We start from the raw sequence: 47,236 nt of genomic DNA, 5'->3' as shown, positions 1-47,236 counted from the left end.
CAAGCGCGACGCTTCATCTCCTGCGGCCCGGGCATCCGCCGGGGCGACGAATTGACCTGAAAGGGCATATAACCATGCGCGTTTATTATGACTCCGATGCCGATATCGGCCTGATCAAGGGCAAGAAGGTCGCGATCGTCGGCTATGGCAGCCAGGGCCATGCGCACGCCCAGAACCTGCGGGATTCAGGCGTGGCCGAAGTTGCCATCGGTCTGCGTCCGGGCTCGGCCAGCGCCGCCAAGGCTGAAGGCGCCGGCTTCAAGGTCATGCCCGTCGCCGAAGCATCGGCCTGGGCCGACATCATCATGATCCTCGCGCCGGACGAACATCAGGCCGGGATCTGGGAAAAGGATATCAAGGACAATATCCGGGACGGCGCGGCGATTGCCTTTGCCCATGGTCTTAATATCCATTTCGGGTTGATCGAGCCGCCGGCGGGGATCGACGTTTTCATGATCGCGCCGAAGGGTCCTGGCCACACCGTGCGCGGCGAATATGTTAAGGGGGGCGGTGTGCCCTGCCTGATCGCGATCCATCAGGATGCCAGCGGCAATGCGCACGATGTTGCTCTGTCCTACGCATCGGCGGTCGGCGGCGGCCGCTCGGGCGTGATCGAGACGACCTTCAAGGAAGAATGCGAGACCGATCTGTTCGGCGAGCAGGCCGTGCTGTGCGGCGGTTTGACCCATCTGATCATGGCGGGTTTCGAGACGTTGGTCGAAGCCGGTTATGCGCCGGAAATGGCCTATTTCGAATGTCTTCACGAGGTGAAGCTGATCGTCGACCTGATGTATGAAGGCGGCATCGCCAACATGCGCTACTCGATCAGCAACACCGCCGAATATGGCGATTACCATACCGGCCCGCGCATCATCACCGATGAAACCAAGGCAGAAATGAAGCGCGTCCTTGCCGACATTCAGGGAGGTCGCTTCGTCCAGCGCTTCATGACGGACAACCGCATGGGCAATCCGGAGATGAAGGCGAGCCGGAAATTGCAGGCCGAACACGGCATCGAAAAGGTCGGCGCGGAGCTGCGTGCGATGATGCCCTGGATCGGCAAGAACAAGCTGGTCGATAAAGAACGTAACTGATCATCCGACGGCTTGACTTGCACGCGTTGCGCGACGACTGATAGCGCTAACAAGCTGCGCATCAGCGTGGCGTCAACGCGTGCAGGAGAGTGCGGGATGAAGGCTTTCGCGCCGGCAACGATGCTGGCGGACGATTGGCGCGAGGGCCTGTTCGCGGGCCGTGTCGAAACCTCCGAAGGGCCCACGCCCGTGCTCGTCCACGGCGGCGTGCTGCATGACATGAGTCGGGTCGCGCCGACCATGTCGCAGCTGATCTCCGATCGCGCGTTTGATGCATCTGCCGGAACGCCGCTTGGCGATCTCGATCGTCTGACCCTGTCGGCCGATGGTGACCTTCGCTTGCTCAGCCCGGTCGATCTCCAGTGCGTCAAGGCGGCTGGTGTGACCTTCGCGGTGTCGGCGGTCGAGCGCGTGATCGAAGAGCGTGCGCGTGGCGACGCCGGCAAGGCGGCCGAGGTTCGCGCAATGCTCGAAAGCCGCATCGGTGGCGGCATCCGTGGGTTGAAGCCCGGCTCCCCCGAAGCGATGACGCTGAAGCAGGCGCTGATCGACGAGGGCATGTGGTCGCAGTACCTAGAGGTCGCGATCGGCCCGGATGCGGAGATCTTCACCAAATCGCCGGTGCTCTCGACCGTTGGCTGGGGCGCCGACATCGGCGTGCGTTCGGATTCGTCCTGGAACAATCCCGAGCCCGAAATCGCCATCCTCGCCGACAGCCACGGCGAGCCGGTTGGCGCGAGCCTCGGCAATGACGTCAATCTGCGCGATTTCGAAGGTCGTTCGGCGCTGCTGCTCGGCAAGGCCAAAGACAATAATGCATCCTGTTCGCTCGGGCCGTTCGTGCGCCTGTTCGATCAAAGCTTCACCATGGACGATGTCCGCACGGCCGAGGTCGATCTGCTGATCGAGGGGGAGGACGGCTATGTGCTCAAGGGCCATAGCTCGATGGGCGAGATCAGCCGCGATCCGGTCGATCTGGTCACCCAGGCGATGAGCGAGCATCATTATCCCGATGGCTATATCCTGTTCCTCGGCACCTTGTTCGCGCCGACGCAGGATCGCGACGATCCGGGCCGGGGCTTCACGCACAAGGTGGGCGACGTCGTCTCCATCTCGACCCCGAAGCTGGGCCGTCTCGTCAACCGGGTGGTCTATTCTAAGAATGCGCCGCCATGGACGCTTGGCATCGCCGGGCTGATGCAGAATCTGGTGTCGCGCGGGCTGCTCGGCGCGCGCTAACAAGGCAGGGGAACCATGAAGCTCACCCATTTCATCGGCGGCCAGCAGGTCGAAGCCGACACGCCGTTCAACAGCATCAACCCGTCCAATACCGATGAGGTGGTCGCCTCATATCCCGCCGGCGGCAAGGCCGAGGTGGACGCCGCCGTCGCGGCCGCCCGCGCGGCCTTCCCAGCCTGGTCGATGGGCTCGCCCGAACTGCGCTCCGATCTGCTCGACCGGGTTGGCAGCACGATCATGGCGCGTGCGGCCGAACTCGGCGAACTGCTCTCGCGAGAGGAAGGCAAGACGCGGCCGGAGGGCATGGGCGAAGTGATGCGCGCCGCGCGCATCTTCAAATATTTCGCAGGCGAAGCGCTCCGTCGTCATGGCCAGACACTCGAATCCACCCGGCCCGGCCTCGATGTCGAGGTATGGCGTGAGGCGGTGGGCGTCTATGGCCTGATCACGCCGTGGAACTTCCCGATCGCCATTCCGGCCTGGAAGGCGGCGCCCGCGCTCGCGTTCGGCAATACCGTGGTGTTGAAGCCCGCCAATCCCACGCCCGCCATCGCCCATGCGCTGGCCTCGATCATTCATGAGGTCGCCGCGTCGCTCAATGCGCCGGCCGGCATTTTCAACATGATCCTCGGCCAGGGCGGCGTCGGGTCTGCGCTCGTCGATCATCCGGACGTCAATGGCATCTCCTTCACCGGCAGCCAGGGTGTCGGCGCCAAGGTCGGCATTGCCGCGGTCACGCGCCAGGCGCGGGTCCAGCTCGAGATGGGCGGCAAGAACCCGCTGGTCGTGCTCGACGACGCCGATCTGGAGCGAGCGGTCGCGATCGCGCTCGATGGCGGTTTCTTCCAGACCGGCCAGCGCTGCACCGCCTCCTCCAAGGTGATCGTGCAGGATGGCATCCACGACCGCTTCGTCGACGCGCTGGCGGCGCGCGCGAAGGCGCTCAAGGTCGGCCCTGCGCTCGATCCCTCGACCCAGGTGGGCCCAGCATCCTCGGACACGCAGTTCGAGCAGAATCTTCGCTACGTCGATATCGCCACCAGTGAGGGCGGTCGCCTCGTTACCGGCGGGGACAAGCTCAGCCTCGACACCCCCGGCTATTTCATGGCGCCGACCCTGATCGCCGATACCAATCCGGATATGCGGATCAATAATGAGGAAGTGTTCGGCCCGGTCGTCTCGACGGTCCGCGCCAAGACCTATGAGGACGCGCTGGAGCTGGCCAATCGCGGCAACTTCGGACTGTCGGCAGGCATCGTCACGACCAGCCAGAAGCATGCGCGCCACTTCAAGAAGAACGTGCGGGCCGGCATGGTGATGATCAACCAGCCGACCGCCGGCGTCGACTATCACGTGCCGTTCGGCGGCACGCGTGGCTCCAGCTATGGCGCGCGCGAACAGGGTTTTGCAGCAGTGGAATATTATACGCAGATGAAAACCGTCTATGTCGGCGATTGAGGGGGAAGCCCAGCGGGCGGTCTATCCTAGCCTCAAGGATAAGCGCGTTCTCGTTACCGGGGGCGGCAGCGGCATCGGAGAAGGCGTGGTCGAGGCGTTTGTGCGCCAGGGCGCGCAGGTCGCCTTTGTCGATATCGCCGATGAAGCGTCGCGCGCTCTGGTCGATCGGCTGAGCTATGCGCCGCACAAGCCGATCTACCGCCTGTGCGACCTGACCGATATCGAGGGCTTCAAGCGCACCCTGGCCGAGATCGAAGCGGCGCTGGGCGGCATCGATATCCTGATCAACAATGCCGCCAACGACGATCGCCATAGCGTCGAAGAGGTTACGCCGGCGTATTGGGACGATCGGATGGCGGTGAACCTGCGCCACCTGTTCTTCGCCGCCCAGGCGGTGGTGCCGGCGATGCAGCGTGCGGGCGGCGGCGTGATCCTGAATTTCGGTTCGATCAGCTGGCATCTCGGTATGGCCGATCTGGTCCTGTACCAGACCGCCAAGGCCGCGATCGAAGGCATGACGCGGGCATTGGCCCGCGATCTGGGCCGCCTCGGCATCCGCGTGAACACGATCGTGCCGGGCAACGTCCAGACGCCGCGCCAGATGAAATGGTATACGCCGGAAGGCGAGGCGGAGATCGTCAGCGCGCAATGTATCGACGGCCGCATCCAGCCTGCCGATGTTGCCGCGATGGTGCTGTTTCTCGCGTCGGACGATGCGCGCATGTGCACCGGTCATGATTATTTCGTCGATGCGGGATGGCGATAAATGGATGAGGCGCGCAGCGTTCTGTCGGTTCAGGCGACCCTGGGCGAGGGGCCGGTCTGGGTAGAGCGCGAACAGGCGCTCTGGTTCGTCGATATCAAGAACCACAAGGTCCATCGCTTCGATCCCGCGAGCGGCGATCACCGAGCCTACGATGCGCCGGGGCAGGTCGGCTGGGTCCTGCCGGCGGACGACGGCGCGTTTCTGGCCGGATTGCAGCAGGGCGTCGCCCGCTTCGATCCCGCGACCGGCGTCTTCGACGTGATCGCCACGCCCGAGGCCGCCCTTCCCACCAACCGCCTCAACGATGCGGCGGTAGACGGGCGGGGACGCGTCTGGTTCGGGTCGATGGACGACGGAGAGGGCGCCGCGACCGGTCGCCTCTATCGCTTCGATCGCGGCACGGTCGTCGATAGCGGCCTCGCGCCCGTTTCGATCACCAACGGTCCGGCCATCAGCCCGGACGGCCGCACCCTCTACCATACCGACACGCTCGGGCGGATCATCCATCGCGTGCCGATCAACGACGATGGCAGCCTCGGTACGCCGTCGCAGTTTGCAGTCATCGACGAAGCGGACGGCTGGCCCGACGGCGCGGTGTGCGATGCGGAGGGCTTTGTCTGGACCGGATTGTGGGGCGGCTGGCGCGCGCGCCGTTATGCGCCTGACGGGACGATTGCCGCCGAAGTGCGCTTGCCCGCCGCCAATGTCACCAAGATTGCCTTCGGTGGAGCAGATTTGCGCACCGCATACGCCACCACCGCGCGAAAAGGTCTCGACGCGGACGCTCTGGCCAGCCAACCTTTGGCGGGGAACGTGTTCGCCTTCGAAACGGACACGCCGGGACTGGCCGGGAACCTGGTCAAGCTGCGCTGACCGGCAGACGGTACAAAGGATAAGGAGAAAGCGGGAGATGCAGAGCGGGAAGGGGCAGGCCAATATGGCCTATATCGGCGCGATCGTCGCGGTTGCGACGATTGGCGGCCTCCTATTCGGATATGATAGCGGCGCCGTGAACGGCACCCAGAACGGCCTCAAGTCGGCCTTTGGCCTGAGCGAGGCTGGCCTGGGTTTCACGGTCGGCTCGCTGCTGATCGGCTGCTTCATCGGCGCCTTCTTCGCCGGTGCGCTTGCCGAGAAGATGGGCCGGCGCAATGTGATGCGTCTCGCCTCCTTGCTCTTCCTGATCGGCGCGCTCGTCCAGGGCTTCGCGCACAATCAGGAGATTTTCGTCATTTCCCGCCTGATGGGCGGTATCGCCGTCGGCGCGGCGAGCGTGCTCTCGCCGGCCTATATTTCGGAAGTCGCGCCGGCGCATATCCGCGGCAGGATGACGACGATCCAGCAGATCATGATCATCGCCGGCCTGACGGCGGCGGCGATCGTGAACTATTTCTTCCAGCAGGCCGCCGGCAACGATTCGACCAATGAACTCGCCTTCGGGCTGGCCGCATGGCGCTGGATGTTCCTCGCCCAGGCACTGCCGGCAGCGGTATTCCTGATCGCGCTCTTCTTCGTTCCGGAAAGCCCGCGTTTCCTGGTCGCGCGGGGCCGCAACGCGGAAGCCTCGGTCGTGCTGTCCAAGCTCTTCGGCGAGACCGAAGGGCGCGACAAGCTGGCGGAAATCCAGGGCAGCTTCTCGGCCGATCACCGCCCCCGTCTGTCGGACGTGCTCGCCAAGGGCACGGTGCTCCGCCCGATCGTGTGGGCCGGCCTGATCATCGCCGTGTTCCAGCAGCTCGTCGGCATCAACGTCATCTTCTATTATGGCGCTACGCTGTGGCAGGCCGCCGGCTTCTCGGAATCGCAGGCGCTGCTGACCAACATCATCAACAACTCGATCTCGATCGCGGCCTGCTTCGTCACCGTGCTCTATGTCGACAGGATCGGCCGCAAGCCGCTGCTGCTGATCGGCTCGGCCGGCATGGCGATCACCCTGTTCATCATGGTCTATGCCTTCTCGACCGGCACCATGACGGGCACGACGCTGAACCTGCCCGGCCATATGGGCATGGTCGCCGTGAGCGCCGCGCTCGCTTATTCGGCCTTGTTCAACATCAGCTGGGGCCCGGTCATGTGGGTCATGCTGGGGGAGATGTTCCCGAACCAGCTGCGCGGCTCGGCACTCGCCGTCTGCGGCTTCGCCCAGTGGTTCGCAAACTACCTGATCGCGCAGAGCTTCCCCGTCATGCTGGGCAGCATCGGCCTTGCCGCCAGCTACAGCTTCTACGGCACCTGTGCGGTGATCAGCTTCTTCCTGGTCCAGAAGTTCATTCACGAAACCAAGGGCAAGGAACTGGAGGCGATGGAGGGCTGAGCCCCTCCGTCACTTATCGGCCCAAAAAAGAAGCCCGCCGTTCTCCGGAACGGCGGGCTTTTCGTGGCCGAGCAACCTACGAAATGGGCGTGCCGAATGCGTTTCAGCATCCGGCGGGCAGGCGCGAACGGTCCGTCGCTCTCCGGCCGTCATTGCTTCGCTTCGCTCCTCGCAATGACCGAGGAGGCGCTAAACGAAGCTCAGTGGTTATGCCGCGGCGTCTTCGCTGCCACGCCGCGATACTTCACCGCGAATTCCAGCACCGCGCCCTCGTGCATCTGCCCGGTCTTCTCGCGGTACAACTCTTCCCACGGCGTATTGCTGGGCGGGATCGGCGGGGCGGGCTCCGTCTTGCGACGAGCAATCTCCGCTTCGTCGACCAGCGCGTTGCAACTGCCCGTGTTGAGATCGATCCGGATCATGTCGCCGGTCCGCAGCCACGACAGGCCACCGCCTGCCGCGCTCTCGGGCGAGGCGTTGAGGATCGACGGACTGTCCGACGTACCGGATTGGCGCCCGTCGCCCAGCGTCGGCAGCCACATCACACCGCGCTGGATCAGCGCGTCCGACGGCTGCATGTTGACGACCTCGGCCGAACCCGGCCAGCCGATCGGGCCGGCGCCGCGCATCACCAGGATGCAATTCTCGTCGATGTTCAGCGACGGGTCGTTGATGCGGTGGTGGTAATCGTCCGCCCCATCGAACACGATCGCGCGCGCCTCGAACGCGCCCTCCGATCCGGGCGTGCTCAAATAGCGCCGGCGGAATTCTTCGGAGATCACGCTCGTCTTCATGATCGCATGATCGAACAGATTGCCCGACAGGACGAGGAAGCCGGCCTGCTCCTTCAGCGGCGCCGCGAACGGCTTGATGACCTCGCGGTCGGGGCTCTCGCGCCCGGCGATATTGTCCGCCAGCGACCGGCCCGTCACCGTGGCGCAGCCGCCGTGCAGCTTGCCTGCCTCGAGCAGCTCCCACAGCAACGCCGGTACGCCGCCCGCGCGATGGAACCGTTCGCCCAGATATTTGCCGGCCGGCTGCATGTTGAGCAGCAACGGCAAATCATAGCCGTGCGTCGTCCAGTCGTCCGGCGACAGCTCGACGCCGGCATGTCGCGCCATCGCCATGATATGCGGCTCGGCATTGCTCGATCCGCCCGCGGCAGTGACGAAGGCGATCGCGTTGAGGAAGCTCTCGCGCGTCAGGATCTTGGACGGCCGCAAATCCTCATACGCCATGTCGACGATGCGCTGGCCGGTGCGATATGCCATCTGGCCGCGCTCGCGATAGGGCGCTGGGATGGCTGCGCAGCCCGGCAGCGACAGCCCCAGCGCCTCCGCCACGCCGTTCATGGTCGATGCCGTGCCCATCGTGTTGCAATGGCCGGGGGACGGCGCGCTTTCGGTCGCACGCTTGAAGAATTCTTCTTCGTCGATCTCGCCGGCGGCCAGCTTGCGGCGCGACCGCCAGATGATGGTGCCGGATCCGACCAGTTCGTCGCCATGCCAGCCGTCCAGCATCGGGCCGCCCGACAGCACGACCGCGGGAATGTCGACGGTGGACGCCGCCATGATCTGCGATGGCGTGGTCTTGTCGCAGCCGGTCGTCAGCACCACCGCGTCGATGGGATAGCCGTAGAGAATCTCGACCAGGCCCAGATACAGCAGGTTGCGATCCAGCGCGGCGGTCGGCCGGCGGCAATTTTCGAAGATCGGGTGAACCGGAAATTCCATAGGAATGCCGCCCGCATCGCGAATGCCCGCCGCCGTGCGCTTGGCCAGCTCGACATGGATGCGGTTGCATGGGGAAAGGTCGCTGCCCGATTGGGCGATGCCGATGATCGGCTTGCCCGATCGAAGCTCGTCCGGCGTCACCCCATAATTCATGAAGCGCTCCAGATAGAGCGCGACCATGTCGCTGCGGGCCGGATCGGCGAACCAGTCGCGCGAGCGGAAGGGACGTACGGCTACTCGGCTCAACGCGGCTCTCCAGAAAGACTGTGCGCGCTACAGGGCGACACGATCGGCGTGTCAAGCAGGTTGGAAACCATAGAGATCAATGCCTTGTTACGACAGCTGACGCGCCGTCTTGCGATCAACCGCGCGCGCTGGGTCGCCGCCGCGGCGCCGCATCCGATTGGCGTCGCACGAACGTATAATCCAGTTCGATATGGCGCGGGGCGGCCCGCATTGGCCCGCGCTGCCCGCGTATCTCCGCCGCCAGCAGCTCCATCGCCGCCTGCGACATTTCGCGAATAGGCTGGTGGATGGTTGTCAGCTCGGGCCAGATCGTGGTGGCAAGCGGCGTATCGTCAAAGCCGCACACGGTGATGTCGCCCGGCACGTCCAGCCCATGGCGATGCGCGACCGCCACCGCCGCCGCCGCCATGTCGTCATTGGCGGCGAAAATGGCGGAGGGCTGCTCCTTCAGCTCCAGCAATCGCTCCGCCGCATCCAGGCCGGAGCGATAGGTGAACAATCCCTCCACGATCAGTTCGGGTTCGGCGGCGATGCCCATCGATTCCAGTCCGCGGCGATAGCCTTCCCGCCGCCGGCTGCTCGCCGTCTGGTTGGGGTTGCCGGAGATGAAGCCGATCCGCCGGTGGCCGAGCTTCGCCAGGTGGCAGGTCATGTCGAAGGCGGCGCGCTCATCGTCGATGCTGACGGCGGAAATCTCCCCCGGCGGCATGCCGCTGGCCACCACCACCATCGGAATGCCGGCCTTCTGCAAAACCTCGATAACGTCGCCGGAATCGCATAAGGGCGGCGGCAGGATCACACCGTCGATACCGATACGGATCAAATGTTCGGCCGCCTGGACCTCGCGTGCGCCGATCTCGCATTGCTCGACCATCAACTGCACGTTGCCGCGGCTGGCCTGATCCAGTCCGCCGACCAGGAATTCGCTCAGATAGGCCGCGCTCGGATTGCTGTAGAGCAGCCCGATCCGCAGCTCTTCGGCGCCCGCCAGGCTGCGCGCGGCGCGGTTCGGGGCATAGCCCAGTTGCGTGATTGCGGCATTGACAAGATCGCGGGTCGCCGCCTTGACGTTGGCCTCCCCGTTGATGACGCGGCTGACAGTCATGGGGGATACGCCCGCGCTTGCCGCGACATCGCTGATTGTCGGGGCGCTGCGCTGTCGGCGGGACGTCCTGTTGTTCAACCTGTGCTTCCCCCCGAAAGGCGGGGTCATGGCCCCTTACCGTTCGTGCTTATCGCGAGTTGGAGGCTTAGGCAAAATAATGGTTTCGAGCGGAATGCACCGTATCGGACAGGGCTCGACATAGCGAAAAATCCCCTTTTGCGAGTGCCGATATTCCCGCGTACCTTAGTCTGGCTTTCGGGGGAGGATAGCATGGCAAAGACTGAAGAAGCAGCCAGTCCACGTTTATATGAAAGCATCACGCGTGCGCTGGAACAGGCGATTGAGGTGGGGCGCTATCGGCCGGGCGATCGGCTGCCATCCGAACGGGAGCTTTCGGATCAGTTCGGCGTCAGCCGTCCGGTTGTGCGCGAAGCCATCATCGTGCTGGAATTGCGGGGGCTCGTCCAGCGGCGGCACGGGGCGGGCGTCTATGTCGCGCCCAAGGCGTCGCTGCAGCTCAGTCCCTCGGACGAAGCGGACGGGCCGTTTGAGGTGACCGAGGCGCGGCGCCTGCTCGAAGGGGAAGTGGCTGCGCTCGCCGCAACCGCCGCCAACGATCAGCAGATTACGGAACTGGAAACGATCCTCGCCCGCATCGGCGATATGCGCAGCGATCAGCCGACGCGGGAGCGCGCGGATCGCGCCTTTCACGTGGCGCTGGCGCGCGCGACGGGCAACGATGTGCTCGTCGGCCTGGTCGAGACCTTGTGGGACAAGCGCTACCAGTCGCCGCTCTGCGTCTATTTCTTCAGCCGCGCGCGGGAGGCCGGGATCCAGCCGCCGGTCGACGAACATCGCCTCGTCCTCGACGCGATCCGGGCGCGCGATCCGGATGCCGCGCGCCGGGCGATGCGCGATCATCTCGCCCGCGTGACCGAAAATCTGCTGATCGCCACCGAAGCCGATGTGATGGATCGCGCGCGGCTGCGCGTCGAGGAACGGCGCTTCGATTTCGCACGCAGGGCAGGCGTCCAGGTTTGATGCCATGTTGACCGAACGGAATACGCACACATGAGAAGATGCAGGTTGGGCTTGTCGGTAACGGGTGTCGTCGCCTGTCTTGGCGCAGCCGCCGGTTGTGCCGCGGCCCCTGGCGGCCTGCCCCACCTGGAGCGACGTGGCGCCGCCACCCAGCTGATCGTGGACAATAAGCCCTTCCTCCTCCTCGGGGGCGAAACGCATAATTCCAGCTTCAGCAGCGCCGATTACATGCGGCCGATCTGGCCGAGGCTTACGGCCATGAACCTCAATACCGCGCTGGTCCCGGTGGCCTGGGAGCATCTTGAGCCGGAGGAGGGGCGTTACGATTTCACGATCGTCGACGATTTGATCAAGGGCGCTCGCGCGAACAGGCTTCGTCTCGTGCTGCTCTGGTTCGGCAGTTGGAAGAACACCTATTCCAGCTACGCGCCTGCCTGGGTCAAACGGGACGGTGCGCGGTTCCCGCGTGTGGAAACGAGCGATGGCCGCGGTACCGAGCGTCTATCGCCATTCTCTCCTGCTGTCCGCGACGCCGATGCCAGGGCTTTTGCGCAACTCATGCGCCATGTGCGCGCCGTGGACGGGCAGCAACAGACTGTCCTCATGGTTCAGGTTGAGAATGAGGTCGGCGTGATCCCCCAATCGCGGGATCATTCCGCCGTTGCCGAGGCTGCTTTCGCCGGCCCGGTCCCGGATCTGTTGCTGCGCGCGCTGGCGGAACGTCGCAGCCAGCTGAACCCCGAATTACGGGCCGCCTGGGAGGCGGCCGGCGGTAAGACCGAAGGAACCTGGCAGCAGGTGTTCGGCGACCGCGCCCTGACCGATCATCTTTTCATGTCCTGGTATTATGCCAGGTTTGTCGATCGGGTTACGGCGGCGGGGAAGGCCGAATATGCGCTGCCGATGTTTACCAACGCGGCGCTGATCAGGCCCAATTACGAGCCCGGCCAGTATAATTCCGGTGGCCCGCTGCCGCAGTCGATGGATCTGTGGAAAGCGGGGGCGCCGTCGCTCGATTTCGTGTCGCCCGACATTTACTTCGATGGGTTCGTGTCTTGGGCCGAGGCCTATACGCGACCAGACAATCCGCTGTTCATTCCCGAAGCACGCGGCGGAAAGGGTGGAGCGGCCAACGCGCTTTACGCATTCGGCGCGCAAAAGGCGTTGGGCTTCTCCCCCTTCGGGATCGATGGCGTCGCGGGAGAGGGCGATCGCGAAGGGAATGGCAGGGGCGACGGTGGCCTCGATGACGCGATCGGCAACGTGTACGGCCAGCTCAGCAAACTCGCGCCGCTGATCCTGGAAAAGCAGGCTGCCGGTGCCATTCGCGGCGTGGTCATGGAAGGGGAGCCGCAGCGTGCGGCTCGGGTGCGGATTGGCGACTATATCGCCAATATGACCCGGGCCCCGTCGGCCGATGGCAACGTCGATCCTGCCAGCCGGGTCGGCGCACTATTTCTACAAACTGGCCCAGACGAATATCTGATTGTCGGAAGCGGCGATTCCGTCCTCACCTTCACCAGCGATCGGCCCGGCCCACCTATGGTCGGCATCGAGAGTATCGACGAACAGGTCCTGCAAGCCGGTGATCAAATCGCCGGCCGGCGGCTGAACGGCGATGAGAACGGGCAAGGCCAGGTTTTGCGGCTGCAATCGGGCGATGCTGCTAAGGGGATCGCCTATCGGGTTCGGCTATACCGCTATAAATAACGCGGTCAGGGTCCGTCGGTCTCGGGGCCCGGCTCTCGCCCGGGCCCGTTCGTTGGCGGAACGTCAATGCCCCGGTGCGTAAGGGAATTCCAGTGCCTCATAATAGCTTAGCGGATGTGCCGGCGCGGGTACGCCTGCCGGCAGGGGGCGTTTCGAGAAGGTCTGGAAATAGGCCAGACACGCGTCGCGCCACCATTCCGCCTCGTGCAGCTGGATGGCGAGGAACGCCTCCGTCTTCTCGAAGCGTTGCTGGTCCACGAACGGCTTCACTGCCTGCCACTGACGCTGCATCGCCACCACTTGATCGACGCCGGCCTGATAATGAAGCGCCAGCTCGTCCCACAGCGTGCGGCCGGATTTCATGCGATAGTCCCACGGCACATGGTGGAACCACAGTAGCAAACTGTCCGGCGTCGTCTTGGGATTGGCCAACACCTTCGCGATCTGCGGCGCATATTGGCTGATCGCATCGGTGCCGCGCGCCGTCCGGTCCACGCCGATGCCGATCGCGTCGGCCTGATGGTAATGGACTGGGTTCCACTCGGCGCGGGCCAGGTTGTTTACCCATGGGCCGGGGCCATAATGATGGCCCGTGGCCATGATGTGCGCAAGGCCGAGCGGCGTCATGTAATTCACCGCCGCCTCGCGCGATGCCATCATCATCTGGACGATCGGCTTCACGAAGGCCGGGTCGGATGTGAACGTCATCGCCGCCCACTCTTCCGCGATCCGTTGCGCCGAAGCTTCCGGATCCCAGGCCAGACGGCCGAAGGCGTACCAATCGGCCTGGTTGAAGGTCGATCCGCTCCAGTCGCGGTCATTGCCGATATTGGCGACGCCGGCGATGCCGGAAATGCGCTCGCCCTCCAACACCTTGGCGACGGTGGTGCCACGGCCCTTCGCGAACGTATCCCAGCGCAAGACCTCTTCGAACAAGGGGCCGAGATAGGCGGCGTGGGTGGCCTGCCCCAGATATTCCTTGGTAATTTGCAGTTCCAGCATCAGCGGCGTCTTCGGCATCGCGCCGATCAGCGGTGATACCGGCTCCCGCGGCTGGAAATCGAGCGGGCCATTCTTGACCTGCACGATGACATTCTGGGCGAACTGACCGTCCAGCGGCTTGAAGCTTTCATAGGCCTGCTTCGTGCGATCGACCGTGTGGCTGTCCTGCGCCGCATAGACGAAGGCGCGGTACATCACGATGCCGCCATGCGGGCGCACCGCATCGGCCAGCACATTGGCGCCATCGGCATGGGTACGGCCATAATCCTGCGGGCCGGGCTGGCCTTCCGAATTGGCCTTGACCAGGAAGCCGCCGAAATCGGGAATGGCTTGATAAATCTCGTCCGCTTTGGCCTTCCACCAGGCCGCGACTGCCGGGTCCAGCGGATCGGCGGTCTTCAGGCAGCCAATCTCCATCGGCGCCGTGAAACGGGCCGACAAATAGACTTTGATCCCCCACGGGCGGAACACATCCGCTAGCGCCTTGGTCTTGGCGATATAGTCGGGGGTCAGGCTCGCCGCGGCGGCATTGACGTTGTTCAGGACCGTGCCGTTGATTCCGATGGAGGCGTTGGCGCGCGCATAATCGGTGTAGCGCGGATCCTCATAATTGGGCAGCTTCCACCAATCCCACAGGGAATTGCCGGCATAGCCGCGCTCGATATGGCCATCCAGATTGTCCCAATGGTTCAGCACGCGCAGCATCAGCTTGGGCGCGGACGCAATGTCGAGCCGGTCGAGCGAGGCGCCGGTCTGGAACAGGCGCAGCAAGGCGAAGCTGCCGTAGAGCAGCCCGCGATCGTCATTGGCGGCGATGACGGTCACCGGCCGTCCTGCCACCGTCACGCTGCGGATCAGATAGCCTTCCGACCCGAGATTGCCGAGCGGCAACCGCAACTGGGCGATGGCGGGCAGGCTGCGCGGCGTGCCGATCAGGATCGTACCATTGCCCTCGCTGCTGCCGACCGGATGGCCCAGCAAACCGCTCAGCCCCCGCCGCAACTCGCCTGTCGCGGCGGCCAGCGTCGCCGAGGGCTGATCCCCGGCAACGATCCCGCTGGCATGGGCTTCGGCCTGGGTCAGCGCGGCCCCGCGCAGCGGCCGATAGCGCAGCCACAGATCATAGCCGTCGTCGGCGAACACGGGGGAGGCCAGGCCAATCGCGGCACAAAGCATAAGCAACAGGCGCGAAATGCGCATCGGCAGAATCCTCTTCCTTCACGGTAGGCTGTCGTCACGCAGACGCGTGCCCGATTGACTCGGCGGGGGCCGCTATATCATGGGAGCGCTAACAATAAAGGCGCGACGCCAAGGCTTTGGCGATGTCGCGCTGCCAGGACGGAGTAAGCGTAACCGGCGGCCGCCCCGCGCGTCCGCTTCTTTTTTGGAGAGGCTTTTGCCCAAGATCACATCTGCCCGCGTCATCGTGACGTGCCCGGGGCGTAATTTCGTGACGCTGAAGATCGAGACGGATGAGGGCGTGTACGGCCTCGGCGATGCGACGCTCAACGGCCGCGAGCTTTCGGTCGTGTCCTATCTGGAAGATCATGTCGTCCCCTGCCTGATCGGGCGCGACGCGCACCGGATCGAGGATATCTGGCAGTATCTGTACAAGGGCGCATACTGGCGGCGTGGGCCGGTGACGATGACCGCGATCGCGGCGGTCGACATGGCCTTGTGGGACATCAAGGGCAAGATCGCCAATTTGCCGGTCTACCAGTTGCTCGGCGGCGCCAGCCGCGAGGGCGCGATGGTCTATGGCCATGCCAACGGCAAGGACATTGCCGAGACGATCGACAATGCGCTGCTCTACAAGGAGCAGGGTTATAAGGCGATCCGCATCCAGTCGGGCGTGCCCGGCCTTGCCTCCACCTACGGCGTCTCCAAGGATCGCTATTTCTACGAGCCGGCCGACGCCGATCTGCCGACCGAGAATGTCTGGTCGAGCGAGAAATATATGCGCTCGGTCGTGCCTTTGTTCGAAGCCGCGCGCGAGGCTTTGGGCTGGGACGTCCACCTGCTGCACGACATCCACCACCGCCTGACCCCGATCGAGGCGGGCCGTCTGGGCAAGGATCTGGAGCCCTATCGCCCCTTCTGGCTGGAAGATGCGACACCGGCCGAGAACCAGGATGCCTTCCGCCTGATCCGCCAGCACACCACCACCCCGCTCGCCGTGGGGGAGATCTTCAACTCGATCTGGGATGCCAAGGGGCTGATCGAGAACCAGCTGATCGACTATATCCGCGCGACCGTGGTCCATGCCGGCGGCCTGACCCATCTGCGCCGGATCGCGGCGCTCGCCGACCTCTATCAGGTCCGCACCGGCTGCCATGGCGCGACCGATCTGTCGCCGGTCTGCATGGCGGCAGCCCTCCATTTCGACATTTCGGTGCCGAACTTCGGCGTGCAGGAATATATGCGCCACACCGAAGCGACGGATGAGGTCTTCCCCCATGCCTACAGCTTCACCGACGGCATGATGCACCCCGGCGACAGGCCCGGCCTCGGCGTCGACCTCGACGAAATGCTCGCCGCCAAATATCCCTACAAGCGCGCCTTCCTGCCGGTAAACCGCCTGGAAGACGGAACCCTGTACAACTGGTAGCCGTCCGCGCGGCGCGCCATCTCGGCGCGCCGCGAAGACATGTAGCCGAACCACAGCACGCTATTGATAGTCATTATCAACTGATCTACCGGAGCCTCCTCAGGGAGATTCGAAGACGATGAAGATTTATGCTTTGCGGTGGCTGCTGGCATCCACCGTCCTTGTCACGGCGCCGCTTTGTGCGGCCGATGTCGCGACGGATGCTGATCAGGATACCGGCGTCATCGTCGTCACCGGCTCACGGCCGGTGACCGAGTCAAGCGCCGGCACCAAGAGCACCGTTCCGCTTGCCGAAACTCCTCAATCGATCTCGGTCATCAGTGCGTCCGATATTGCCGGCCTGGGACTGCAAAATCTCAATCAGACGCTGCGCTTCGTGGCTGGCGTCACGCCCGAACAGCGCGGCGCGAGCGAAGAGATTTACGACCTGTTCAAGCTGCGCGGCTTCGATGCCTTGATCTATCTGGACGGGCTGCGGCAGTTCACCAGCCCGACCGGCTACGCCTCGGCCCAGACCGACATTTCCCGCCTCGACCGGATCGAGGTTGTCAAAGGCCCGGCATCGACGCTGTACGGGCAATCCACGCCCGGCGGCATCATCGCCCAGTCCAGCAAACTCCCGCTGGATCGTGATCTCTATGGGGCGGCCTCGGGTACCTATGGCACTTTCAATCTCTATCGATTTGACGCGGACGTTGGCGGGCGCGCCGCGCCGGGCGTTCTCTGGCGGCTCTATGGCAGCGCCAATGGCGCCGATACCCAACAGAAGTTCGGCAAGCGCGAGCGACAGACGATCTCCGGCGCGGTGACGGTAGGCGCGGGCGGCAAGACCTCCCTGACCCTGCTCGGCAATTATTCGCACGACCCGTATAATGGCACCTATGGCGTGTTCCCATCGCTGGGAACTCTGATCCCCAACCCGAATGGCCGGATCAGCAGCAAGTTCGATGGCGGAGAAGCGGGCAATCGCTATGCGCGCGAGCAGGCGGCGGGCACCTACATCTTCACCCACCAATTCAACGATAATTGGGCATTCCGCGCGTCCGGGCGCCTGCAGCGGATTACGTCGAAGCTCGGCCTGATCTACGTGTCCGGTGGATTGGACCCCGACGATACGGCGCAACGCCTCTATTCCCGGGCAAGCTACTCCACGCGCGAGCGGCTGAATGCATGGACCTATGACAATCAGCTGACGGGCCGCTTCGACACCGGGCCGATCACGCACAATATCCTGATCGGCTATGACCGCCAGCTGCTGCATGCGCGCGAATTGTACGCGTTCGGCACGGCGCCCTCGATTGATGTCTATGCCCCGGTTTATGGCACGATCGCGGTGCCCCGCACCCCGGCACAAGTGCCGAATCCATTCGGCGGCTATTACAATGTGCGATCGCTCCAGCAGGGCGTCTATGCGCAGGACGAGCTTTCCTGGGGCGGGTTGCGGGTCACGCTGAGCGGCCGTGAAGACTGGACGCGCATCGCCAACGGCCTAGGCACCAACGCGCAGGATACGGTGCTGCCCGACGCACAGAAGAACCGCAAATTCACCTGGCGTGCGGGCGCGCTGTACAAGTTCGACATGGGGCTTGCCCCCTATGTCTCTTACGCCACCTCATTCCAGCCGCAGACGGCGATCGTGGCAAATCCGGATGGCACGACCGGCCTGGCGAAACCCTCCACCGGCAAGCAGCTGGAAGCGGGCGCCAAATATCAGGTGCCGGGAACCGCCATCCTCGTCACCGCCGCCTGGTTCCGCATCATCCAGAATGACGTGGTGACGCCGAACCCGCTTACGAACATCTCTTTTCAATCGGGCAAGGTAAGATCAACCGGTGTCGAGGTCGAAGCCACCCTTCCCCTGCCTTATGGCTTCAACGGGCGGTTCGCGTTCAGCCGTCAGCGGGTGAAGGTGCTGGAGGATGCGGATCTGGCGCGGGTCGGCAAATCGCTGGAAACCGTGGGCAAGGGCAATATGTCCGCCAACCTGGAATGGTCGCCCAAGCAGGGGCCGCTGGAAGGATTGGCGCTGGGTGGCGCGGTCCGTCACGTTTCGCCCGTCTATGCCGGGATCGCCCCGTCGGACGGGATCGCCCGCTATTCTCCATCGTACACCGTGTACGACGCGCTGGTGCGCTATGATCTTGCCGGCGTGTCCGATCGCCTGAATGGCCTGAGCGTTTCGATCAACGCGACCAACCTTTTCAACAAGAAGTATCTTACCTCCTGCTACGCCAATTATGGCTGGTGCTGGTATGGCAGCCGACGGACCGTGCAAGGCACGATCGGCTATCGATTCTGACGTTTTTCAACGAACCACGATGACCGCCTCCGTCCCCAGGTCGACCACAGAGGGTCGAACGAGGGACGGGGCGACCGGCCCGTCAGCCGCTCGCCAACCAGGCGTCGCTGCACATCAGGATGAGCTCGCGTCGGGCAGACGGCTGCGCGAGATGCGCTTCCACAGCAGCGCGATCGTCAGGCGATAGCCGGCGAACGATCTCGGAGACGCTGCGGTAATGGCCCGATCGCGCCAGATCAAAAGCCCGTTCGATTGCCGACTTGTCCGTCATCGCCCCTCCCTACCGGAAGCCCGCACGGGAGCAAGCAGGTCGGTGAAGCAGCCGATCATCCGCTGAAGGCGCGGACGCCTCGCGGCCGGACCCTCGACGCGCCAGATCGCCTTATCTGGCCGGGGAACCGAGCCTTCCAATTTCAAGAGTAACGCCTTGCCGGCCCGCTGCAGCCTGAATCCACCCTAATGAACCTGGGACACCGTAGGCGCGTACCGGAGGTATCATGACCGCAGCCAGCCCGACCGATTTCGCCATCGCCTTGAACGATCTGATCGCGTCCATCCCCGCGCGATCCGCGGAGTTTGAGGCGATGCGTCGCATACCCGACGACGTCATCGCCCAGATGCGATCGGCCGGAATCTTCAAAATGTTCGTGCCGGAGGAGCATAACGGCTTGGAACTCGATCTGCCGGAGATTATCGATGCGGTTCGTCGGCTAAGCTGCGCCGACGCATCGGTCGGCTGGACGACCATGATCGGTGCGGGATCGGCGCTGTTCGCCACGATGCTGCCCCGCGAGGCGTTCCAGAGCATCTATGGCGTTGATGAGAATGCGATCATCGCGGGGTCAACGCAGCTTCTCGGCGTGATCGAACAGCGCGGTGGGGTGTGGCATGGGAAGGGGCGTTGGCCCTTCGCCAGCGGGTGTCACCACGCGACCTGGATGCTGGGATTCTGCAGACTGGTGACCGAAGGGGACGAGGCGGGGCCGCACAAGGTCCGCGTTGTTGTGCTTCCGGCGGATCGGTGGACAATCCTGGATACGTGGCATGTGCCCGGCCTCAAAGGCTCTGGCAGCGACGACATCGTGCTCAACACCCCGCTCGATCCGGAGATAGATATCTTCGACATCGAGGGTACGCAGCCATGGCAGAAGGGCCCGCTCTATGCGGGCGTGCCGCACATGATCGCCCTGCTCCACGCCGCGGTGTCGTTGGGTATTGCGCAAGGCGCGCTGAACGATCTTCTCGCCATTGCCGCGAGTGGCCGGAGACAGCAGCGCGCGGCAGCGCCGATGCGGGATACCGAGGCGTTTCAGCGCGACCTTGGCAAAGTTCACGCCGATATCCGGGCGGCAGAAGCGGTGCTCCAGAATCAGACACAGAGCCATTGGCAGCATGCGCAGAACCAGACGCTGGCCACGGATGCGCTTCTGGTAGAAGGCAGCCAGAGCGCGATCTGGGTGGTGAATCAGTGCCGGCGGGCAGTAGACGAGCTCTTCGCCCTCGGCGGCAGCGCGGTCATGTATGACAGTTCTCCGCTTCAACGGCGTCTGCGCGACATCCATATGGCGGCCCAGCACAATCTCATGCAGCCAAGGCACTTCGTGAAATCCGGCAAACTGCTGGTCGAAACGTTCGAAAGCGCAGGAGTGCACTGACCCGCGTCTGATTTACCCTGCCCGGCGCCTGTATTCAGGCGCCGGGCACGATGCGCCGCTCAGCCAGCTGCTGGACGGAGGAAGGCACGGCCTCCGGCTGCGACTTTGTCAGATGCCCCGATAGACCAATGTCGTGAATAGCGCGGGGCTGATGATGGCTTGGCCCCATTTTGCATCATAGGCTGCTGTCGGCTGTGCCGCGATCGTTTCCTCCAACGATTTACCCTGATGCTTCAACGCAGCGACATTCCCGCGAATTCCGACAAGCATGTCGCGATATTCGATCAGTTCGGCACGGCCGCCTAACGGACCGTGCCCGGGTATGACGATCGTATCAGGTCCGGCCATCGCAATGTTGTCGTTCGCCGCGCGGATCATTCCGTCGATACTGCCGCCAGCGACATAGTCGATGAAGGGGTAAAGGCCGTTCCACCATGTGTCGCCCGTGGCGAGAATATCGGCGCGTTGAAAATGGACGGACAGGTCGCCATCGGTATGCGAGGGTGCATAGTGGCGCATCCTGATCGTCTCGCCGCCAAAGGCCATCATTTTCTCCTGACCCACTAACATCGCGATCCGGCCGCCTGCCGGCTGCGGCGGGAAGGTGTGCCCCCATTCGACGACGCGGATCGTCTGCGTGAGATGCTTGGCCGTGTTGACGTGGCCAATCAGGGTCGCGCCATTCTGGTTGGCCCAGCGGTTGCCGTCGGTGTGATCCCAATGCCAGTGGGTATTGATGACGTAGGTGATCGGCCCCGCCCCAACCTGCCGGAGCGCAGACTGGATCTTCGCTTGCGACACCGCAATTCCGTCTTCGACGGTCAGAAGGCCTTTCGCGCCGGCGATCGCAAGCATGTTCCCGCCCGAGCCCTGTAAGAGCGTGACGCCGCCCCGCAGCGTTGTAACGGTGATCGGAGACTCCGCAGCCGCCGTGTTGATCTGGTCATAGGGCGTTTGCTGCGCCGATGCGGGCGTCGCGAAGCCGCAGAGCAGGGGCAGGACAAGCGACGCCGCGACCTGCGAGGGCATATGATCTAGCCAGTATTTCATTATGACGATCCCCGATGAGCGGAGCGTCGCGATCCTACCGTTGCCCGGCTTCAGAGACCATATGGACTATCGGCATCCTCGCAGCGACTCCTTCTGGAAGGTACGCGCAATGCTTGCGCATCTATCTTGTCGCCAAATGAGATCAAATCAGGAAGATAAACCCAGGTCGTGCGATACGATACTTTAGATTATCTACAACTCTCCCGATTGAGTGGAATTATTGCTCCGTCATCTGGAAACACTGCCTTTGATCCCAAAGCGCATAATGTTTCGCGCCGCCATGCACTTGGTGGCGCTCCGACGAGCCGTCGGAACAAGCGCGTCAAATGGGACTGGTCCGCAAAGCCGCAGACCAGAGCAATCTCTGATATCGGCAACGTGCACTCGACCAGAAGCCGCTTGGATTCGTCGATGCGAACCTGCGTGACATAATCCGAATAGGACATGCCGATCGTCGCCTTGAACGCTCGCGAAAAGTAGCTAGCGCTCAAGCGCACGGACGCGGCCACGGCCTCGATCCGGAGCTTGGTCGCCAGATTTTCGTGGATGAAATGCTTGGTGCGCCGCACCTGCCAGTCCGCCAACAGCGACCTGCCCTTGGGAAGACAAGCCCCGCCTCCATCGATCAGCTGTCGCGCCATCTGAATGTAGCGGCGGGCCGCTTCGCCATCCTTGCTCAGCAGGCTGAGAGCCTGACCGAGCAGATTGTCGACCCTGTCTCGATCGATGGTTTGGCGCGGCGGCATCTGAGACGTCGAGCGAATGTCCCGCCGCGCGTCGCCGCGGCTTGGCACGTCCGGTTCGGACCCTCGCGCCTGTTGCTGACCTGCGATGGTCATGCGCCGTGCGGCGCGCGCCGTTCAGCGCCCTGCCCCCCGCATATGGATCGAAGATGATGGATCGCCATTTCAAATCTCCGACAAGCCAAAACAGGGCCTGCCATGACATCCATCATTGCGGTGGCATGGGCACTGCGCCATTCAACTCCAGGGCGCTCACCGCCATACTTAAGTGGCGACATCCCAGACGGATGGGTGGGAGACTATGACCATTTTTGGTCAGGGCGGGCCGTTCCAAGCCCCGCAGCAAGGGCGGACACGCGTCCTTCTTCTGCTGCTTGGAGTCGCTAGCACGCCGGCCGCCTGCAGCAGCATCGATTCCGCAATGGCCGCGCCGCGGCAGCACGCACGTTCCACTTGCGCACCAAAATCCAATATCCGGCGAGGCAGCGAGCACATGATCCAGAAGACCATGGGGGCGGCGCGGAGCGCATAGCATGCATGGTTCGCAGAGGAGCCCGCACGGTGAGGACGGAAGCGCCCGCGAGCCCTTCCGCGAACAGCACCGACGATGCTCACGGCGGAAATTGGGCGTAAAGCGTGGCAGTTATGGAATTCACGAAACTTGTCAGACAGGAACGTTCCGCCCACAATTCGGTCGGAGCTGACATGACAGAAGCCGAGTCCCCTTTTCCAAGCTCGGCGACCGAACAGCCGATCGTCCTTGTCGTTGAAGATGATTCCTCGATCCGCGGCGCGCTGCGCCGCCTGTTCGGGACGGTCGGGCAGCAGGTTCAAACTTATGGCTCGGCCGCTGAACTGCTGCAAAGCGAGCTTCCCGATGCGCCGCGCTGCCTTGTCCTAGATATCCGGCTGCCAGGACGTAGCGGCCTGGACTTGCAGGCCGAGTTAGCCCGGAATGGAACTCAGATCCCGATTATCTTCATGACCGGGCATGGCGATATCCCGATGGCGGTGCAGGCCATGAAGGCGGGCGCGTCGGACTTTCTGACGAAGCCCTTTCGCGACCAGGACATGCTGGACGCCGTCGCGGCGGCGCTCGAGCTGGATCGCGCGCGCCGCACGCAGTCGAAGGCGTTGGATCGGCTGCGCGTGCGGTTCGCATCGCTCACCGCACGCGAGCGCGATGTGATGATGCTGGCAACCGACGGTCTGATGAACAAGCAGATTGCGTGGGAACTTGGCGTTAGCGAAATGACGGTGAAGATGCACCGCGGGCACGTGATGAGGAAGATGGATGCCCGCTCGATCGCAGAGCTTGTAAGAATGGCGGACAGTCTGAAAGTGCGGGGTTCCGACCCGTCACCTCTGCAGACCTGACGTCGGCCGTAACGCGCAGACGGGCAAGTCCAAGTTCACAATGCACAACGCACTCATGCTTGGTTTGGTTTTCCGCGTGGCATTGGGATAGGCTACATGCGCGACATGCTGCATCAGGGGTTGGTATCGATCGTCGATGACGACGACTCCGTTCGCGGCGCGACGACCAAGCTGCTCAGGCTCTGCGGCTATGCGGTGCAAAGCTTTGCATCAGCCGAGGATTTTCTGGGTTCGACTTTGCTGGACGAAACGCGATGCCTGATTTCCGACGTGCGGATGCGGGGCATGAGCGGGCTGGACCTGCAAGCGCGTCTGATCGCGCAGGGCCGTCATATCCCAATGATCTTCATCACTGCGTTCGCGGAGGACAGGAATCGTGAACGGGCACTGGCAGCAGGAGCGATATGCGTCCTGAGCAAGCCGTTCGACGCAGAGGTGTTAACCAGCTTCATCGAACAGGTCATGCGGTCGTCGGGGGGGTAAGACTGTGCCGCACGGCGGCAGGTATGGTGAACTGGAAAAGCGCGCCCCGCGGCATGTTGGCGCTCGCCGAGATCCGTCCTCCGTGGCCCTCGATAATCGAGCGACAGATTGACAGCCCCATGCCCAGCCCGCTCGTCTTCGACGTGTAGAACGCTTCGAAAACCCGATCTGGTTCGTCCAATGTGAGGCCCGGTCCGCTGTCCGCAACCTTGACCAGAACGCCTCCCATGGGCGCCCTTTCGGTGCTGATCACAAGGTCGCCCCCGGACATCCCCGCCTCCGTCATCGCCTCCACCGCGTTGACGATGAGGTTGAGCATCACCTGCTGAATCTGCACCCGATCGGCAAAGATCGCGGGCAAGCCCTCGGCAAAGTGCGTGACGACCCTGATCGCATGCTTTGCCGCCTCTGCCTGCGTGAGTTCGATCACGCCCCTGATGGGGTCGTTCAAATCCAGCAAGACTTCGCTGGGCGGGGATTTCTTCACAAGACCGCGAATGCGGGCGATGATTTCGCCAGCGCGAATGCCGTCCTTGGCGATGCTGTCCAGCGCATCCTCAATCTCAGCCATATCCGGCGCGGCGCTGCGCAGCTCGCGTAAGGCGGCCTGCGCATTCGTAACCGTGGCCGTGATCGGTTGGTTGACCTCATGCGCGATCGAACCGGTCAGCTGGCCCAAGGTAGAGATACGATTAGCGTGTGCTAGCTCCGTCTGAGCCTCGCGGTACCGCTGCTCATTCTCCCGCGCCTCCGCCTCTGCACGTTTGAGATCCGTCAAATCGAGTATGTAGGCGACGCCTTGATTGGGTTGGCTCTCGAAAACCGCGGCACCGATCAGAACGGGTACTCGGCTTCCGTCCTTGCGGAAATACTCCTTCTCGCGTGCCCGCATTGCGCCGGTGGTGCGAAGCTCCTCAGCCTCCTCCTGGATATGCTTATCCTGCCATTCGGGCGGCGTCATATCGAACCATCGCAGCCCGGCCTTCAGATCGGCGCGGTCGCATTGCAGCATGCTGAGAAAAGCATCATTGGCGTCGACCAGACGTCCATCCAAATCCCAGATAACGATGCCGATGACATCCGACTCCACCAGACGCCGGATCTTAGATTCGCGCTCTGCAATATCTTGATAAAGGCGAGCATTCTCCAGAGAAATGGCCGCCTGCAGCGCGATCAGCTTGAGAATGGCCAGCCGACTACTGGTGAAGACGCCGGGCGCCAGGTTATTCTCGATATAGAGGAGGCCGATCACGTTACTGCGATTAATAAGCGGAAGACAGAGTAGGGATCGAACGTAGCGCCCCTTGAAGTAGGGATCTCCGGAGAGCGCATTGGGGAGCAGGGCATCCTCGAGAATGACGCTTTCCTTCACGCGTGCGACATAGCGCAGGAGAGATCGCGGCAACGGGATGTTCAAAGCGCCGTCTTCTTGGGAGCGCACAAGGATGTCATCGGCTTCGACAAGCGCATGTGCCTCTTCCCGCCATCCGTCTCCATCCGCCAGCAGCAGCACGGCATGCTCGCCACCGGCATGCTCCATCACCGTGCGCATGAGCGTATCGACCAGGCGGTCCAGCGCGGTCTCGCCGGAGATTGCCTGCGAGACCTTGATCACGGTGGTGAGATCCAGGCTTTCGGCCGGCGAGGCGACGGTGCTGGTCGCGCTGGAGACCTGAAGATCGGCGGAGTGCGCCGCGCCGCGATCAAGTTGTCGCACCTTGGCGATGGCGCCCCAGCCCAGATAGGAGTGACGCGCCTCACGCCGATATGTGGCCGCGATCGTTTCAAACCCTTCCGCCGCGTAAAAGCGGGAGGCTAGTTCGTTGGCAAGCGCCTGGATATGCGTAAACCCATGCTCTTCGGCAGCTTGGATCGCCTGCTCGTAAAGGTGCATCGCCTGAAGCGCATTGCCATCGATGCGGGCCATTTCCGCCCCTACCAACGCGGCACGGTTCCCGAATGTCTCCGGCGAGTTTTCCGCCCATTCGGCAAGCCGTCTATGATGGTCGGGAATTGCATCGCGATGGCTCGCGCGATCCCCTGGCGGTGCTTCATCGTGGAGCGCGGCGCGCGTCAGCGCGGTATAAAAGTGATAATCGGCGATCTCCAGTGTCGGGGTTGCCGTCCAAAGTATGGGCAGGGCCTCTTCCGCCGCTTCCAACGCCGCATGATAGGATCCGGCAAAGTAACGTGCCTGAAGCTTGCGGATGAAGTACCAGCACGTCACCAGCGGCGGTGCATCCATCCGCTGCTCAAACAGCGCTTCGGAGAAACCCTCCCCATCCAAACGCCCGAAAGACGGGAGCACGCCGCGCAGTCCTTGGACGAATTGCAGTTGCGGCTCGATCAAATCGATGACGAAACTGTAGTGATGATCCCGTGCGTATTGCAGCCCTTCTTCCGCGTTCACCTTAACGGCATCCAGCGTTTCGCCGGCACCAAGGAGAATGGTGATAAGGTCGCAGCAGCAATAGCCCGCGAACATGACGTCGCCGACATCACTCGCTTCGCTGAAGGCGCGTTGAACCATCTCACGGCCCTTGCGCACATGGCGCGACCAGGGGTTAATGTGGGCCCCTAGGAGAAGGCGGGCCCGTGCCCGGAAGCGATCCAGCCCACGCTCTTCAACAAGCTTCAGGCCAAGACTCGCGATCCGAAAGCCTAGATCGTAATCACCAAAATAGGGGCCCAATACCGAGCCCAGCCAGACGCAGGCGAATTGGAATTCGTCGCTACTACCTTTTTCTAGGCTCAAGTTCGCCATGCGACACACGGTGATGCAGAAGAGATTGACGTCCCTTGCCAAGGCCGCCGGTGCGAGTTGGAGCAGGACTTCCATCGTCGCAGCCACGGCTGGATCGGAGGCCGGTCGCAAATCAGCGAGCGATTGGACATCCAACCCGGCAAGCCTGTCGCGCAGCTCGCGATATTCCGCCTGGACTTCATCATTGCTAGGGTGGGCCGACCAGTCGGTGCCGATCTGCCGCAGATATTCGAGGCCGACCGCCAAGGCGTCATCATGCCTACCCAACGTCACGTAGATCTCGCCCCGCAGGCGTGACACCGCGGCCGATTGTGCCAGGCTCGTCATTCTTGGGCAGAGCGCGGCAAGACGTTGCTCGGCACGGTCAGGATCGCCCGCGGCAAATTCGCACTCGGCCGCATTGAAAGTCAGGGTAAAGGAAAGGTGCGGTCGCGCCGACCACGTCTGGTCTGTCAACAATGCCGCGCCTGCCGCAAAATAGGTAGCTGCAGAGGCATAAGCGGCAGCGGCCTTGGCACGGTTACCCGCCATCAGGTTTATTTCGGCAAGCGTCTCGCGCTCCTCGGTCGGGAGAATCAGGCCCGCTGCGCGGTTGAATTGGTTGACGATGTCGAAGATCGCCTCCTCTCGCGCCGCACTGGACATTTGCTCCATCATGAGCCGGCCAATCTGGAGATGCGCGGCGGGCCGCAACGCCTCCGGGATCAGCGAATAAGCCGCCTCTTGAATGCGATCATGGGAGAACCGATACGTTCCCGAAAGGCGCTCGATCAGCTCCAGTTGCCGGGCCGGCATAAGCAATGTTTCGACCTGATCCCCGTCGATGCCCAAGATCATCGCCAACGTGGATAGATCCGCCGAATTGCCGAGACAGGACATCATCCGCAACGCGACCTGCACCTCTTTCGGCAGCCGAACGAGCTTCTCCACGAGCAGATCGATAACATTATCGGTGTGGTGCTGCGCCTCGATCCGGTCGACATCCCATGACCAACGCGCCTGCTGGTGATCGACGACAAGCAGGTGATTGTCAGCCAGCACGGAGAGGAACTGGATGATGAAGAACGGGTTGCCCGCGGTCTTGCGATGCACAAGCCTGGCTAGGCTCTGCACGTCCCCGCCGGATGTACGTAGTGCATCTGCCAGCATCTCCTCGACAGGTTCCAAGCCAAGGGGCGCGATCGTCATCTCGGTCGTTTTGCCGCCAGCAGCCTGAATTGCTCGGATGCGCGCCGACAGCGGATGACCCGGCTCCACCTCATTATCCCGATATGCGCCGATCAGAAGGAGATGGGAGAGCTCCGGTCGGAGCAATATATCCTCGAGCAGGTCGAGCGTCGCGGCATCGACCCACTGCAGATCGTCCAGAAACAGGATCAAGGGACGCTCAGGACGGGCGAAGACACCGATGAAGCGCTGGAACGTCGACCGGAAGCGCACTTGTGCCTGTGCCAATGGCAGATCCGGAACCGCCGGCTGATCACCGATAATCAGTTTCAATTCCGGGATTAGGTCGGTCATCAGTCGCGCGTTGGCGCCTAGCGCGACGGCAAAGGACTGGCGCCATTGGGCAAGCCCCGCGTCGCTCTGGGAAAGCAAAGCGTGAACCAATTGATGGAGAGACTCGACCAACGTGCCGTAGGGAATGTCACATTGGTTCTGATCGAATTTTCCTGACGCGAATGACGTGCCCGATGACAGCACGTTTTCGGGCAGATCATGCACCAACGCCGATTTGCCCGCACCCGAAGGCCCGCTGACAAGCAGAAGTTCGGGGCATCCCTGCTCCGTCACTTGGTTGAAGCGAGCGGCGATAATCGCGCGTTCGCTGTCGCGCCCATATAGTCTTTCGGGTATCAGCGGCCGATCGGGTGCGTCTTGGCGGCCGAGATCGAATGCGTCGATACCGCCCCGCGCCGCCCAGGCCCTGAGGCAGAACTCGAGATCCCGTTCCAGCCCGCCCGCAGTCTGGTAGCGATCCTCCGGCGCCTTCGCGAGAAGGCGCATGATGATTTGCGAAAGCAAGGCCGGAACAGTCTTTACGCGCCTGTCCGGAGCGACTGGTGTCCGCGCGAGGTGACAATGGATCCATTCCATCGCATCGCTCGCTGCAAAAGGCAGCTCGCCCGTAGCCATCTGATAGAAAGTGACGCCAAGTGCGTAGAGATCACTTCTGACGTCGATCGAGCGATTGGTTCTGCCGGTTTGCTCCGGCGCCATATAAGCCAGCGTTCCATCAATGGTCTCGGGCGAAGCCGGCGCCTGCCGCTCGCGGGTGACGCAGCTCGCGATACCGAAGCCAGTTAGTCTCGCGCCACCATCCGGCAGGTCCACAATGATTTTGGACGGCTTGAGATCTTTGTGAACGAGACCGCGCCGGTGCATGCAGTGCACGGCCTTGACGATGCTGATCGCGAGCTGAAGGAAGCGGCCTGTCTCCATAGGTCCATTGAGAATGTTCGCCAGGAAATCCCCGCCCTGATCCGCCAGCGCCAAGGCGGTGACATCGCCCATGCGCCGCAGCTCCAGCGGGATAAGCGCCCATGACGGATCAAGCTCATTCTTTAGGCTCAGCTCATGCGCAAAGCGGTCGAAGATGCCGATCGGCCCTTGCTCTCCAACCGGTATGATCAGCAGAATATGACTGACGTCAGTTTTCGCCGAACCGGTTTGCGGCGAAACAAGGTCCATCTCGCCGCATAGGAAGCGAACATGATCCTCGCCGTGGATCTGGAACGACGGCTTCAAAGAGTACCTTTCGCCTTCTGTGTAATGACCGCAGTCACCGCGCGTGCGCCGCCAGCGAGACTAGTCCGAAATGGATGTGCCGACGCACCAAGCACGATAGAGTATAGGTATTCCGATATCGGGTCACAATGGTTGCATCGCCAAAGTGCCTGCGATCCAGACGCAGCTCAGCTGCCATGCGGTACTGCGGTAAGAAGATGTCGACTTGCCGCAGCGGCATCAGCGAAGGTGTCTAGCGTCAGCGGCAATGCCCCGGTGGCGAAGTTCCACTTCCGCATCAAGTTTCAATACCTCACGCGATGAATGGCAGATGCTTTGGCGCCGGCCCGCCGCCGCTACAGGAAACATGCTCGCCCGATCGTCCATCCTTCCCCCGATAGAGGGACGCGCATTGACCCGTGCAGGCCGCACGCGCGGGCTGCGAGCGCTCATGCGCCCGCCGGATGCCGCAATGATGCCATCGCGTGCAGGGGAAGCCGGCGATGGCCCGACACTCAAGGCAGGGGGACCGCCGCAACGTCTATGATCGGGCATTTCAGATGCAGTCGTTCCCCCTTCACGAAGACCTGGACCGTTTATGAACTTCCTCAATCCGGCCGATCTGGTCACGCATGACAAAGGCGCCCGCATATTGGTGGCCGATCGCGACGCCGATGTAAGGCGCAACCTAACCTCTCTGTTGGCCGAGCATCATTTTGATGTTCTCACCGTCAAAACGCATGACCGATTGATGCAGGTGCTCGCGGTCCGTGAACCGGATCTGCTCGTGCTTGATCTGCAGATCGATGCGGACAAAGGGTTGGAATTGCTGCGGGAAGTACGAAGCAGAAGCGCCATTCCTGTCATCGCGACGACGGGCGATGTCGATGAGGAGGTCGACATCGTCGCCGGCCTTGAACTGGGTGCGGACGATTATCTGCTTAAGCCAATCGATCATCGCGAGTTGCTCGCCCGTATCCGATCGGCGCTGCGGCGGCGCGCCATGGATCGCCTGAACCCTGCAAAGCAGCGCGGGATGATCTTTCGCTTTGCCGGCTGGTCCTTCACACCCCGCGAGCGGCTGCTCACCTCGCCCGACGACAACCGCGTTTCCCTGACCAAGGGCGAGTTCGCGTTGCTGAGCGCCTTCGTTCAGGCACCGCGGGTCATTCTCTCGCGCGAGCGCCTCCTGCAGGCCACAAGACTTCACGAAGATGTGTTCGATCGGAGCGTCGATGTTCAAGTACTTCGGTTGCGGCGCAAGATCGAAGAAGAACCCCGCGCTCCTCGCCTCATCCTGACCGAGCGTGGCGTCGGCTATAAATTAGACGCCGAGGTCGAGATCATCTGAGCGGCGGCTGACGCCCGCGGGGTACGGAAGCCGCTCGCAAGTGGCGCGAGGATGGCACCTCGCGCCAATCACGCTACACCTATTTAAGGCCGTAAAAGCCGATGTCGCTTACCTTGCGATATCCGATCCTTTCGTAGACCGGCGCGCCGGCTAGGGTAGCGTGAAGGGTCGTGCGTGTCAGTCCCGTCGCCCGTCCACCTTCCGATAGCGCCTTCCGCACCACCGCTTCGCCATACCCGCGCCGCTGATCGGCCGGCGCTGTTGCGACGAGTATCAGGAAAAGGTTGGCTCCGTTGGCAATAGCCGCCGCCGCGCTGACGGGCTCACCATCCACCAAGGCGAGATAGGCAAAAGCTTCCGATGTGAACAGATCGGATCCCCGGAGCGCGCTGCGCACGGCCTCCAGCGGAAAACCATAGGCCATCGCGTTGAGATCGGCATACATCCTCAAATGATCCTCGGTTCTGATGCGGACGAACTCGATATCCTGACGGAAAGGAGGCGCCACAGGCAGGATGTCGCCGGCCATGCCAAAACCCATATTGGTACATTTCAGCCCGGCGCGATCCGCAATTTCAGGAATGAGCGGGCGATGTTCTGGCGCCACCATTCCGGTAAACGACCAGAGCAAACCCGGTTTGCTCTGCGCCCGCAGATACGCGGCCGACCTGGAAAATAGGTCTTCCAGCTGATCGCGCTCCGTCACGCGATCGATGGAGGTCAGGCAATTCCAGAAAATGAAGTCGCTCTCCGCCCAGCGCACGGCCAGACCGGGCTGATCGGAAATCTCGCCTGTTCGGCGATCTGCCACGACACGGCGCCACACGTCGGCAAGTGCGTGCACGGATTCGGCGGGCTCCGAAGACTCGAACAGCCCGTCATCCTTGAATCTATTTGAAATCATTCTCGTCACCCACACGATAATCGATCACCATCATGCGATCATTTACGTTGATAAATGCAGGCCGAGCTCGGTTTAAACTTCAATGTGATTCAATTGAAATATGGCAGCAGGCTCATTCGATTTTAGCTTTAAGCGGCTGATACGTCTGACGATATCGTTTTGGCCCAATCAGCGGCAACAGCAAGTTACGGATGAGTGGCGGCAACTTACCCGCTTTCGACATGGCATCGGTCATAGCCTGGACGTGCGCCACACGCGGCCGCCGCTCCGCCTCGAACGCCGACAATGCCGCGGGAGCATCGGGATGACGGCCCAGCGACCGCGCGAGCACGATCGCGTCTTCCATCGAAAGTGCCGCGCCCTGCGCCCACACGGGCGCCAAGGCATGCGCCGCGTCGCCGATCAGAACCGCACGTCCCTGATGCCAAGGATCGACATTCACCTGCTCGAGCGGAGACCAGTGCAGCCGCCCCTGCCCCGAAATGGCGTGCATCACCGCCTGCCGGACGCGGTCGGGAAACTTGCGGATCAACCTTGTCAGGGATTCACTGGAACTGACGTCCGTCTGCGGTCGCGTGATCGCGGCCCATCCATAGACCTCATCCTGCGAGACAGGCACCAGCAGCACCATACCCTCTTTACCCGCCCAGAGGGTCCAGCGATCCACGCCGGGGTTCGGCGCCATGAAACGCCAGCTGGCCTGGGCAAGCAGCGCAGGTTTCACCGCAGCACTGGCCGTAAACATCTGCCTCCGCACAGCCGAATGAACGCCATCGGCACCGACCAGCACAGAAGCCGTCAGGCTTTTGCCGTTCGCCATGCGGAGAGTAACGCGATCTGCACTGAGTTCGGCGGAGCGCAGCTCCGCCTCGCGCTGGATCGCGCTATCTGCCACGCCGTCCGCCAGCATCGCCAGAAGCGCCGCGCGCTTGATACAGCGCGGTCGCCGCAACTCCCCCCAGAAGCCGTCCTCATCGATCTCGCACAGGAGCTTGTCGCTGGCGGTACGATATTCACGGCGGCCGAACGGATATCCGAGCTGCTCGATCTGCGCCCTCAGCCCGAGCGTCGACAATGCATCGATGGCATTGCCAGGCAAAACGATCGCCAATCCGGCGTCCGCCGCAGCCAGGCTGCGTTCGAGAATGAGGAAGGGCTGCTGCGAGGCCTGCAGCGCCCGCCCCAATGCCAACCCTGCAATACCGCCGCCGACAATCGCAACGGGCTCTTTTACTGATTTGGGCAACGCACGGTTCCTCAGGTTCAACGGCAGGCAGATAGTGCCGCTTCGCGCTGCGGGAACACCGCCTAAAAGTTACATTTGGCACATAGATCGGACCAAATTGTCTCCGCGCCATGGCTGCTGACGCGGCAAGCCGTCTGATCATGCGTTACGAGCGTAGCAGAAAGCACGTCGCTTGGACGCGAGCCAATCTATAGATGGTTCTTCAGCGAAAACGGCGTGTCTTGAGACACGGCCAGTAGGCGACAAGCGACGCCAGTGGGAAATCGCTCAATCCCCTCTGCCACCGGGCAACTATTCTGGGAGCAATAGCCATGGCTGTATTTGTACTCCTCTCAGGCGCTTTTTATGGAAGCTGGTGCTGGTCTCACGTTGTTCCAATGCTCCACGCTGCCGGTCATCGGACGATTACCCCTGATCTTCCCGCAAGTGCCGATGCCGACACACTGCCGCTCGAGACACCACTGGCCTATTGGACGGATCAGATCACCGCGATCGTTCGCGCGCAACCGGAACCTGTTGTCCTCGTCGGCCACAGCAGGGCGGGATTGATCTTAAGCGAAGTCGCTGAACGGATCCCGGAAAGAATCTCGTTGCTTGTCTACCTTAGCGCTTTCCTGCTCCGCGACGGGCAAACGCTCAAAGATGTGGCCGACACAGCCCCAAACGCCGCGCAGATAGCGACTGCCTTTGAGCATAACGGAAAGGGGCTGCTCAGCTTTAGCCAAACTGCGCTCCGCCCGATGCTTTTCAACCGCACGGCAGAGGAGTTGGTAGGCGCCGTATGCGACCGTTTCTCGGTCGAACCGGCTTCGGCTTTCGTGAGCCCTATCAACGTCACCGAAAAGCGATTTGGATCGGTTCCGCGCGTCTATATCGAATGCCTTGAAGACCGTGCGATTCCGATCGAGACGCAACGTGCCATGCACCAGATATACCCAGGAACACACGTTCGACAGCTGGACTGCGATCACTCTGCCTTCTTTTCAGAGCCGGCCGGATTGGCAACCGCCCTGGAAGCCTGCTTGGCCGTTCGCGCTGCACCTGCACCTGTTTGATTGACCGCCGCATCCATACAAACCATGCGACAGCCCGAATGTGAGCCGCCCTGGGAAAAGCTGGCCAGGAGCAAATCGATCAGGCTCAACACCCACGTATGAACGGAGCGAGAGTGATGAACCCGGCTGATCCTCGGATTTTCGATGTCCTGAACACCAGCTACGGTCGACTGCTGGGATGCGAGCCTCTTGCCGGTAGCCGCGACAGCGACTGGCTTTATCACGAAGCGCCTTTCCCGGTTCTTGCGCACAATACCGCTCCGGATCCTGTGTTCATCTATGCCAATCGGGCGGCACAGTCCCTGTTCGGATATGAGTGGGAAGAGTTTATCGGATTGCCGTCGCGACTGTCGGCGGCGCCGGTTCACCGCGCGGAGCGGGCGCGGCTCTTCGAGGAGGTCGGCCGCAAAGGCTTCTCCTCCGCGTATAGCGGCACCAGAGTGACAAAATCGGGCAAACCATTTCGCATTGAACAGGCGGTCATCTGGCAATTGCGCGATGCGCACGGCCATGTGCATGGCGAGGCCGCTCGGATCGGCAGCTGGCGCGACATCGTGCCGGACGGAAAATAATGCGCACGCGGCAAGAGGCGTCGTAACGGTGGCTTATGCGACGGGCACTTTGCCTCTGATAGAAAACCGCATGCCTTGATCGTCTCGCCGCAAGCAATGGGTCGCCTGCAGCCTGCGGCTCATGACATTGATAATATCCGTGCCGAGGCCGGCATGGTGCGGCGTCTCAGGGCCGGTACTAGCCTGGCCGTAATCGCGCACTTCCATCCAAAAATCCGACGCTGACGGAAAGAAGAGACAGATATCCACGTCACCCGGCCCACCTGGCGCATAAGCATGTTTGAGGGCGTTCATGACCAGCTCGGTCACAAGAATGCCAAGTATGCTGGCAAAGGAGGCGGGCACCAGCACCGGCTCGGCGTGGACATAGACCTGCCTGCAGCCGCCACGCCCGCCCTGTTCCAGGCCGACCGCAAGGTCGACCAGATAGGAGGCGATGTCGATGCTGCCAGGCGAACCCGATTGGCAGAGCTGACGATGAACCGACCCGATCGCGGTGACCCGATGCATCGCCGCCGTGAGCGCATCGCGGAGCATAGGATCGGGTGACCTTTGCGCCTGCAACGAAAGCAGGGCCGTAATCAGCTGGAGGCTGTTGGCAACGCGATGGTCGACCTCCTGATGATCCGATGGATCAGCCGGCAAGACCGTGACCGGCCCCGCGGCTCCACGACAGACCCGACGTTCCATATAGCCCTCCTTAGTACGTCAACGATGATGCTCAAAGCCGGACAGCTCGAGAATACGACTCTGGTCGAGGTTACCATCGACCAAGGATAGATCATCGACGATCAATTATCGTCATTTTACACAACAGTGCATTTAACTAGATCTTGCACCTATTTGATAAGCCTCTGTATTGCTTACAACAACCTGCATGATGACGATCTTGGGCGGTCATAACAGCGTATAGTGCCTCTCCTGCATTGCAGGACCATGACACTGCTGCCGATATTGGCGCTCGCAGCGGACAATAGCGCATGCTTCTTCAAGATTTGCGGATGATCGAACGTCATTTCACCGGGAGAGCTATCTTATGGGAGATGATAGATGCTTAAGACCATTGCGCGCTTGGCCGTGGCGCTGACACTGACGGCCCCTCTATCCACGGCCAATGCCCAGGCTGGAGCCGAGCACCCGGTGATCGTGCTGGTGCATGGCGCTTTTGCGGAGTCTGGCTCTTGGAATGGCGTGATCTCCGCGCTGCGCGCCGATGGCTATCAGGTGATCGCCGCGCCAAATCCGTTGCGTAGCGTGAAAACGGATGCGCAAGCCGTTGCGGCATTGGCCTCCTCACTCAAGAGCCCAATTATCCTTGTGGGCCATTCCTATGGCGGCGCCGTGATCACCGACGCAGCAAGTCTGGCGCCTAACGTGAAAGCGCTGGTCTATGTCGCGGGCTTTGCCCCTGACACGGGCGAGAGCAGCCAAGGGTTGAGCGCGAAATTTCCAGGGTCAACGCTCGGCCCGACCCTGTTACCACCCGTTCCGCTCGCCGACGGAGGCCAGGATCTTTACATCGATCCGGCCAAGTTCCCGCAGCAATTCTCGGCAGATGTACCGCTGGCCCAAGCCGTTCTGATGGCGACCACGCAGCGCCCCATCACCGCCGCAGCACTGAGCGAGCCAACCGTCGTCGCGAGCTGGAAAACCAAGCCCTCCTTTTTCATCTATGGTTCGGCGGACCGCAATATTCCTGCCGCCGTTCACGCATTCATGGCGAAGCGCGCCGGCGCGAAGAAGACGATTGTCATACCTGGCGCATCTCACGTTGTGATGATCTCTCATCCGAAGTCGGTAGCCGACCTGATCGAGGAAGCAGCCTCCGACAAGTGATAATCCAGGCCGGGTGTTGCGCCCCAACGTGAAGTGCCCGGCCACAAATTTACGTCACCTCGATAATCGTTGTTGCAGCACAACGCCGCACGTCGGGGTGATACCGAGCACCTGCATTGCAGCCGACACAATCCAGAATTGGCACGAGATATTCGTTCAAGAAGCGCATTCTGGGACCGGTCTAACTGTTCGTCGGACATCCAGAAGATGAACTATGCGGAGAGTTACGATGGACCGATGGCAGTCGATGCGAATTTTCGTGACGGCGGCGGAGACCGGAAGTTTTGCCGAGGCGGCCCGCCACCTTCACATGAGCGCACCGGCCGTGACGAGGGCGGTGGCGGCGCTGGAGAGCGTGATCGGCGCGCGTTTGTTTGTTCGCACGACGCGATCGGTCAAGCTTACAGACTCCGGTAGCCGGTATTTCGATGATTGCCGCAGCATCCTGATCCAGATCCGAGAGGCGGAGGCCGCCGCCGCCGGCGCTTACGCGGCACCGGTGGGCTCCCTTGCAGTCACGGCCTCGCCCGTATTCGGCGAGATGTTCGTCCTTCCCATCCTGACCGAATATCTCAGGGCGTATCCCACCATGTCGGGTCGTGCGTTGTTCGTCGACCGGCCGGTTAAGATCGTGGAAGAAGGCATCGACGTCGCATTGCGGATCGGACATCTGCCCGACTCCGGCTTTACAGCGATCAAGGTGGGCTACGCGCGACGCATCGTCTGTGCCGCGCCGGAATACTTCCAGGAACATGGTGTACCGCAAGCACCGGCAGATCTAAAAGATCATGGCGTCATCGTGTCAACCGGTGCCTGCACGTCGCCAGAGTGGCGCTTTGGCGAGCATCACCGGATCACGATCAGCCCGACGCTCCAATGCAACACCCACGAGGCGGCCATCAGCGCGGCAATGGCTGGGTTCGGGCTGACGCGGGCACTGCATTATCAGGTGGAGGATGCGCTCGCGGACGGGCGCCTTCAGCTTGTGCTGAGGGATTATGAGGAGGATCCCCTTCCGATCCACCTGATCCATCCGGAAGGACGGCACGCGCCGGCGAAGGTGCGGGCCTTCATCGACATGGCGGTATCGCAACTGCGCGCCAACCGCATGCTCAATTGATCGCCAGCGGCGCAGACGAACCTCATCACTGCGGCTCACGCAAGAGAGACGTGCCCGCTTTCAATCTTCCAATACCGAAGAGAGCTGGCCACATCCTCTGAACGATCGGGCTTGCCAATTCTTTCATTCCAAGGAGATGCCGATGTCCCGCCCGCCCCTGCCCCCCTTCACCGAGGAAACCGCCATCGAGAAAGTGCGATTGGCGGAGGACGGGTGGAACAGCCGCGACGCTGCGAAAGTGGCTTTGGCCTACACGCTCGACACGAAATGGCGAAACCGCGTCGAATTCGCCAACAGCCGTGAAGAAGCCCAGGCCTTGCTCACCCGCAAATGGAACAAGGAGCATGAATATCGCCTCATCAAAGAGCTTTGGGCGTTCACGGGCAACCGCATCGCGGTGCGCTACGCCTACGAATATCGTAACGATAGCGGCCAATGGTTTCGTGCCTATGGCAATGAAAATTGGGAATTCGATCCCGATGGCCTCATGCGCGATCGTCATGCCAGCATCAACGAAATGCCGATTAGCGAGGAGCAACGCAAGTTTCGGTGGCCGCTGGGCCGCAGGCCCGACGACCATCCGGGTTTGAGCAGCTTCGGCTTCTAGGGCCCGACACAAACGGGGCGGGAGGAGCCAATGCGCACCAAACGACCGCCTCGACCCTCCGGCAGGAATGACAGGCATGCAAAAGACTTGGTTGATCACCGGCAGTTCGCGCGGGCTCGGACGGGCTTTGGCAGAACAGGTTCTGGATGCCGGCGACATGCTGGTCGCAACCGCGCGAAATCCCGGCACGCTCACTGATCTGATGCATGCGCATGAAGGCCAAGTGCTGGTCATGCCGCTCGACGTCACCGACGAAGATCAGGCCGAAGCCGCTGTTGCTGCCGCAATCGCTCGGTTCGGCGGCGTCGACGTCTTGGTTAACAACGCCGGATACGGCGATGTCGGATCGGTCGAAGACACACCGTTGTCCGCCTTTCGCGACCAGATCGAGACAAACCTGTTCGGCACAATCATCATGACCAAGGCGGTCATCCCTGCGATGCGGGAACGGCGGCGCGGGCACATCATTCAATTCTCGTCCGTAGGCGGGCGACTTGGGGCACCGGGTCGCGCGCCTTACTCTGCCGCAAAATGGGGCATTGAGGGCTTTTCGGAGGCGCTGGCCAAGGAAATGGCGCTCATCGGCGTGCATGTTACGATCCTTGAGCCGGGCGGCTTCCGAACGGATTTCGCGGGGTCGTCCTCGCAAATCGCGGACGGACGCGACGATTATGATGCCGTCGTCGGGACAGCGGCGCGTATGCAGCGGGGCTATGACGGCCAACAGCCTGGTGACCCCCGGCGAGCCGCAGCCGCGATCCTGAAGATCGCCGCGATGGAGGATCCGCCGCTACGCTTGCCACTCGGGCGGGACGCGGTCGCCGCTATCGAAGCCTTTGACCGGGCGCGTCTCGACGAGTTGGCGCGCTGGCGTGCGCTGAGTGTCTCGACCGATTTCAGCTAGGAACTCGTCTCAATCCTTGTGGGACAATCATATTGACACCGTTCAATATAATTTCCACGATCTCTCCACCGACTTGGCCAGCGGAGATGATCTTGCGCACGTCCCTTCTAACGACACTTCGGCCGGCATCGCCGCTGGCAATAGCGGCCGCCTTGGCAATGTCCTGCACAGCCGCTTCGCATGCGCAAGCGGCTGTGCAAACAGTTCAGCATGCGCCGGCAAGACCGCAGACCGCCGCACCACCGCATCTGACCAGCAGTATTCCAGGTTTGGTGCTGACGGCCATTGACGTCCTGCCAGCTGCGCCAGCAAGCGCTGCCAACCGCGATGATTGCGGGCACCTGCTGAGCAGCGCCAAGTCGCCGGCGGCACGTCAGGTCGCAGCCGCTGGCTGGGCAGTGACTGGCGAAGCGCAAGTGGGCCGCTACCGCGCCGTGAGCTTCATCGGCAAGATGCAGCGCGGAACGAGCGGTTCATGCCTGCTTGAAAATGGTAATATCGGCTTCTTCCTGGGCGAAAAGCTGGTGGCGCTGGCCTGGGCCAAGCCGGGCGCCAGCCGGTCCATTGCGAAGATCCAGCAACACGGCAGAAGCGGTGCGCGGCTATGGGATGGAGATTTCCTGTCGCAACCTTTCGCCGATATCCAAGCCGATGATGCACGCTCTATTTCGGTCGGCGAGATGGCCGTGCAGGATACGGTGTGCGGTGGTGCTGCCCAGGTCCCCAATGTTTACGGCGTCCCTATTGCAACGGCGCGGAGGCTGCTGGCGCGACAAGGCTGGAAGCCGGTCGTCCATCAACGACCAAAGAGTGAGATAAGCTACACCATCGCTGATTTGATCGACCATGGCGTTACCGAGGTGGATGATTGCAGCGGTACCGGCTTTGGGTTCTGCCGGTTCGATTATGCGGGGCCGGCCGGGGCGCTGGGAATAACCACGGTGGGTGACGGCGACCGGCCCGTAGCGGACTATGCCGTCGAGTGCCGGAACAAGAAAAAGGCCGCATGACGACGCAAGCGGCCCCCGTTCCGGCCAGCAATCAGGATCCCGCCTGACGAGCGGCAGCACGGCAAAGAGGCGCTCGATCCGCCGAGCGACCCTTCTCGGGCACGGCGTCGGTAGCGGGATCAGCGTGCGGCCGGCAGGATTACGCGTGTCGGATTGTCCTCGTTGATGCCTTGCACTTCCCCTGCCGCGCCCCGTCGAGCATTCTGCGTGCGGGGCGCCTCAGCGCCCAGCGTGGCAGTGTAGATCGGCAGTGCCAGCCTATATTCCTGGATAGCCTGCGCCTTGCGCCCCAAAGCATTCAAACAAGCGGCGCGATTGGCCCGATAGTCCGCCACCCGCAACATCTCCGTCGGGCCACCGCCAAGCGCAATGGCTAAGGCCTTGTCCTGCGCGGACAGCGCTTCCCGGTGGCGCCCGAGTGCGTCGAGCGTGACCCCGAGATTGGACCAGGCTTGCCCGGTGAGTGCCGCATGTTCGCCCTGCTGCTCGCGCCGTACTGCCAAAACACGCCGAAGGGCCGGCTCCGCCTCCGCCGCCCGCCCCAAATGGACGAGATTGACCGCCAGCGCGGTGTCCGATCCGAGAATATCATCCTCTGCTTTTCGGGCCCGCCAGATCGCAGCCGCCTTTTGCAGCCAGGGCGTTGCTTCCGCAGCACGCCCATTGGCATCCAACGTGATACCCAGGTTCACGGCGCTCTCAGCCGCACGATCGCCGACGGGATTGTCACGCTCGCGGGCCTCGAACGCGAGGCGGAGCATCTGAACGGCTTGATCCACCCGCCCCAATCGTCCAAGCAGCGCGCCATAATTGTTGAAGCTGGTCACCGTATCGACATCGGCCGCCCCTAGCCGCTGGCGACGAATTTCCAGGGCGCGACGATAAAAAGGCTCTGCCTCCACCAGCTTGCCCTGCGCAGACAGGATGGCACCGACGTTATTGTATCCCCATGCTGCGTCGACCGTGTCGGTACCGCTCCGGCAAAGTGCGGACATCGCGAAATAGGCGACGGTCGCCGCCTCCGCCATCCGTCCCTGCGCTTCCAGGTTTCGCGAGAGGCGGGTCGCTTGCCGCCCAAGTTCGGCTGGATCGGCTGCCTTGTTGTTTTCGAGCACATCGACGGCATTCATGCGATAGCGCTCGGCATCTCGCCACCGCCCCTGCGCTTCCAGATTGCTGGCCAGCCGCTCGTATGCCGGGGCAAGATCCGGAACGTCGGCGCCCAATAGGGCGATTCGTCGCTGAAGTGCCTCGCGCCACCAGCGCTCCGCTTTCTTATGATATCCCGCAGCATCGAGATCCTTGGCGCGCTGCATCGTCACGCCGAGTTCGGCAATGCCTGGTACAGTGCTTGGTGCTGTGGGCGAGACCGCGTCGCCGGTTGCAGCCATAGCTCTTATTGGACATGCAGCAAGCGAGAGCGCTGCAACCGATATGCATAAGTAGCCTATCGTTCGATGATTGCGCCCCGGCACGAGTGTACCAGCACCTGAAACGAAGCCCGCTTCGCGCGGGGAATGTCGCATCATGTTCGATCTCTCACTGCAACGGCGCACCTGACCGTTTGACGGCGCTATCAGCCTTACCATAGCCCTTCAACAAAAATTTACGCCGTTCAATTTTTGACGGGCGAATACCAACGGTGTGGGTGAAGCATCTTATCACAACGCGCTGCAGACCATGCTGAAACGGCTATTTTAAGCGCCAGCGCGCAGGTACATCGAAACCATTTCAATTGAACATCGTTCATGTGGTGGTTAATGAGGGTGGCTGAACTCAAGATCGGCTCTGCCCGGGCATGGCCCTACCGCGGCCAAACACCGCGTGGTTCAACGAGGAATAAGATGATGATCAAGGCGAAGGCGTTGTTGATCGCAGCATCACTGGCAACGGCGTGCGGCGCGGCGCCCCACAAGGACGAGGTTCAGCCCCAAACTTATTTGAAGGATGCAGCTGGCGCGTGCCAGGCCCGCAACTTCGATACCTTCTTTGACGCGTTCGTCTGGTCTCCCGATGTGCGGCGTAAATATAGCGCTCCAGTCATCGAGGAGCGGGCTTTCGGGGCGCCGGCCAAGCCCGGCGTAAAACGTCCGGCTTCGTCGCAACGGTTCGAGATCGCGATGATCGATTTCTACTATGTCGATGAGGCCTCGGCGGAACGGTGGGAAAAGCAAGGCACGCCGCTGGTTGATCTTGCGCTGGACAGGAAGGCGCTTCCCGGCGGTGCCTGGACGGTGACGTACCAGTCTGCGCTGATGAAGGATGACGGCGAGGGTGACGGCAAGACGCTGATCCGCAAGATAGGCAAACCCAAGGCCTACATCTTTGCGTGGACGGGTGGTTGCTGGAAGCTCACACAATGGTTGAAGTGAGGGCTGACACCGTGTTCACACGACCTCGCGTGGCCCTGCTGCCCTTGATCGCAATCGCCTCGATCGCTGCCAAGCCTCCCGCCACGCCAGCAATGGCCGGGTTTGAACCTTTGACCGCGCGGCCGGGTCAGGCGGCCCTTTGTACGCGGGATCGCACCTGGTGCATTGGCGGCGTACACGGAGCCACGCCGCTGGTCATTACGGTGAACGGCAAGCAGATTGCCCGGTGGTCACCAGACGCACCGGAAGACGATCTCCAGTTGCAGCCTCTGCCGCACATGCTGCGCTTTCGCGACGGCAGCGCGCTTGTTCCCGTTGAGGCGCGGGAGCCGGTCATGTATTCCGGCGGGGGCGGCGAAATAACGCGGCTGCACCTGATACACGTCCGCCCAGGCATGGCCCCACGCACGGTACTGATCGTCCCCTGGCATACCGACCTGATGATCCGCGCCTGTTTTTCCGAGAAAGATGAAGCGGCACGTGCCGGCGCCTGTCACGACGAATATGCGTTTGACGGTAAGCTTACAGCGGTAAAGTCGAGGACATCGGCGCCACCGATGCTGGTCTACGCCGCCACCGCCCAATCCTTCCCACGCGGCGTGTCCCGCACGGCAGATTCCCTAACCCTGCCGCCTCTGAAGAAAAGCGATCTGATCTGGATAAACGATCGCACCTGTTCCTATCGACGAACCTTCACCTTCGACAAGGCAAGCGGCCGATATAAGCCGGATATGCCTCTGCCCGCTTGCGATCAGTATAGCAGCCGGTAACTCTCAAGGCGTCTTCGGAGCGCCAGCCGAAATGGCCGAACTTACGCGCCTCCACCGCACAGAAGCATCGTTGCACGGGCCGGAAGGCGACGTGGAAGCCTTCAATTCACCACGACGCGGCGCTAAAAGTCGGGGGTAAGGCCGAATTGGAGGATCTGGTTGGTTCAAGACTATCGCATCGGACAAGAGGTGACGGGCAAGCGCGCATCCCGTCATCATGTTCACGCGCAAGGCTCGGGCAAAGACACTCTCATCTTCTCGCACGGGTTCGGGACCGACCAGAGTGCCTGGTCGGCCGTGGCGCCACATTTTGCGGAACGCGCCCGCTGTATCCTGTTCGATCTGCCTGGGGCAGGGCCGCTTCTGCCAGAAGATTTCGATGCGAGGCTCTACGGCTCCATCGCAGGATATGCCGACGATCTTTTGAATTTGCTCGACGAACTCGAAATCGAGAAATGCCGCTATATTGGCCATTCTGTTTCGGGGATGATCGGGCTGCTCGCTGCGATCGAGGCGCCGCACCGGTTCGATCAACTGCTATTGCTGAACGCGTCCGCGCGCTACCTTAACGATACCTCCTATGTGGGAGGGTTCGAAAAGGCTGCGCTGGAGCATCTTCTCGGCGAGATGGCACGCAACTATCATGGCTGGGTGGCAGGGTTCACGCCGCAGGCAATCCCTTCCGGGCGGCCGGAGGCAGTCAGCGAATTCGCCGCAAGCCTGCTGGCGATGCGGCCGGAGGTGAGCGTGCAAATTTCGCGAATGATCTTCCAGACCGACATTCGTACGCTTTTGCCGCATGTCCATGTGCCGACGGTTCTTCTGCAATCACGCGACGATATCGCCGTGCCGCCGGAGGCGTCGCGCTGGATGGCGCAGCAGATCGAGGACGCCGAATTGGTGTGGATCGATGCGCAGGGGCACTTACCGCATCTGTCCGCGCCTGACGCGATTATCGAGGCGCTCGATGAACGCCTTCACTAGTCCCCCGAGCCCCCGACCCGCCCGCGGAGATTTGCGTCCGGCGCTGCGCTTGCTGCTCGGCGTCGACGGGATCGAAGCGACGCTGCTGCTCCATCCTGTAGATAATGATCAATTCGAGGTGATCGAGGCTTGGCCCCGGACAGAGGAGATCGGCCATCACATCCGGGTAAATCCTGAGCTGCTGCAATGTCCTGACCAGGATGCGAGCAAGGTCCGCCTCCCCCTCACCTTCACCGTCGCGATGAACGGCCGGCCGGCACGCGTGCTCACCGCTCCTGTCGCGGGCACGGAGATGGTGTTGATCGCTCTTTGCTCCCGCGCAGGTGCCCATATGGGCGACCATGTCGTCGCGGGCGCCTCACTTCTGGCGTCTCTTGCCGACCAGGGCGCCCAGTCGACCAGCGCACGCCTCGCGGAAACCAAGATCGAATCGATCGTCCGCAGTCTTGCCGTGCCTTTTGTCTTTATCGATGCAGAGGCCTCTAACGCCTTCATCAATCAAGGGGGGCGCGCATTGCTGGGGCTGGCCCCGGCAGAGACCAACCCGCAGAAGATCGCCAAAGCCCTTGCTGCCATGATCGGCGCGAAGGAGAAAAACACATCTAACGCCTCGGTTTCTGGAGATCATGAGGCCGCTGCGACCTTCTACATCAGCCATGGCGCGCGCACATTTAAAGCCGACACACGCTGGGTCGCCGATGGTCTGAGCGGCCGCATCTGCACGTTCTACGACATCACCGAAGAACGTCGCATGGAAGAGGAACTTCGTCAGTTAGCCACCACCGATCATCTGACCGGTGCTCTCAACCGCCGGGCGTTCGAGCTGACGTTTCGATCGGAGCTGGAACGCACCCGGCGGCACGGCTTGCCGCTCAGCCTGATCCTGATCGATCTGGATCACTTCAAGAGCATCAACGATACCTACGGGCATCCGGCCGGCGACTTCGTGCTGCGAGGGGTGGCAGACCGCATCCACGCGTCCCTGCGCGACAGCGACCGGCTCGGGCGTCTCGGCGGTGAGGAATTCGGTATTTTGCTACCTAATACCGACATCCACAACGGCATGGAGATGGCCGATCGGATGCGCCGCGTGATCGGCGACACCCCCTTTGCAGTAGGGCCAGGCCTCAATGTCACCGCCAGCGCGGGCATTACCTGCGTTCGCAACGACCAGGATGAAGCGGAAGCCATGACGAAACGCGCGGACGACGCGCTCTATGCCGCCAAACAAGGCGGCCGTAACAGGGTGATCGAAGGGCCTTAGACGCTGGTCGCGAACCCTGGCGTCCAAGGCCCCTCACGCTCACGCGAGCGTGCGCACTTTCGGTTCGCGCGCGTAGAAGCGCTGCTTTGCCGCAGCCACGAAGTCAGCGCCTAGCCCCGTGACGCCCTCATCCCGTTCCACCCCAGCCTTGTCGAGCAAAGGCTGCGCCTGGTCGCTTGCGCCTATCGCCTTGAGGTGGCCGAAGGCATCCATCACAAACTGGACGGCTGCAGCCTCCTTCAGCAGCGCCTTGCAGCCATCCTCGGACAGGATCACGGCAACGGCATCGAAGATCTGACTGGGCGTGCCGGCGAGTTGCCCATCGGCCTTGCGCTTGGAACCGTCTGCCAGCGTGGCGCCGCCCACTTTCGGCGAAACCAGCACGGCCTTCCCCTGCTCCGCTTGCACCGCCGCAACGACGGCGTCGATCGCCTCCCCGTTGCTGCCGTCGGCATAGAGGATCCCGACCGAACGGCCTTCCAGCGTGGGCTTCATATTCTTGTGGATCGACAGCGCATCCGACGGCGGCATGTCCACGGGCTCGCGAGCCGCCGGCGCTTTCTCCGGCAAATCGATGCCGAGCCCGTCGGCGACGCGCTGGGCCAGTTGCTCATCGACATTACGCAGGTTGGCAACCATGCGGGGCGGAACCTGATCGAGCAGCCCGACCTTCGATAGTTCGAAGACGAAAGAGGAGGCGATATGCGCCTGCTCATTCGCGGTCTGCGAGCGATAGAATAGGCGCGCCTGGCTGTAATGATCGGCGAACAGCTCGGCACGGATGCGCAATTTTGGGCCCTGCTCGTCAGGTCCGGTCTCCGAATTCGTAGTCACGAAGCCGCGCTCCAGGCTCTCACGCGGCCCGCCCTCTTCGCCATGCGCCGCCAGGCTGTTGGGCTCGTAATTGGCGCGGCCCTTGGGCACCATCGTCTGCATTTTGCCGTCGCGCTGAAAGTTCGCAAATGGGCAACGCGGTGCGTTGATCGGGATCTGGTGAAAGTTCGTCGTCCCCAGACGCGAATTCTGCGTATCGAGATAGCTGAAGAGGCGGCCCTGCAGCAGCGGATCGTTGGAAAAATCGATGCCGGGCACGACGTTGGACGGCAGAAACGCAACCTGCTCGGTCTCCGCGAAGAAATTGTCCGGATTGCGGTTGAGCGTCAGCGTACCGATAATGCGGACCGGCACGTCGTCCTCCGGTACCAGCTTGGTCGCATCGAGCACGTCATAAGGCTGCGCACGCGCAAACGCCTCGTCGAACACCTGGATGCCGAGATCCCACTGGGGGAAGGCGCCGGTGTCGATCGCTTCCCACAGATCACGCCGCTGATAGTCGTTATCGGCGGCCTGCAGCTTAAGCGCTTCGTCCCAGATCGTCGACTGAAGGCCGAGGCGCGGCTTCCAGTGAAACTTGACGAAGCTCGATTTCCCTTCGGCGTTGACGAGGCGGAAGGTATGGACGCCGAACCCCTCCATGGTGCGGAACGATCGCGGCAATGTGCGGTCGGACATCGCCCACATCAGCATATGGGTCGTCTCGGGCATCAGGCTCGCCCAGTCCCAGAAGGTGTCATGGGCACTGCCCGCTTGGGGATAGGCGCGATCCGCCTCCATCTTTACGGAGTGGACGAGGTCCGGAAATTTGATCGCGTCCTGGATGAAGAACACCGGGATGTTGTTTCCGACGAGGTCCCAATTGCCCTCACTGGTGTAGAACTTCACCGCGAAGCCGCGAACGTCGCGCGCCAGATCGAACGATCCCTTGGCGCCGGCCACCGTCGAGAAGCGGACGAAGACGGGCGTCTTCTCGCCAGCGCGCTGGAAGAG

Annotated in this window: 37 protein-coding genes; 25 read left to right on the top strand and 12 right to left on the bottom strand. The window is 62.3% G+C overall.

Annotation, left to right across the window (positions count from 1 at the left end; translation table 11 throughout):
- Window positions 1-74 precede the first annotated feature (74 nt).
- The 6 genes from ilvC to ACOJSI_RS08340 all read left to right on the top strand — a co-directional run bounded on the left by ilvC (window position 75) and on the right by ACOJSI_RS08340 (window position 6,871).
- The gene (gene ilvC, locus ACOJSI_RS08365; RefSeq protein WP_420137814.1) at window positions 75-1,094 is read left to right on the top strand and encodes a ketol-acid reductoisomerase; all 1,020 of its coding nucleotides are present in this window, start codon (window positions 75-77) and stop codon (window positions 1,092-1,094) included.
- Between the two features lie 96 nt (window positions 1,095-1,190).
- Window positions 1,191-2,333 (top strand): fumarylacetoacetate hydrolase family protein, encoded by a 1,143-nt coding sequence (locus tag ACOJSI_RS08360; RefSeq protein WP_420137813.1) that lies wholly within the window; start codon window positions 1,191-1,193, stop codon window positions 2,331-2,333.
- A 15-nt stretch (window positions 2,334-2,348) separates the two neighbouring features.
- Window positions 2,349-3,791 (top strand): aldehyde dehydrogenase family protein, encoded by a 1,443-nt coding sequence (locus ACOJSI_RS08355; RefSeq protein WP_420137812.1) that lies wholly within the window; start codon window positions 2,349-2,351, stop codon window positions 3,789-3,791.
- Window positions 3,778-4,557, top strand: a complete 780-nt coding sequence (locus ACOJSI_RS08350; RefSeq protein ID WP_420137811.1) for an SDR family NAD(P)-dependent oxidoreductase — start codon at window positions 3,778-3,780, stop codon at window positions 4,555-4,557. The genes ACOJSI_RS08355 and ACOJSI_RS08350 overlap by 14 nt, the downstream gene beginning before the upstream one ends.
- The gene (locus tag ACOJSI_RS08345) at window positions 4,558-5,430 is read left to right on the top strand and encodes an SMP-30/gluconolactonase/LRE family protein (RefSeq protein ID WP_420137810.1); all 873 of its coding nucleotides are present in this window, start codon (window positions 4,558-4,560) and stop codon (window positions 5,428-5,430) included.
- A gap of 37 nt (window positions 5,431-5,467) precedes the next feature.
- The gene (locus tag ACOJSI_RS08340) at window positions 5,468-6,871 is read left to right on the top strand and encodes a sugar porter family MFS transporter (protein ID WP_420137809.1); all 1,404 of its coding nucleotides are present in this window, start codon (window positions 5,468-5,470) and stop codon (window positions 6,869-6,871) included.
- 200 nt (window positions 6,872-7,071) lie between these two features.
- On the opposite strand, the gene ACOJSI_RS08335 is transcribed toward ACOJSI_RS08340, so the two are convergent.
- Window positions 7,072-8,850 (bottom strand): IlvD/Edd family dehydratase, encoded by a 1,779-nt coding sequence (locus ACOJSI_RS08335; protein WP_420137808.1) that lies wholly within the window; start codon window positions 8,848-8,850, stop codon window positions 7,072-7,074.
- 115 nt (window positions 8,851-8,965) lie between these two features.
- Window positions 8,966-10,033: a LacI family DNA-binding transcriptional regulator gene (locus tag ACOJSI_RS08330; RefSeq protein ID WP_420137807.1), complete on the bottom strand. Its 1,068-nt coding sequence runs from the start codon at window positions 10,031-10,033 to the stop codon at window positions 8,966-8,968.
- Between the two features lie 192 nt (window positions 10,034-10,225).
- Between ACOJSI_RS08330 and ACOJSI_RS08325 the strand changes: the two genes are divergently transcribed.
- Window positions 10,226-10,996, top strand: a complete 771-nt coding sequence (locus ACOJSI_RS08325; RefSeq protein ID WP_420137806.1) for a FadR/GntR family transcriptional regulator — start codon at window positions 10,226-10,228, stop codon at window positions 10,994-10,996.
- A gap of 51 nt (window positions 10,997-11,047) precedes the next feature.
- Window positions 11,048-12,706 (top strand): DUF5597 domain-containing protein, encoded by a 1,659-nt coding sequence (locus ACOJSI_RS08320; RefSeq protein WP_420137805.1) that lies wholly within the window; start codon window positions 11,048-11,050, stop codon window positions 12,704-12,706.
- 63 nt (window positions 12,707-12,769) lie between these two features.
- Here the strand turns inward: ACOJSI_RS08320 and ACOJSI_RS08315 are convergent, their stop codons facing one another.
- Window positions 12,770-14,908 carry an alpha-glucuronidase family glycosyl hydrolase gene (locus tag ACOJSI_RS08315; protein WP_420137804.1) on the bottom strand — a complete coding sequence of 713 codons (2,139 nt, stop codon included), beginning with the start codon at window positions 14,906-14,908 and terminating at the stop codon, window positions 12,770-12,772.
- 196 nt (window positions 14,909-15,104) lie between these two features.
- Between ACOJSI_RS08315 and manD the strand changes: the two genes are divergently transcribed.
- Window positions 15,105-16,316: a D-mannonate dehydratase ManD gene (manD, locus tag ACOJSI_RS08310; protein WP_420137803.1), complete on the top strand. Its 1,212-nt coding sequence runs from the start codon at window positions 15,105-15,107 to the stop codon at window positions 16,314-16,316.
- Window positions 16,317-16,434: 118 nt separating this feature from the next.
- On the top strand, window positions 16,435-18,615 hold the full coding sequence (locus ACOJSI_RS08305; protein WP_420137802.1) for a TonB-dependent siderophore receptor: 2,181 nt from the start codon (window positions 16,435-16,437) through the stop codon (window positions 18,613-18,615).
- Between the two features lie 82 nt (window positions 18,616-18,697).
- On the opposite strand, the gene ACOJSI_RS08300 is transcribed toward ACOJSI_RS08305, so the two are convergent.
- Complete coding sequence (locus tag ACOJSI_RS08300; protein WP_420137801.1) at window positions 18,698-18,886, bottom strand: hypothetical protein; 189 nt, start codon at window positions 18,884-18,886, stop codon at window positions 18,698-18,700.
- Window positions 18,887-19,112: 226 nt separating this feature from the next.
- Here ACOJSI_RS08300 and ACOJSI_RS08295 point away from each other — a divergent pair, with 226 nt between their 5' ends.
- Window positions 19,113-20,270 carry an acyl-CoA dehydrogenase family protein gene (locus ACOJSI_RS08295; RefSeq protein WP_420137800.1) on the top strand — a complete coding sequence of 386 codons (1,158 nt, stop codon included), beginning with the start codon at window positions 19,113-19,115 and terminating at the stop codon, window positions 20,268-20,270.
- Between the two features lie 108 nt (window positions 20,271-20,378).
- Here the strand turns inward: ACOJSI_RS08295 and ACOJSI_RS08290 are convergent, their stop codons facing one another.
- Together ACOJSI_RS08290 and ACOJSI_RS08285 are read right to left on the bottom strand one after the other, a co-directional pair.
- Window positions 20,379-21,320 carry an MBL fold metallo-hydrolase gene (locus ACOJSI_RS08290; protein ID WP_420137799.1) on the bottom strand — a complete coding sequence of 314 codons (942 nt, stop codon included), beginning with the start codon at window positions 21,318-21,320 and terminating at the stop codon, window positions 20,379-20,381.
- 188 nt (window positions 21,321-21,508) lie between these two features.
- On the bottom strand, window positions 21,509-22,159 hold the full coding sequence (locus ACOJSI_RS08285) for a helix-turn-helix domain-containing protein (RefSeq protein WP_420137798.1): 651 nt from the start codon (window positions 22,157-22,159) through the stop codon (window positions 21,509-21,511).
- Window positions 22,160-22,768: 609 nt separating this feature from the next.
- On the opposite strand from ACOJSI_RS08285, the gene ACOJSI_RS08280 reads away from it, so the two are divergent.
- Both ACOJSI_RS08280 and ACOJSI_RS08275 read left to right on the top strand, forming a co-directional pair.
- On the top strand, window positions 22,769-23,440 hold the full coding sequence (locus ACOJSI_RS08280) for a response regulator transcription factor (protein WP_420137797.1): 672 nt from the start codon (window positions 22,769-22,771) through the stop codon (window positions 23,438-23,440).
- A gap of 96 nt (window positions 23,441-23,536) precedes the next feature.
- Window positions 23,537-23,923: a response regulator transcription factor gene (locus ACOJSI_RS08275; RefSeq protein WP_420137796.1), complete on the top strand. Its 387-nt coding sequence runs from the start codon at window positions 23,537-23,539 to the stop codon at window positions 23,921-23,923.
- On the opposite strand, the gene ACOJSI_RS08270 is transcribed toward ACOJSI_RS08275, so the two are convergent.
- A complete protein-coding gene (locus ACOJSI_RS08270; RefSeq protein WP_420137795.1) occupies window positions 23,901-29,435 on the bottom strand; it encodes a trifunctional serine/threonine-protein kinase/ATP-binding protein/sensor histidine kinase in 5,535 nt (1,844 codons plus the stop codon). The two genes, ACOJSI_RS08275 and ACOJSI_RS08270, sit on opposite strands and share 23 nt — an antisense overlap.
- 577 nt (window positions 29,436-30,012) lie before the next feature.
- Here ACOJSI_RS08270 and ACOJSI_RS08265 point away from each other — a divergent pair.
- Complete coding sequence (locus tag ACOJSI_RS08265; protein WP_420137794.1) at window positions 30,013-30,765, top strand: response regulator; 753 nt, start codon at window positions 30,013-30,015, stop codon at window positions 30,763-30,765.
- 79 nt (window positions 30,766-30,844) lie between these two features.
- Here ACOJSI_RS08265 and ACOJSI_RS08260 read toward each other — a convergent pair whose 3' ends face one another.
- A complete protein-coding gene (locus ACOJSI_RS08260; RefSeq protein WP_420137793.1) occupies window positions 30,845-31,669 on the bottom strand; it encodes a GNAT family N-acetyltransferase in 825 nt (274 codons plus the stop codon).
- Window positions 31,670-31,781: 112 nt separating this feature from the next.
- The gene (locus ACOJSI_RS08255) at window positions 31,782-32,915 is read right to left on the bottom strand and encodes an FAD-dependent monooxygenase (RefSeq protein WP_420137792.1); all 1,134 of its coding nucleotides are present in this window, start codon (window positions 32,913-32,915) and stop codon (window positions 31,782-31,784) included.
- Window positions 32,916-33,226: 311 nt separating this feature from the next.
- On the opposite strand from ACOJSI_RS08255, the gene ACOJSI_RS08250 reads away from it, so the two are divergent.
- Both ACOJSI_RS08250 and ACOJSI_RS08245 read left to right on the top strand, forming a co-directional pair.
- A complete protein-coding gene (locus ACOJSI_RS08250) occupies window positions 33,227-33,970 on the top strand; it encodes an alpha/beta fold hydrolase (protein ID WP_420137791.1) in 744 nt (247 codons plus the stop codon).
- 116 nt (window positions 33,971-34,086) lie between these two features.
- Window positions 34,087-34,542, top strand: a complete 456-nt coding sequence (locus tag ACOJSI_RS08245; RefSeq protein WP_420137790.1) for an MEKHLA domain-containing protein — start codon at window positions 34,087-34,089, stop codon at window positions 34,540-34,542.
- A gap of 33 nt (window positions 34,543-34,575) precedes the next feature.
- Here the strand turns inward: ACOJSI_RS08245 and ACOJSI_RS08240 are convergent, their stop codons facing one another.
- On the bottom strand, window positions 34,576-35,232 hold the full coding sequence (locus ACOJSI_RS08240; RefSeq protein WP_420137789.1) for a sensor histidine kinase: 657 nt from the start codon (window positions 35,230-35,232) through the stop codon (window positions 34,576-34,578).
- 387 nt (window positions 35,233-35,619) lie between these two features.
- On the opposite strand from ACOJSI_RS08240, the gene ACOJSI_RS08235 reads away from it, so the two are divergent.
- The 5 genes from ACOJSI_RS08235 (at window position 35,620) to ACOJSI_RS08215 (ending at window position 40,019) form a co-directional block, all read left to right on the top strand.
- A complete protein-coding gene (locus ACOJSI_RS08235; RefSeq protein ID WP_420137815.1) occupies window positions 35,620-36,378 on the top strand; it encodes an alpha/beta fold hydrolase in 759 nt (252 codons plus the stop codon).
- Window positions 36,379-36,607: 229 nt separating this feature from the next.
- Entirely contained in the window at window positions 36,608-37,498 is an 891-nt protein-coding gene (locus tag ACOJSI_RS08230) for a LysR family transcriptional regulator (RefSeq protein WP_420137788.1), read from the top strand.
- 142 nt (window positions 37,499-37,640) lie between these two features.
- Entirely contained in the window at window positions 37,641-38,105 is a 465-nt protein-coding gene (locus tag ACOJSI_RS08225; RefSeq protein ID WP_420137787.1) for a DUF1348 family protein, read from the top strand.
- Window positions 38,106-38,181: 76 nt separating this feature from the next.
- Window positions 38,182-39,009, top strand: coding sequence for an oxidoreductase (locus ACOJSI_RS08220; protein WP_420137786.1), 828 nt, complete (start codon window positions 38,182-38,184; stop codon window positions 39,007-39,009).
- A 152-nt stretch (window positions 39,010-39,161) separates the two neighbouring features.
- On the top strand, window positions 39,162-40,019 hold the full coding sequence (locus ACOJSI_RS08215; RefSeq protein WP_420137785.1) for a hypothetical protein: 858 nt from the start codon (window positions 39,162-39,164) through the stop codon (window positions 40,017-40,019).
- A 119-nt stretch (window positions 40,020-40,138) separates the two neighbouring features.
- Here the strand turns inward: ACOJSI_RS08215 and ACOJSI_RS08210 are convergent, their stop codons facing one another.
- Window positions 40,139-41,410, bottom strand: coding sequence for a tetratricopeptide repeat protein (locus tag ACOJSI_RS08210; protein WP_420137784.1), 1,272 nt, complete (start codon window positions 41,408-41,410; stop codon window positions 40,139-40,141).
- Window positions 41,411-41,866: 456 nt separating this feature from the next.
- On the opposite strand from ACOJSI_RS08210, the gene ACOJSI_RS08205 reads away from it, so the two are divergent.
- From ACOJSI_RS08205 to ACOJSI_RS08190, 4 genes are all read left to right on the top strand, one after another.
- Complete coding sequence (locus ACOJSI_RS08205; protein ID WP_420137783.1) at window positions 41,867-42,391, top strand: hypothetical protein; 525 nt, start codon at window positions 41,867-41,869, stop codon at window positions 42,389-42,391.
- 29 nt (window positions 42,392-42,420) lie between these two features.
- Complete coding sequence (locus tag ACOJSI_RS08200; protein WP_420137782.1) at window positions 42,421-43,161, top strand: hypothetical protein; 741 nt, start codon at window positions 42,421-42,423, stop codon at window positions 43,159-43,161.
- A gap of 159 nt (window positions 43,162-43,320) precedes the next feature.
- Window positions 43,321-44,145: an alpha/beta fold hydrolase gene (locus ACOJSI_RS08195; RefSeq protein WP_420137781.1), complete on the top strand. Its 825-nt coding sequence runs from the start codon at window positions 43,321-43,323 to the stop codon at window positions 44,143-44,145.
- Window positions 44,129-45,409, top strand: a complete 1,281-nt coding sequence (locus ACOJSI_RS08190; RefSeq protein WP_420137780.1) for a diguanylate cyclase — start codon at window positions 44,129-44,131, stop codon at window positions 45,407-45,409. Before ACOJSI_RS08195 ends, ACOJSI_RS08190 begins: the two co-directional genes overlap by 17 nt.
- A gap of 39 nt (window positions 45,410-45,448) precedes the next feature.
- Here the strand turns inward: ACOJSI_RS08190 and ACOJSI_RS08185 are convergent.
- Window positions 45,449-47,236 (bottom strand): catalase (locus ACOJSI_RS08185; protein WP_420137779.1); only part of this gene is annotated, 1,788 nt, incomplete at its 5' end.

The sequence above is a fragment of the Sphingomonas sp. genome (genome assembly GCF_048595155.1).
Classification (GTDB): Bacteria; Pseudomonadota; Alphaproteobacteria; order Sphingomonadales; family Sphingomonadaceae; genus Sphingomonas_I.
This window is presented reverse-complemented; position numbering and strand designations above follow the sequence as displayed.

Excerpts from the sequence above, each read along its gene's own strand:
- ilvC (WP_420137814.1), top strand. The coding sequence starts at position 75 with ATGCGCGTTTATTATGACTCCGATGCCGATATCGGCCTGATCAAGGGC.
- ACOJSI_RS08360 (WP_420137813.1), top strand. The coding sequence starts at position 1,191 with ATGAAGGCTTTCGCGCCGGCAACGATGCTGGCGGACGATTGGCGCGAG.
- ACOJSI_RS08355 (WP_420137812.1), top strand. The coding sequence starts at position 2,349 with ATGAAGCTCACCCATTTCATCGGCGGCCAGCAGGTCGAAGCCGACACG.
- ACOJSI_RS08350 (WP_420137811.1), top strand. The coding sequence starts at position 3,778 with ATGTCGGCGATTGAGGGGGAAGCCCAGCGGGCGGTCTATCCTAGCCTC.
- ACOJSI_RS08345 (WP_420137810.1), top strand. The coding sequence starts at position 4,558 with ATGGATGAGGCGCGCAGCGTTCTGTCGGTTCAGGCGACCCTGGGCGAG.
- ACOJSI_RS08340 (WP_420137809.1), top strand. The coding sequence starts at position 5,468 with ATGCAGAGCGGGAAGGGGCAGGCCAATATGGCCTATATCGGCGCGATC.
- ACOJSI_RS08325 (WP_420137806.1), top strand. The coding sequence starts at position 10,226 with ATGGCAAAGACTGAAGAAGCAGCCAGTCCACGTTTATATGAAAGCATC.
- ACOJSI_RS08315 (WP_420137804.1), bottom strand. The coding sequence starts at position 14,908 with ATGCGCATTTCGCGCCTGTTGCTTATGCTTTGTGCCGCGATTGGCCTG.
- ACOJSI_RS08305 (WP_420137802.1), top strand. The coding sequence starts at position 16,435 with ATGAAGATTTATGCTTTGCGGTGGCTGCTGGCATCCACCGTCCTTGTC.
- ACOJSI_RS08300 (WP_420137801.1), bottom strand. The coding sequence starts at position 18,886 with ATGACGGACAAGTCGGCAATCGAACGGGCTTTTGATCTGGCGCGATCG.
- ACOJSI_RS08295 (WP_420137800.1), top strand. The coding sequence starts at position 19,113 with ATGACCGCAGCCAGCCCGACCGATTTCGCCATCGCCTTGAACGATCTG.
- ACOJSI_RS08290 (WP_420137799.1), bottom strand. The coding sequence starts at position 21,320 with ATGAAATACTGGCTAGATCATATGCCCTCGCAGGTCGCGGCGTCGCTT.
- ACOJSI_RS08285 (WP_420137798.1), bottom strand. The coding sequence starts at position 22,159 with ATGACCATCGCAGGTCAGCAACAGGCGCGAGGGTCCGAACCGGACGTG.
- ACOJSI_RS08280 (WP_420137797.1), top strand. The coding sequence starts at position 22,769 with ATGACAGAAGCCGAGTCCCCTTTTCCAAGCTCGGCGACCGAACAGCCG.
- ACOJSI_RS08275 (WP_420137796.1), top strand. The coding sequence starts at position 23,537 with ATGCGCGACATGCTGCATCAGGGGTTGGTATCGATCGTCGATGACGAC.
- ACOJSI_RS08265 (WP_420137794.1), top strand. The coding sequence starts at position 30,013 with ATGAACTTCCTCAATCCGGCCGATCTGGTCACGCATGACAAAGGCGCC.
- ACOJSI_RS08260 (WP_420137793.1), bottom strand. The coding sequence starts at position 31,669 with ATGATTTCAAATAGATTCAAGGATGACGGGCTGTTCGAGTCTTCGGAG.
- ACOJSI_RS08250 (WP_420137791.1), top strand. The coding sequence starts at position 33,227 with ATGGCTGTATTTGTACTCCTCTCAGGCGCTTTTTATGGAAGCTGGTGC.
- ACOJSI_RS08245 (WP_420137790.1), top strand. The coding sequence starts at position 34,087 with ATGAACCCGGCTGATCCTCGGATTTTCGATGTCCTGAACACCAGCTAC.
- ACOJSI_RS08240 (WP_420137789.1), bottom strand. The coding sequence starts at position 35,232 with ATGGAACGTCGGGTCTGTCGTGGAGCCGCGGGGCCGGTCACGGTCTTG.
- ACOJSI_RS08230 (WP_420137788.1), top strand. The coding sequence starts at position 36,608 with ATGGACCGATGGCAGTCGATGCGAATTTTCGTGACGGCGGCGGAGACC.
- ACOJSI_RS08225 (WP_420137787.1), top strand. The coding sequence starts at position 37,641 with ATGTCCCGCCCGCCCCTGCCCCCCTTCACCGAGGAAACCGCCATCGAG.
- ACOJSI_RS08220 (WP_420137786.1), top strand. The coding sequence starts at position 38,182 with ATGCAAAAGACTTGGTTGATCACCGGCAGTTCGCGCGGGCTCGGACGG.
- ACOJSI_RS08210 (WP_420137784.1), bottom strand. The coding sequence starts at position 41,410 with ATGGCTGCAACCGGCGACGCGGTCTCGCCCACAGCACCAAGCACTGTA.
- ACOJSI_RS08205 (WP_420137783.1), top strand. The coding sequence starts at position 41,867 with ATGATCAAGGCGAAGGCGTTGTTGATCGCAGCATCACTGGCAACGGCG.
- ACOJSI_RS08190 (WP_420137780.1), top strand. The coding sequence starts at position 44,129 with ATGAACGCCTTCACTAGTCCCCCGAGCCCCCGACCCGCCCGCGGAGAT.